The following is a 57671-nucleotide window of genomic DNA, read 5'->3' on the forward strand; positions in this document are numbered from 1 at the left end:
CGTTACTCGCTGCTGTCAACACCTCTTTTACACCGCTTTCGACCGAGAAGATCGAATCGTCAATTAGGCAAAAACAGACTGCCTGATCAACTCCTTCTGGGCTTCGATGACCTGAAGCAACTCGCTGCCGAAAACTGCGTAACCCATTGTTTACCAAGGAGTTTTCCGTTTCGACTGCGCCGGAAGTGGGGCGAATTATAGACTTCCAGAATCTGCCGTCAACCCTTAATTAAGCTTTTCGTGCAGCAGGTGTCTTTTTGGCTATTAATCGTGGGATTCGGCGGATTACAGAGGGTAGTCGCAACACTAATAGCAATGCACCTATAGAAGCGTAAACCGCCCACTCCTTAAGATCAGCGCGCACGATCCACAACATATGCAGCAATCCAAGCCCGAGAACCCCATAGGCAAGACGATGTAATTTCTTCCAGCCAGAACCCAAACGCCGCTGACTATAGCGATTTGAGGTCACCGCCAAGGCCAATAAACACAGAAACCCAAGCGTCCCGACAATAATGTACGGCCGTTTGCGCAACTCGACACCCAACTGCGACCAATCAAAGCCGAGGATGAACGCCGTATACCCACTCAAATGCAAAACCACATAGGCGAAGCACCACAACCCCAGTTGTCGCCGGACAGCAACCCACCCTGCCCAACCAGTAAGCTTCTGCACAGGTGTCATGCTTAACGTAATGAGCAGCAGTACAAGCGCCCCCAACCCCAACCGGTCAACCAGAACCTTGCCCGGATCAGGCCCCAGCACATCCTCCCAGGCCTGATACAACCAAAGCAGCGGCCAGACCGCAGCAGCTATAAAGACGCCAATTCGCCAAAACGGAAATCGCATCAGTAGTTCTTCCGCAAATCGAGCCCTGTATATAGAGAGGCGACTTCATCCGAGTAGCCATTGAACATCTGCGTGTCCCGCACATTGGGCTTGAACAGCCCACTCGGCAAACGCCGCTCACGCGCCTGGGTCCATCGAGGATGATCGACTGTCGGATTCACGTTCGCATAGAAGCCGTACTCATCCGCAGCAATGCTCTGCCAGGTGGTCTTCGGCTGCTCGCTGACCAGACTGATCCGCACGATGGATTTGATGCTCTTGAAGCCATATTTCCACGGCACCACCAAACGCAGAGGCGCGCCGTTCTGATTGGGCAGCTCACGCCCGTACATACCCACGGCAAGAATCGCCAACGGATTCATCGCCTCATCCAGACGCAGCCCTTCCACATATGGCCAATCGATCAAGGCAAAACCGGAACGTTGCCCGGGCATGCTCTTGGGATCTTCCAGGGTTTCAAAGCGAATGAATTTGGCTTTGGAAGTCGGCTCGACTTCCTTGAGCAGGGCCGAGATGGGAAATCCGATCCAGGGAATGACCATCGACCAGGCCTCTACACAGCGAAGACGGTAAATACGCTCCTCGAGCTGATAAGGCTTCATGAAGTCCTCCAGTGCGTACCGCCCTGGTTTTCCCACCTCCCCGTCTATTACCACACTCCAAGGTTCGGTTTTCAGCGCGCCGGCATTGGCAGCGGGATCACCTTTGTCGGTGCCGAACTCATAGAAATTGTTGTAATGGGTCGCGTCCTTGAATGGCGTGATCGCCTCATCCTTGACGCTAACCGCGCCCCATCTAGCAGAAGGTAGTTTTTCGGCAAACCAGGAAGGCGCCTTGCCAGGCTCGACATCCGAATAACGCGCAGCATCGGCAGCACTGACCCAACGCGGCAAGCCGCTAACAGCCAAACCGGCGACGGCAGCACCGAGCACATTGCGACGAGATAGATAGAAGGATTCAGGCGTGACGTCCGACTCATGGCAGTCAGACGCTTTGGGGACTTTGATCAGCATGGCAACTCCGCAGCATTGGAGAACAGATGCACCAATAGACTGCGGAGTATGAGGGAAGCTAAGCGTTTTTGTGCCGACGAAGACGTAACAGATATTGAACCGGGCCAGAGGCTGCATAAGCGAGGAAAACCAGCAGCAGAATGCGCGGCGGATCACTGAACACCACGGCAAACACCAACACCACGGCGAGAATCGCCACGAAAGGTACACGCCCTTTCAAGTCCAGCTCCTTGAAGCTGTTGTACTTGATGTTACTGACCATCAGCATGCCGGCAGCCGCAACCATCAGCGCCACCAGGAAGGACATCTTCGAACCCTGGATGCCGTAATCACTGAACGCCCAGACAATGCCTGCAACCACACCAGCAGCCGCCGGACTGGCCAGACCTATGAAGTAGCGCTTGTCCGCAGTGCCGACCTGGGTATTGAAACGCGCCAGACGCAACGCTGCACCGGCCACATAAATGAAGGCAACCATCCAGCCGACCTTACCCATGTCGCCCAAGGCCCAACCGAATGCCAACAATGCTGGCGCGACACCAAAGGCGACCATGTCGGACAGCGAGTCGTACTCGGCACCGAAGGCACTCTGAGTATTGGTCATACGGGCAACGCGACCATCGAGGCCGTCGAGCACCATCGCGACAAAAATCGCGATTGCTGCAAAAGCAAAATACTTGCTCGCACCAATCGAATCACCGGCACTCAAGGCGCTCTGGGCGCTCATCGAGTTGATGATGGAGTAAAACCCTGCGAACAGGTTCGCAGTGGTGAACAGATTCGGCAGAAGATAGATACCACGATGCCGGACTTTACGGCCTTCAGCGTCGTGCCCTTCCTCGATGTGTTCATCGATGGGCAGCAGGCTTTCGGCGTCAGAAGCCTGGTTTGGCTCTTCGGGACGTTCGCTCATGGACATTACCTTGCAACGGGGTGGAAAGTTTGGACAGGTGTCTGGGACGACGGTTCGGCCGCAAACGATGCAGCTTTATACCAGAACCAGCCGCCCAAACGAAAAAACGCGGCCTAGGCCGCGTTTTTTTCGTACAAGTGTGCGACTTAGTTTTTAGCTTTGTCGACGATCTTGTTGGCACCGATCCACGGCATCATGGAGCGCAGTTGCTCGCCGATGATTTCGATACCGTGAGCGGCGTTGTTACGACGCTTGGCGGTCATCGAAGGATAGCCGGTAGCGCCTTCGCTGATGAACATCTTGGCGTATTCGCCGTCCTGAATACGTTTCAGGGCGTTGCGCATGGCCTGACGGGATTCGGCGTTGATCACTTCCGGACCGGTCACGTACTCGCCGTATTCAGCGTTGTTGGAGATCGAGTAGTTCATGTTGGCGATACCGCCTTCGTACATGAGGTCAACGATCAGCTTCAGTTCGTGCAGGCATTCGAAGTAGGCCATTTCCGGCGCGTAGCCAGCTTCAACCAGGGTTTCGAAACCGGCTTTAACCAGCTCAACGGTACCGCCGCACAGAACGGCTTGTTCGCCGAACAGGTCGGTTTCAGTCTCGTCCTTGAAGGTGGTTTCGATGATGCCGGTACGACCGCCACCAACGCCAGCGGCGTAGGACAGTGCAACGTTTTTGGCGTTGCCGGAAGCATCCTGATAGATAGCGATCAGGTCAGGGATACCGCCGCCTTTGACGAACTCGGAACGCACGGTGTGGCCCGGAGCTTTCGGCGCGATCATGATCACGTCGAGGTCAGCGCGCGGAACAACCTGGTTGTAGTGGATCGCGAAACCGTGGGAGAAGGCCAGGGTGGCGCCTTTCTTGATGTTCGGCTCGATTTCGTTCTTGTACAGAGCGGACTGGAACTCGTCCGGGGTCAGGATCATGACCAGGTCGGCAGCCGCAACAGCGGAAGCAACGTCGGTCACTTTCAGGCCGTGAGCTTCGGCTTTGGCAACAGTTGCCGAACCTTTACGCAGACCAACAGTAACGTCAACGCCGGAGTCTTTCAGGTTGCACGCTTGAGCGTGGCCCTGGGAACCGTAACCGATGATGGCAACTTTCTTGCCCTGGATGATCGACAGGTCGCAGTCTTTTTCGTAATAAACTTTCATGAAATTCCCCTATATATCCAGGCCGTTCAGGCCATTCGCTAATTTGGTTTAGATGCTGAGTACTTTGTCGCCGCGGGCAATACCGGTTACGCCGCTGCGGACGGTCTCCAGAATCGAGGCGGTGCCAATGGACTGAATGAAGCTGTCGAGCTTATCGCTGGTACCGGTCAATTGAACGGTATACACGCTAGCGCTGACGTCAACGATCTGCCCACGATAAATATCGGTAGTGCGTTTGATCTCGGCGCGCTGGGCGCCGGTGGCCTTGACCTTGACCAGCATCAGCTCGCGCTCGATGTGAGCACTCTCCGACAGGTCGACCAGTTTGACCACTTCGATCAACTTGTTCAGGTTCTTGGTGATCTGCTCGATAACTTCATCGTGGCCAACCGTGGTCAGCGTCAGACGCGACAGGGTCGGGTCTTCGGTAGGTGCCACAGTCAGGCTTTCGATGTTGTAGTTGCGCTGCGAGAACAGGCCGACTACACGAGACAGAGCACCCGGTTCGTTTTCCAGAAGCAAGGAAATAATGTGCCGCATGATTATGTACGCTCCGTCTTGCTCAGCCACATATCGCGCATGGAGCCGTCTTTGATCTGCATCGGGTAGACGTGCTCGCTGGTGTCGACCGAAACATCAATGATCACCAGGCGATCTTTCATGGCAAACGCTTCTTCCATCTTCGCCTTCAAATCTTTCGATTCAGTGATGCGCATGCCGACGTGACCATAGGCCTCTGCCAGCTTGACGAAATCAGGCAGCGATTCCATGTAGGAATGCGAGTGACGGCTACCATAGCTCATGTCTTGCCACTGGCGAACCATACCCAAAACGCCGTTGTTCAGGATGACGATTTTGACCGGCAAGCCATATTGCAGACAGGTGGACAGTTCCTGAATGTTCATCTGGATACTGCCCTCGCCCGTCACGCAAACGACATCGTCATCCGGGAAGCTCAGCTTGATGCCCATGGCCGCCGGAAAACCGAAGCCCATGGTGCCCAGACCACCGGAGTTGATCCAGCGGTTCGGCTTGTTGAACGTGTAGTACTGCGCCGCGAACATCTGGTGCTGACCCACGTCGGAGGCGACAAAGGCATCGCCTTTGGTCACTTCACACAGGGTTTCGATCACGGTCTGCGGCTTGATAACGCTGCCGTCGCCCTTGTCGTAAGGGAACAGGCCGCGATCACCGCGCCACTCATCAACTTGCTTCCACCAACTGGCAACGGACTCCTTGTTCGGGGTCTCGCCGATTTCCTTGAGGATCGCGACCATCTCGGTCAGGACACTCTCGACCGGACCGACGATAGGCACGTCTGCCTTGATGGTCTTGGAGATCGAAGCCGGGTCGATGTCGATGTGAATGATCTTGGCATTCGGGCAGAACTTCGCCGGGCCGTTGATCACGCGGTCGTCGAAACGAGCGCCGACTGCAAGGATCACGTCGGCATGGTGCATCGCCAGGTTAGCGGTGTAGCTGCCGTGCATGCCGAGCATGCCGATAAACTGACGGTCGGTGCCAGGGTAGGCACCCAGCCCCATCAGGGTATTGGTCACCGGCAGGTTGAGCATCTTCGCCAGCTCGGTCAGCGGCGCGGAGCCACCACCGAGAATCACGCCGCCGCCTGCATACATCACAGGACGCTTGGCCGCCAGGAGCATTTCTGCCGCCTTGCGGATTTGCCCGGAGTGACCGCGAACGGCCGGGCTGTAGGAACGCAGCTTGGCTTTTTTCGGGAAGATGTATTCGAACTTCTCGGCCGGGTTGGTCATGTCTTTCGGGATATCGACAACGACCGGACCAGGACGACCGGATTGCGCGAGGTAGAACGCTTTCTTCATGACTTCCGGGATTTCCGACGCGTGCTTGATCATGAAGCTGTGCTTCACGATCGGCCGGGAGATACCGATCATGTCGGTTTCCTGGAACGCATCGGTGCCCACCATGGTGCTAGGCACCTGGCCGGAAATGACCACCATCGGAATGGAGTCCATGTAGGCCGTGGCAATACCGGTAATGGCGTTGGTTGCGCCCGGGCCGGAGGTCACCAGTACCACACCGGCTTTACCGGTGGCACGGGCATAGCCGTCAGCCATATGGGTCGCAGCCTGTTCGTGACGAACCAGGATGTGGGTCACTTCCGGTTCTTTGAACAGGGCATCGTAGACATGAAGAAGAGCACCACCCGGGTACCCGTAGATATACTTGACGCCTTCGTCACGCAAAAAGCGGACGAGCATCTCACCGCCAGATAAAAGCTCCACGTTGTTCACCTCTAAAACGCCAGAATACCGCCCACATAAAAGAGGACGGGTCTTAATAGGTTTACTTCTCAGCAGAGCATGAGCGACGGTGGTCGCCGACTACGTCAGCACTGACTGAGCAAGTATTGGGATCGTCCCAAGTGTTGCGGGCCTTTCCCACCCAGCGCGAGGTAACGCGTTGCGGGTGTAACAGGTCGGCGCGGATGTGCGCCTCATGATCTGCTGAGCGGGCCTGCTTCTGGCAGTCCCTCTACAGCGGACTTTGGATTCTTCTGTTTCGTCCTCTCCAAGTCAAGTCGTCTATGTGCTTTATTGAACTAAGCACATGAGAAAGCAAGAAAAAACCGCTAAACAGCAACTGTGTTAGCTTCAATTGCGCAACCCAATACAAGGAAATGGCATGCGAACGTTTTTCCTGACCGTCAGCTTGCTGATTGGCATCAGCCCTCTGGGCATGGCCGCTCAGATCTACAAATGGGTCGACGCCCAGGGCGTTACCCACTTCGACGCCCAACCACCCCAGGGCCAGGAAGCCACCACCGTGGTCACGCCCTCCTCGCCTGCCAGCAACCAGCCCCCGCCGCCACGCAGCGGTGCCATTGGCGATCAACAGGCCATCGACAAAAAAGTGAAAAAGCAGGTCAGCGAGCAGCAAGCCCAGCTCAAGGCATTCTGCGAACAGGCGCGGACGAACCTGGCTCAACTGCAGAACAATCCGCGAATACGGGAGGATGTCGAAGGCGAGATGCGCCGCCTGACTGACCAGCAGCGGCAAGAGCGCATTAGCGAAACACAGAAACAGATTGCGGAAAACTGCCAGTAGACACCTGTAGGAGCCGAGCTTGCTCGCGATGAGGGCATAACATTCAACAGATCTGCTGACTGTTACACCGCTATCGCGAGCAAGCTCGGCTCCTACAAAGGATCGGATTCAGCGAGAGGCCGTGATCAGTAGATCAAACTCTTTGAGCAGCACCTGCAGTTGCCGATCCCTGCCTTGAACATTGCGGGCAGCGAAGACCATTTCGGCCATCTCCTGAATTCCCGAAGCGTTTGGCAAGGGCAGATCCTGCTCGAGGATCACCTTCATCCGCGGAAGGAAGATCCATTGCAGCCACTGCTCGAAATCCAGCGTATCGACCGAGAATGGTTCGACACTGGAAAGCGCTTCGGCGGAGGGCGAGACCTCGTCCCACCAACCCTGAACCCGCAGCTCGCGCTCGATCAGCAGCAACTGTTCGGCAATCTTCGGAAAGCGCGCATCCATCACAGCGAAACCTTGGCCTTCTGACGGGCCAATGCTGCGCCAGCAGAATCACCCTGTTTCTCACGCGCCTGAGCGATCAATTCCCACAAGCTGGCTTGAAGTGCCGGACGACCATTGGCGAAGGTCAGGCCACGACGAGCAAACTGCTCGGCTTGTGGTGCATCGCCTTGAGCCATACGTACCTGGGCCAGACGATAAAGCACTTGCGGCTCACGCGGAGCAACACGCTGGGCGCGTTCGAGGCTGGAGGAAGCACCGTTGAGATCACCACTCGCCTGTTGCTGCTGAGCGGTAGTCAGCAAGGCCAGAACCGGACCGTCCAATTGCTCGTCGGCAGACAAGCCACCGGAGCTCGCCGAAGGAATCCCGCTCGGCGTCGACGGCATGCTGTAGCTGCCCTGATTGACCGGTGCCGACTGGACCGGCGAGGTATCGATCGGCCCCGGGGTAATCGGGCCTGGCGTGATCGGCGCAGTGCTGATCGGTGCCGACGTCACTGCGCCACCACCCGGCACCATCACGACGACGCCGGTATCACCTTGTGGAATCGCCTGAGTCTGGGCTTGCGCAGGACGTTTAGTCGTCGTCTGACGGAAACCGCCATTCGCCGAAATCCGTTCACTGTTCGAAACGGCGCTACCGGAATCCACAACCGGAATCGACCCGCGTTGTACGGAGGAGCAACCGCTGAGCAAAGCCACGGCGGTAACCGCTGGAATCAACCACTTGTTCACTTGAAACCCTCTTTGCTTAATTCATCCAGCCCTTGACCCAATCCATCACCGTTTCGCCGGAAACAGGGCTTTCGCCACCGCAAGCAGCACCGGGAGGCGGTTCGCTGCCGCGAATATACGGCATCTGCACCGCACCTGGGCAGTTGGCATCAGAGCCTTGTCCGGTACGCGAATCGACCCAGGCCTGAACAATGTTGTCTGGCTGCGGCATGTCCAGCGGTAACGGATCGGCCTTGCGCATGAAACTGGTCCAGACCTGCAACGCACCGGTCGCGCCGGTGAACGGCGTCTTGCCGTTGTCATCGCGCCCCAGCCAGACCACTGCCAGCAGGTCCTGACTGAAACCGGCGAACCAGCTGTCCCGCGAATCGTTACTGGTACCGGTCTTGCCGGCCAGGGTCAGGGTTTTCGGCAACACGTTGTAAACCGAACTACCGGTACCTTCACGCATGACCCGCTGCATGGCGCTCTGGATCAGGTAAATGGAGGCCGGATCGAAACGCTGCTGAATCTGGAACGGATAACGCTTGAGCGGTTCGCCTTCCGCGGTCAATACGCTACGGATCCCGCGCATCGGCGTATTGAAACCACCGTTGGCCAGGGTCTGGTACATCGTCGCCACTTCGATCGGGGTCAGACCGCCAGCCCCCAGTAGCATCGACGGGAACGCCGGGAATTCGCGACTCACACCAAGACGCGCCAGGGTCTTCAGGACATTCGGCACGCCCACCGCCAACCCGAGACGCGCGGTCGACAGGTTGTAGGAGTGCGCCAGGCCCTGATACAGAAATACGGTGCCATGGGAACGGCGATCGTAGTTCTGGGGTTTCCAGACTTGACCGTCCGCGCCTTTGACCGAGAAGGAATCGTCCGACAGCCAACTGGTCAATGTGTACTGGCTCGGCTTCTCAAGGGCTGTCAGATAAACCGCCGGCTTGATCAAAGAGCCGATCGGTCGCACAGCATCCAGCGCACGGTTGAAGCCGGCAAAACTCGCCTGACGACTGCCGATCATGGCCTGGACTTCACCGGTTTCCGGGTTGGTCACGACCATGGCCGCTTCAACCTCATCGGAACCCTTGCGCCCGGCGAGTCTCTTGAAGGTGTCGTTGACCGACGCCTCGGCTTTCATCTGCAGGATCGGGTCGAAACTGGTGAAGATCCGCAGACCTTCTTCGGTCAAGTCTTCGTCGCGATAGTCTTCGCGCAGCTGACGCTTGACCAGATCGAGGAAGCCGGGGAACGAGCTGTCCGCCAGCTTGCCGCGAGTCGTCACACCCAGTGGCATTTGCTTCGCGGCAGCGACCTGCTCGGCGGTGGCAACACCTTGCTGCTCAAGTACATCGAGTACCAGATTACGCCGCTCAAGCGCCCGTTCAGGGTTGCGACGCGGGTTGTAATAGGACGGCCCCTTGACCATGCCCACCAGCATGGCGACTTGATGCAGTTTCAGTTCGGACAACGGTTGCCCGAAGAAAAACTGGCTTGCCAAGCCAAAGCCATGCACTGCGCGCTGGCCATCCTGACCGACGAACACTTCGTTGAGGTAAGCCTCAAGAATTTCTCGCTTGTCGTAATGCAGCTCAAGCAACATCGCCATCATGGCTTCGGTGAGTTTACGGGTCAGGCTGCGTTCGCTGGTCAGGTAGAAATTCTTGACCAACTGTTGCGTCAGCGTACTGCCGCCCTGGGTCATCTTGCCGCCAGAGGTGTTGACGTAGACGGCGCGGGCAATCGACTTGGGCGACACGCCCCAATGGCTATAGAAATCCCGGTCTTCCACAGCGACCAGGGTTTCCAACAGATAGGGCGGGACCTGATCGATTTTGATCAGAATGCGATCTTCGAGGTTTTTCGGGTAAATCCCGCCGATCAGCAGCGGCTCAAGGCGCACCACAGAAAGCTTCGAACCGTTGGTCGCCGAAAGTTCGGCCACGTAGTCGCCGGAGAACCGCACGCGCACAGGCTGGGGTTTCTCCAGGCCTTCGTAGAACTGGAAGCCACGGGTATTCAAGTCGACAGTGTTGCCACTGACCGCCGCCGCACCGGGGCCATTGCTCACGGCCTCGCGTCGGTAGCCCAAGGCGTCGAGCTCGGTGAGGAAGTCTTCCTTGCTCAACTTTTGGCCGGTAAACAGCTCCAGCGGGCGCGCGTACACCTTGGCCGGGATGGTCCAGCGCTTGCCGGAGAACTTCTCCTGGACGATCGCGTCGAGGTAAACCGCGAACCCGGCCAGCACCACAAGGCCGACCAGACTGAGTTTAAGGGCCCAGCCCAGCCAGGGGCGCAGGCCCTTGGAAGGTGGTTTTTTGGGGGTGCGGGGGGATCGAGTACGAGTCATGGCGGCGGATTATACGCACTTTATTCAGACTCAACAGGAGCCCTCTGAGGTTTGCGTCAGACGGACTTGCGGCCATAATGACGGCCGTGAATTTCCCCCAGACTCTGAAGGATCGCTTGTGAGCCAATCCCTGATCGCTGCCCTGCAAAACCCAGCCCTCTACCCGCATCCCGTAGACGGGTTCCAGGTCATCGAAACCCATATTTCCTGGGTAATCCTCACCGGTCCCTTTGCTTATAAAGTGAAGAAGCCAGTGAATTTCGGCTTCCTGGATTTCACCAACCTCGACGCTCGCAAGCATTTTTGCGGGGAGGAGCTGCGTCTTAACCAGCGCCTGACCAACGATTTGTACCTCGAAGTATTGCCAATCACCGGCAGCGCCGAAGCCCCACAACTGGGCGGCGCAGGTCCGGTCGTCGATTACGCACTGAAAATGCGTCAATTCCCACAGAGCGGGTTACTCAGCACCCTACAAGCCAATGGTGAATTGACCACCACGCACATCGACGAGATGGCCGCGCAGATCGCCCAATTCCACCTCAACGCGCCGAAAGTGCCTGCCGAACACGAAGCCGGCACGCCGGAAAGCGTGATGGCACCGGTACGCCAGAACTTCGAACAGATCCGCCCGTTCCTCAGCGACAAGGCCGATCTGCTGCAACTGGATGCGCTGCAAGCCTGGGCCGAAAGCAGCTTCGAACGCCTCAAGCCACTGTTCGCCCAGCGCAAGGCCGAAGGTCTCATCCGCGAATGCCACGGTGACATCCACTTGGGCAACGCCACCGTGATCGACGGCAAGGTCGTGATCTTCGACTGCATCGAGTTCAACGAACCGTTCCGCTTCACCGACGTTTATGCCGACACCGGCTTCCTGGCGATGGACCTGGAAGACCGTGGCCTGAAGAGCCTGGCGCGCCGCTTCATCAGCCAGTACCTGGAATTGACCGGCGATTACCAGGGCCTGGAGTTGCTGAACTTCTATAAAGCCTACCGCGCACTGGTTCGCGCCAAGGTCAGCCTGTTCAGCATGCCGGCCGAGGCCGACCCGGTGCAGCGAGCCACCACCCTGCGTCAGTACCGCAATTACGCCAACCTGGCGGAAAGCTACAGCACCATTCCTTCGCGCTTCATGGCCATTACCCACGGTGTTTCTGCCGTCGGCAAGAGCCACGTAGCCATGCGTCTGGTGGAAGCATTGGGCGCCATTCGCCTGCGTTCCGATGTAGAGCGCAAACGTCTGTTCGGCGAGCAAACCGTGCCAAACGACCCTCAGGCCGGCATCTATAGCGCCGACGCCAGTGCCGCCACTTACACCCGCCTGCATGAAGTTGCCGCTGTGATCCTGCGCGCGGGCTTCCCCGTGGTGATCGATGCGACGTATCTCAAGCGCGACCAGCGTGACGGCGCAGCGAAAATCGCCGAAGCCACCGGCGCGCCATTCCTGATCCTCGATTGCAATGCGCCGCAAGCGGTGATCGAGACCTGGCTGGCCCTGCGTCAGGCAGACAAAAAGGACCCGTCCGACGCCAACCTGGCGGTTATCGAAGCCCAGCAAGCCACTCGCGAGGCTCTGACGCCGGCAGAGATTCTGTGCAGCAAACGCGTTCAGACCAATGAAAGCGGAACCCTCGACACCGTCATTGCGCAGATTCGCCAGCGCCTGCCAGGGCTGTAAGTAACTATTTCAGCCGTGAAGCCTTCACCGGCTTCACGGCTGCCAAATAGTGGCACTATACTGGCGTCATAAAACCAACAGGTGATCTGACATGAGCCAGCCGAAACTTCTCGATACCCCGCTTTATGCTTTGCTGCACAAAGACGACATCACTGGCTTCAACAACGAGCGACCAAAAGACGGACCTATCGACATGGTCGGTGGCGATTTCCGGGGGCTGGACCTGCGTGAACTGAACGCCGACGGCATCGACTTTACCGATGCCTATTTCCGCTCCGCCGACTTGCGCGGCATCGACTTTCGCAACGCCTCCCTGGAAGGCGCGAGCCTTGCTCACGCACAGATCTCCGGCGCCTACTTCCCGCCAGAGCTGAGTGCTGACGAGATCCTGATGTCGATGAATTTCGGTACACGCCTGCGTTATCGCACCCGCTAGTACCCGCATCGCCTCCCCAATTTGACACGATCCCTGTGCGAGCTTGCTCCCACAGAGATTGCGTTGCCTGCTTCTACTGCACTCGCAGACATTTCCTCTCTCTCCAGACATCTGCTTCTTAGAAGCTTTTGCGTCGAAACCGACCAAACAATCACGCTTTTCCTACTGATGGCTACACTCCTGAGAAGCTCGCCCACGCACCGTTCGGCCGTCGCAAGGAGGCTTGATGAATGATGAACTGCAGCACCTGAAGAATCTTGGCAAGACGTCGGCGCAGTGGCTGCATGCCGTGGGCATCCACAGCGCCTCGGACTTGCGTCGCCTGGGGGCGGTGGATGCTTATCGGGCCGTGCGCACGCGCGGGTTTCGGGCGTCCAAGGTGTTGTTATATGCCATCGAAGGTGCCCTGATGGATGTGCACTGGAATGACATTCCCGCCGAGCGCAAGGACGCCTTGAACAAACAGCTGGAAGCTATCTCGTCACGTCACAAAAACTGAACGGACGCAGCAGCCATGTACCTACTAGGGGAACAACCGGCTTACGCCGACGCGCTGATCAACCGACTGCAACATATTCCCGTCCGGCTGCTGGAAGGTTTGATGCCCTGCGGACCGCGCCTGGAATTTTCAGCCGTCGATGATCTGGCCGTCCTGTTACCCGGCAATCAACTTTTTGTGCTGGACAATGGCCTGCTGCATGGATGCATCGACGATCGGGCATTGTTCTATCTGCACGAGGGCGATCTGATCGGCTTGCGTCAGGGCACGGAACTGCCGCGTTGCCGCTTTCGCAGCGATAACCCTTTGGCACTGACGCCATATCTGCGATCCGAGGTTTTTCAGCATATCTACGCCGACCCGGAGCGTTCGGAGTTGTTTCTTCAATACATGGCCGGACAGTCCGCGCTGCTGTCCGATGCCGTGGCCCGCTTGAAACTACCCGAGTTTCGAAGCACCAATGGCTTTCAGCGCGTGGCCAGTGGCGAAGTATTGATCCGTCAGGGCGATGAACCGGATCAGGTGTTTGTCATCATTGATGGCCACGCTGAAGCCTTTGTCGACGGCCACAAAGTCGGCGATATACCCAAGGACGAGATTTTTGGCGCCATGGCGGTATTCACTGGCGAGAAGCGTAACGCCAGTGTGATCACCAGCGAGCCCAGCACTGTCATGCTGATCCCCAAAGACCAGTTTCTCAGCCTGACCCAAAGCAATCCGAAGATCGCTCATAGCCTGATTGCGAGCATGGCCCGACATATCGACCTGCTGAACAAGCAGATCATTCTGATGAGTTCGCGCAAGCGAACAGGCTAAAACCAATGATTACGGGCGTTTCAAGCGAACGGGCAGCGCATTTCAAAGAACTGAAAAATCAGCGGTTGACTTGGTAATGAGAATCGCTATGATTAGCGCATCCGGTCGCGAGACTGGTCGATATTTGAAAAGCCCTTGGTTCGGACTCTCAGATATCTCCTCATCAGGCTAATCACGGTTATTTGACCCGGCTCTTGCCGGGTCTTTTTTTGCCTGGAGAAAAGTCGTTCGATCACTTGCCAAATTGCTTACGCATTTGCGCGCAGTAATCCTGGGGCGGCGTGGCAGGCGTGTACCAGACGTAATCCGCCATGGCCGGTGTGACCTCGCTGCCCTGCTCCGCCAGCATCAACACCGCAGGCGCCTGGGGTTCACCCAGATCAAGCACATGAATCGGCACGCCGACATCCTTGCGCGCATGGTAAGCGCCGGCAAACAGCAGTGAAGGCGTGGGTGCCGCCAGCAGGCGTTCGGCCATCCGTCGGTCACGTTGCTGCTGGACCGCCAGCATCGCCGGCATCTGCGATGTCGGCAGCAGGCCACAGTGGGAGTCGCTGACTTGCTTCAATAACTCGTCCTTGACTGAAGCAGCGTTGGAGCGCGAACCGCTCAATGTCGGAGGGTTGGCGTAAACGGCACGGACTTCAGGCGTGTCCAGGTTGGCTGCCAGCAGCGGATATGGTTGGGTCAGGGCGAAACGTACGATAGGCCCGTACAGATTCCAGTCCCAGCCAGACTGCCAGGTCAATGCACCGGGCAAATCCGCTGGCGGTGTCGAGGCGTGACGAACGTCATCGACACGCGGCTGTTGATCAGGTGTGAGCATTTCCAGCAGCAGACTGCCTTGAGGTCGCCGCTGACCCAGCGACTGCAATAACCACAGCTGTAGCTCATGGTGATCGCGATTGTCATGTTGCTCGCCCACGATCAGCCGTGAAGACTTCTCCAACCGTTCAATCAGCTCCTCTGCCGTAAGGGCCTGATCGCTGCGCAAGTCCCGGATCTCGCCGACAACCGGTGGTGGAGTCGAAACATGCTGACAGGCACTCAGCAACAGCAAGGCCAGCATCAAAATCCCACGCATGTTTTCACTCCATAAAAAACTCAGCGGGCGATGATCAGCGGATGCCCACGCTCCGGGTGCTGCTGCACCAGCACTTCCAGCCCGAACACGGCCTTGAGTGGCTCAGGGCGCAACACCTGCTCCGGAGTATCGAGCGCCACAGGGCGCCCGCCTTCGAGCAGTAACAGGCGATCACAATAGCGCGCTGCCAGGTTCAGATCATGCAGGATCACCAGCACCGCCGCGCCTCTATTGGCGAACTCGCGTACAGCTTGCAACGTGGTGTGCTGATGAAGCGGGTCGAGCATCGACGTTGGCTCATCGAGCAACAACGTTTGCCCTGCTTCGCCCGGCCAGAGCTGCGCCAGAACCCGCGCCAGATGCACCCGCTGACGTTCACCACCGGACAAAGCCAGATAGCTGCGGCCACTCAAATGTTCGGCATCGGCTGCGTGTAATGCAGCGGCGACGATCTCGTCATCGCGGACCCGACCGCTTTGATGGGGCAAGCGGCCCATGCCGACCACCTCTTCGACACGAAAAGCGAAGTCCAGGGTCGACACCTGCGGCAATACCGCCAAGCGCTGCGCTCGCGACGTCCCCGTCCAGTCGCTCAGCTCGCGCTCGTCGAGCCAGACGCTGCCCTGATGAGCCCGCAACTCGCCGCACAAGGCGCCGAGCAAGGTGCTTTTGCCGGCGCCATTCGGCCCCAGCACGCCGAGAACTTCGCCCGGTTTGAGCTCAAGCGTGATGTCCGTCAGGACAATCTTTCGGCCCCGACGGATTTGCAGATTTTGCGTTCGCAACATCAGGCACGCCCTCTGAGCAATAAATACAGAAAGAACGGCGCACCGATGAAAGCCGTGACAATCCCGATCGGCAATTCGGCCGGCGCCAGGGCCAGTCGCGCCACCAGATCGGCAAACAACAGAAGGCTGGCACCGGCCAATACTGACGCTGGCAACAGCACACGATGATCCGGACCGGCCAGCAGTCGCACCAGATGCGGCACCACCAGCCCCACAAACCCGATCATCCCCGCCGCGGCCACCGCCGCACCGACACCCAACGCCGTGCAAAACACCAATTCGCGCTTGAGCCCTTCGACGTCGATGCCCAGGTGACCCGCCTCCGACTCACCCAGCAACAACGCATTCAAGGCTTTGGCCCGGCGCGGCAGCCACAGCGCCACGCCGGCACTGATCAGCAGTAACGGCCAGAGCCGCGAATAGCTGGCGCCATTGAGGCTGCCCAGGTTCCAGAACGTCAGGGTGCGCAGCGTCGCGTCATCCGCCAGATAGGTGAACAGTCCCACGGCGGAACCGGCCAGCGCAGTCAACGCAATACCGGCCAGCAGCATGGTCGCGACATGGGTCTGCCCGTTGCGTCGGCCCAGTCGATACACCAACGCGGTCACGCCAAGCCCGCCGAGAAACGCGCACAGCGATAACAGATACGGCCCGAAGGATTCAGGCAGACCGCCGAACACAGAACCACCGACGATCGCAATGGCCGCGCCCAATGCCGCACCGCTGGAGACGCCGACCAGCCCCGGATCGGCCAGGGGATTACGAAACAACCCCTGCATCGCCACGCCGGACAAGGCCAACACCCCTCCCACGGCCATCCCCAACAAGGTTCGCGGCAAGCGAATCTGCCCCAGGATCAGTTCAGCCTGTTCCAGCCCGTCGGGCGCAATCGGTACACCCACCAGCCGCAGGGCTGCACGCAAGGTGTCGAACAACGGCAAGCTCACCGGTCCAAGCGCCAATGACAACCAGATGGCCAACACACACAGCAGGATCAGACCAATGAACAAAGCACGGGGTTTAACCAGGATGGTCATTGGCCGGCCGAATCGGGGTAAAAGGCGTCAGACAGTTTTTTCATCGCATCGGGTAGCCGCGGCCCCAAGCCCCCGACCAACAAGGTCGGATCAAGCTCCATGACTCGCCCGTCCTTGGCGGCGCGGGTCGAGGACAGGATCGGGTTCTCCTTGAACAACGCCGCACGGGCTGCATCGCCGGTCAGTGCGCGATCGGCAAACACCAGCACCTCAGGATCCAGGCTGACCAGGGATTCAATAGAAAAGGGTTTGTAGCCGGTATGCGTGGCCAGATTGTGTCCGCCGGCCTGTTGCAGCAACCAATCGGCGGCGGTGTCCTTGCCGGCGATGAGCGGTTTGCCGCCCGCGTGACCAAGCAACAACAGCACGCCCGGCGATTTTCCTTTCAACTGCGCCCGATTGACCCGGATCTTTTGCTGATCGAGTTGCTGTTGATAAGCCTGGAACACCTGTGAGGCCTGATCGTCAGCGCCAAGCAATTTGCCCAGACGCTGCAAATTGCCCTGCAACGTCGGCAGGTCCGGCTGGGCCGAGAACAGTTCGACCTGCACACCCGCACTACGAACCTGCGAAAGCACCGGTGGCGGCCCCGTTTCCTCGGTACCGACCAGTATCTGCGGGCGTAAGCTCAAGATGCCCTCCGCCGACAGCTGCCGCTGATACCCGATGCTCGGCAAGGCCTTGAGCGATTCCGGGTGCTGACTGGTGGTGTCGACACCGACCAGTTTCGATTCACCGCCCAGCGCGCTGATCCATTCCGATAAAGCGCCCCCGGCACTGACCCAACGTTGTGGCGACTCGGCCGCTGCGGCGTGGTGGCTGACGAGGAATCCGACACAGAGCGCAGCAACGCGGGTACTCAGGCGCATAAACAGCTTCCTTCAAGGGTTTTCCCGGGCATTGAAATGACAGGCCACGTATCCTTGGCGCCTGGCATCTGTACCCGAAGGGCAAGGCGGCCATTTGATAATTGCTTGCATTTGAACGTCAAGCTCGGACATATCCAGTCACGAGCCGCCGGACTTGAGGATAGACATGAAGTTTCTTTGTGCAGGCGTTGAGCTGGCCGATGCCAGCAGTCGCGGCTTCGACATCGACGGCCAGAAGCTCTTTGCCGTGCGCCGTGGCGGCCAGGTTTACGTCTACATCAATCGCTGCCCGCACCGTGGCGTCGGACTGGAATGGAAACCCGACCAGTTTCTCGACCCCAGCAACAGCCTGATTCAGTGCGCGACCCACGGCGCACTGTTTCTGATCGAAGACGGCGAATGCGTCGCCGGCCCTTGCGCCGGCCAGTCTCTGACCACCGTCGCCTGCCGCGAAGACGAGCAAGGGATCTGGGTCAGTCTTTAGCCGTTGAGCAACACTTCCAGACGCCGATCGACCACCATTTCTTCGTGGGTCAACCGCACGCCATAGGCCAGCACCTCGACTCCGCACGCCACCGCTTCACGCAAAGCGTCGGCGTAGGCCGAATCGATTTCTTTTGCAGGACGCACAGCGTCGATGCCGGTGAGATTGACGCAATACAACTGCACCGCACGAATTCCGTCCCGGGCCAAATGCGCCAATTCGCGCAAATGCTTGGCCCCGCGCTGGGTCACTGCATCGGGAAATGCCGCTACCAGCGAACCGTCGAAGCCCAGGGTGACACTTTTGACTTCGACATACGCCGGCCCGCTCGGGTAATCGAGGCGGAAATCGATGCGACTGCTCTCCTGACCGTAGGCCACTTCGCGCTTCAGCTCGGTAAAGCCGTTGAGTTCAGTGATGACACCCGCTCGCAACGCTTCTTCGATCAAGCCGTTGGCTCGCCCGGTGTTCACGCAAAACAAGCGCCCCTGCGGGGTTTCGCCGACTTCCCAGGTACCGGGCAACTTGCGCTTGGGGTCGTTGGAACGGCTGAACCAGACCTGCCCGCCCTCAACCTGGCAATTGAGCATCGAGCCGGTGTTCGGGCAATGAATAGTCATCAACTCGCCGCTAACGGTTTCGATATCGGCGAGAAAACGCTTGTAACGACGAATCAAACGACCTTCTTCGAGGGGAGGATGAAAACGCATCAGCCTTGCCAGCTCTTCAAGCCGCGCGCAATCCGCTCGACCGCTTCCTGTAGGCGCGGAAGACTTTGGGTGTAGGCAAACCGCACATGATGGCCGGCCTGATAACGACCGAAGTCCAGACCCGGAGTAATCGCAACGTGTTCGGTTTCGAGGAAATGTCGGCAGAACGCGAAGGCATCGCCGCCGAACTTGCTGATATCGGCATACAAATAGAACGCGCCTTCAGGCTCGACAGCGATACCGAAGCCCAGCTCTCGCAGGGCTGGCAAGAGGAAATCCCGACGACGGCCGAATTCGGCGCGGCGTTCTTCCAGAATGCTGATCGTGGCCGGTTCGAAGCAGGCCAGAGCGGCGTGCTGAGCCATGCTCGGGGCGCTGATGTAGAGGTTCTGGGCGAGCTTTTCCAGTTCACCGACCGCCGCTTCAGGCGCCACCAGCCAACCCAGTCGCCACCCCGTCATGCCGAAATACTTGGAAAAACTATTCAGTACAAAGGCACTGTCATCGACTTCCAGCACGCTGGCCGCATCAGTGCCATAGGTCAGGCCGTGATAGATCTCGTCCACCACCAGATGACCGTGACGCTCCTTGATCGCGGCAGACAGGCCCGCCAGTTCATCGCGGGTCAGGATCGTCCCGGTCGGATTGGCTGGCGAAGCCACCAGGGCGCCGACGCTGTCGTGGTCCCAGTGGCGGGCAATCAGTTCCGGCGTCAGCTGATAGCGCACGTCCGGGCCTACAGGAACAAGCTGCGCGGCGCCTTCCACCAGCCGCAAAAAGTGCCGGTTGCACGGGTATCCCGGGTCCGCCAGCAGCCAGTGCTTGCCCGGATCCACCAACAAGGCGCTGGCCAGCAGCAGCGCACCGGAACCGCCAGGCGTGATGAGAATTCGCTGCGGGTCGATGTTCAAACCGTAACGTTGCTGATAAAAGCCGGAAATGGCCTCACGCAACTCGGGAATGCCACGCGCGGCGGTGTAACGGGTCTTCCCCGCCGTCAATGCGGCCTGGCCAGCCTGAATGATCGGCTCGGCGGTGGTGAAGTCGGGTTCGCCGATTTCCAGGTGGATCACGTCGTGACCAGCGGCTTGCAGTTCATTGGCCCGCGCCAGCAGCGCCATGACATGGAAAGGTTCGATCGCGCGACTGCGGGCACTGTAGGACTGAGCCATTAGCCTTCCTTCAACGGGGAAAAGAACTGATTCTACCCAAGCGCAGGAACGAGCGAGAACCTAAAGCGGTCAGACCGTTATAACGCTGTTCTCAAACGACTCAAGCGTGTGTCTCAGGTTTGACTAAAATCAATAATTGATCAGGTCTCCAGCGCCACCAGACAAGGCTTTGCAATCATTTGCAAGCACTGCGGGCCACTACCTCGACATCCGGGAGTAGCGCGGCCCGATTTGATCTGGTAAGTTCGCCCGCTTGCAGCCGCAGGGCCGGCAGGTGTCGGTGATGGAGCAATCCTGCGCAATGGATTACAAGAGTAGAGGCGGTCTATTTCATGTCCACCCAAGCAAAGCAACAACAGAACCAGTCGATCAGCGGCTTCGAACCCTACAAAGAAGTGAAGGGCGAGGAGTACATGGGCAAGCCCATGCGCGCTCACTTCACCAAGATCCTGAATAAGTGGAAACAGGACTTGATGCAGGAAGTCGACCGTACTGTTGATCACATGAAAGACGAAGCGGCCAACTTCCCGGACCCGGCAGACCGTGCCAGCCAGGAAGAAGAATTCAGCCTCGAGCTGCGTGCCCGCGACCGCGAGCGCAAGTTGATCAAAAAGATCGACAAGACGCTGCAACTGATCGAAGACGAAGAATATGGCTGGTGCGAGTCCTGCGGCGTCGAAATCGGCGTCAAGCGACTGGAAGCCCGCCCTACCGCCGACATGTGCGTTGACTGCAAGACCCTGGCGGAAATCAAGGAAAAGCAAGTCGGCAAGTAATCTCGACTTGAACGAAAAACGGAGCGTGCGAACGCTCCGTTTTTGTTTCTGACATTCGCCACGGCGAGCCCTCCTGTGGGAGCGAGCCTGCTCGCGATTGCGGCGTGTCAGTCAACGAATGTGTTGTATGTGAAACCGCTATCGCGAGCAGGCTCACTCCCACAGGGACTCGCGCACGACCAGAGATGTAACATTCGTCCATGACCGCCACGACTTCCACTCCCTACATCGGGCGCTTCGCCCCCACGCCCAGTGGCCATCTGCATTTCGGTTCGCTGGTCGCAGCGCTGGCCTCATACCTCGACGCGCGCTCGGTGGGTGGTCGCTGGCTGACGCGCATGGAAGATCTCGATCCTCCCAGGGAAGAGCCCGGCGCTCAAGCGGCGATCCTCAAAGCCCTGGAAAGCTACGGTTTCGAGTGGGATGGCGAAATGGTCCGACAGAGTGACCGGCACGATGCCTACGCCGAAGTCCTCAATCGCCTGTTCAATCAGGGCCTGGCCTACGCTTGCACTTGCTCGCGCAAACAATTGGAGCCGTATCACGGGATTTACCCGGGCTTTTGTCGCAACGCCGGTCATGACACTAAAGATGCTGCGATTCGCCTGCGTGTCCCCGAGCTGGAATATCACTTCATCGACCGAGTGCAAGGCGAATACCGCCAACACCTGGGCCGGGAAGTCGGAGATTTCGTGATTCGTCGCCGCGACGGGCTCTACGCCTATCAATTGGCGGTGGTGCTGGACGACGCCTGGCAAGGCATTACCGATATCGTCCGCGGCGCCGACCTGCTCGACTCCACGCCGCGCCAGCTCTACTTGCAAGAACTGCTTGGCCTGCCGCAACCGCGCTATCTGCATATCCCGCTGATCACCCAGCCCGATGGCCACAAGCTCGGCAAGTCCTATCGTTCGCCGCCGTTGACCGAAGATCAGGCAACCCCCTTGTTGCTGCGTGCATTGCGCGCACTGGGGCACAATCCCGGTGCCGAACTGGCTTACGCCACCCCACGGGAAGTGTTGAACTGGGGCATCGCCCACTGGGATGCCGTGTTGATCCCGCGCACACTCAACCTGCCCGAAGCACAACTACAGTGATCACACTTGCAGTGGCGCGCCCATCCGTTACCATCGCCGCACGTTTTCGGGCACGCGCATAAAAAAGAGAGGCCGGGATGTACATCTATCGCTTGGTCCTGCTCCTGGTAGTGGGGATTTATCTGTTCTCCCCGGCCATCATGGATTGGTGGATCGACGCCACTGGCGCCTGGTATCGCCCTTATCTGCTCTGGCTGATTCTGATCGTCGTGACCTTCATCCTGCAGAGTCAAAAAGATGCCGATGAGCTTTAGCCTGACCCAGATGATCCTGATCAGCGCCGCCTACCTGGCGGTGCTGTTCGGCGTAGCCTGGATCAGCGAACGGGGCATGATCCCCCGGGCGATCATTCGCCACCCGCTGACGTACACCCTGTCGCTGGGCGTGTATGCCAGTGCGTGGGCGTTTTACGGCACGGTGGGCCTGGCCTATCAATACGGCTACGGATTTTTGTCCAGCTATCTGGGCGTCTCCGGCGCGTTTCTGCTGGCGCCGGTGCTTTTGTATCCGATCCTGAAAATCACCCGCACGTATCAGCTGTCGTCGCTGGCCGATCTGTTCGCCTTCCGTTTCCGCAGCACCTGGGCCGGCGCACTGACCACGATCTTCATGCTGATCGGCGTGCTGCCGCTGCTGGCGTTGCAGATTCAGGCGGTGGCCGACTCCATCGGCATCCTCACCCGCGAGCCGGTGCAACATCGCGTGGCCCTGAGCTTCTGCGCACTGATTACGCTGTTCACGATTTTCTTCGGCTCGCGGCACATTGCGACGCGGGAGAAACACGAAGGCCTGGTGTTCGCGATTGCCTTTGAATCGGTGATCAAGCTGATCGCCATCGGCGGTGTTGGCTTGTATGCGTTGTACGGCGTATTCGACGGCCCGCAACAGCTGGAACTGTGGCTACTGCAAAACCAGACCGCCCTCGCCGCGTTGCACACGCCATTGCAGGAAGGTCCATGGCGCACGCTGCTGCTGGTGTTCTTCGCTTCGGCGATCGTGATGCCGCACATGTACCACATGACGTTTACCGAAAACCTCAACCCTCGCTCGCTGGTCAGCGCGAGCTGGGGCTTGCCACTGTTTCTGCTGTTGATGAGCCTGGCGGTACCGCTAATTCTCTGGGCCGGGCTGAAACTCGGCGCCACCACCAACCCGGAATACTTCACGCTGGGCATCGGCATCGCCGCCAACAACAAGGCCCTGGCGCTATTGGCCTATGTCGGTGGCTTGTCGGCGGCCAGCGGCTTGATCATTGTCACCACCCTGGCGCTGTCCGGGATGGCGCTGAACCATTTGGTGTTGCCGCTCTATCAGCCGCCGGCCGAAGGCAATATCTACCGCTGGTTGAAGTGGACCCGCCGGGCGCTGATCGTCGCGATCATCATGGCCGGTTACGGTTTCTACCTGCTGCTGGGCGCGGAGCAGGACCTGGCGAATCTGGGCATCGTCGCCTTCGTCGCCACTCTGCAATTCCTGCCGGGCGTGCTGTCGGTACTGTACTGGCCGACCGCCAACCGCCGCGGTTTCATCGCCGGTTTGCTCGCGGGGATTCTGGTGTGGCTGGTAACCATGCTGCTGCCGCTGGTCGGCAATCTGCAGGGTTTCTACATACCGCTGCTGAACATGATCTACGTGCTGGACGACACCAGTTGGCACATGGCGGCGATCGCCTCGCTGGCGGCCAACGTGCTGATGTTCACCCTGATCTCGCTGTTCACCAACGCCAGCAGCGAAGAAGCCAGCGCCGCCGAAGCCTGCGCCGTGGACAACGTGCGTCGGCCGCAACGCCGCGAACTGCACGCCGCCTCCCCCCAGGAATTCGCCACACAGCTTGCCAAGCCCCTGGGCGCCAAGGCTGCGCAGAAAGAAGTCGAACAGGCCCTGCGCGACCTCTATCTGCCTTTCGATGAACGCCGGCCTTACGCCTTGCGTCGCTTGCGCGACCGTATCGAAGCCAACCTCTCCGGCCTGATGGGGCCGAGTGTGGCTCAGGACATGGTCGAGACATTCCTGCCTTATAAGGCCGGCGGCGAAAACTACGTCACCGAAGACATCCACTTCATCGAAAGTCGCCTCGAGGATTACCACTCGCGCCTGACCGGGCTGGCCGCCGAACTCGATGCCCTGCGCCGCTATCACCGCCAGACCCTGCAGGAATTGCCGATGGGCGTTTGCTCGCTGGCCAAGGATCAGGAAATCCTCATGTGGAACAAAGCCATGGAGGAGCTGACTGGCATTGCCGCACAGCGTGTGGTCGGCTCGCGGCTGAGCACCATTGCCGATCCCTGGAAAGAGCTGCTGCAAGGCTTCATCAATCTGCCGGACGAACATTTGCACAAACAGCACCTGGCCCTCGACGGCCAGACCCGCTGGCTGAACTTGCACAAAGCCGCGATCGATGAACCGTTGGCCCCGGGTAACAGCGGCCTGGTGCTGCTGGTTGAAGACCTGACCGAAACCCAGATGCTCGAAGACAAACTGGTGCACTCCGAGCGCCTGGCCAGCATCGGTCGACTCGCCGCCGGTGTGGCCCATGAAATCGGTAACCCGATCACTGGCATCGCCTGTCTGGCGCAGAACCTGCGCGAAGAGCGCGAAGAAGACAGCGAACTGAAGGAAATCAGCGGGCAGATCCTGGAGCAGACCAAACGCGTGTCGCGCATCGTTCAGTCGCTGATGAGCTTCGCCCACGCCGGCAGTCATCAGCACAGCGACGAGCCCGTCTGTCTGGCCGAAGTGGCCCAGGATGCCATCGGTTTGCTGGCGCTGAACCGACGCAATTTCGAAGTGCAGTTCTACAACCTGTGCGATCCCGATCACTGGGTCGAAGGCGACCCGCAGCGACTTGCGCAAGTACTGATCAACCTGCTCTCAAACGCCCGCGACGCCTCGCCTCCCGGCAGTGCGGTACGGGTCAAAAGCGAAGCCGGCGAACACACGGTCGATTTGATCGTGGAGGACGAAGGCAGCGGTATTCCGAAGAACATCATGGACAGATTGTTCGAACCTTTCTTCACCACCAAGGATCCTGGCGAAGGCACCGGTCTGGGCCTTGCACTGGTCTATTCCATCGTTGAAGAGCATTATGGACAAATCACCATCGACAGCCCGGCTGATGTTCAAAGCCAACGCGGCACCCGTATCCGGGTGACCTTGCCGCGTCATGTCGAAGCGACGTCCGCTGTGAACTGAGACCGTCGAGAGTATCGAATCAATGCCGCACATTTTGATCGTCGAAGACGAAACAATTATCCGCTCCGCCTTGCGCCGCCTGCTGGAACGTAACCAGTACCAGGTCAGCGAAGCCGGTTCAGTGCAGGAAGCACAAGAACGCTTCACCATTCCCACGTTCGACCTGATCGTCAGCGACCTGCGTCTGCCTGGCGCGCCTGGCACCGAGTTGATCAAACTCGGCCAGGGCACTCCGGTGTTGATCATGACCAGCTACGCCAGCCTGCGTTCGGCGGTCGACTCGATGAAGATGGGCGCGGTGGATTACATCGCCAAGCCTTTCGATCACGATGAAATGCTGCAAGCCGTCGCGCGAATCCTGCGTGACCGTCAAACTGTGCAAGCCAGCGGTGAACCGGTCGCTGGCAAAGCCGGTAATGGCGCCGCGAAACCGGGCGCCAGCAACAACAATGGCGAAATCGGCATCATCGGCTCCTGCCCGCCGATGCAGGATCTGTACAGCAAGATCCGCAAAGTCGCGCCAACCGACTCCAATGTTTTGATTCAGGGCGAATCCGGCACCGGTAAAGAACTGGTGGCGCGCGCCCTGCACAACCTGTCCAAACGTGCCAAGGCGCCGATGATTTCGGTGAACTGCGCGGCCATTCCGGAAAGCCTGATCGAGTCCGAACTGTTCGGCCACGAAAAAGGCGCGTTCACTGGCGCCAGCGCCGGGCGTGCCGGCCTGGTAGAAGCCGCCGACGGCGGCACCTTGTTCCTCGACGAAATCGGCGAACTGCCACTGGAAGCCCAGGCCCGCCTGCTGCGCGTGCTGCAGGAAGGTGAAATTCGTCGTGTGGGTTCGGTGCAGTCCCAGAAAGTCGATGTGCGCCTGATCGCCGCGACTCACCGGGACCTCAAGAGCCTGGCGAAGATCGGCCAGTTCCGTGAAGACTTGTATTACCGCCTTCACGTGATCGCCCTGAAACTGCCGGCCCTGCGCGAGCGCGGTGCCGACGTCAACGAAATTGCCAACGCGTTCCTGGCGCGGCAGAGCGCGCGGGTCAACCGCACCGACCTGAAGTTCGCCCCGGATGCCGAGCAAGCCATTCGTCACTACTCCTGGCCGGGTAACGTTCGGGAGCTGGAAAACGCCGTAGAACGTGCGGTCATTCTGTGTGAGAGCCCGGAGATTTCCGCCGAGCTGCTGGGGATCGACATCGAGCTGAGCGATCTGGACGATGACGATTTCATCGGCCTGCCACCACAACAGGGCAGCGCCGCCGGTAACAATAGCCATGAGCCGACCGAAGACCTGTCACTGGAAGACTACTTCCAACACTTCGTTCTCGAGCACCAGGACCACATGACCGAAACCGAGTTGGCACGCAAACTCGGTGTCAGTCGCAAATGCCTGTGGGAACGCCGTCAGCGCCTGGGCATTCCGCGGCGCAAGACCGGGGTGGCCAGCGAGAGCTGAACCTCACCTGTCTGATGTGCGGGTAACACGTGACAAGGTGAAAAAACTGTTACCTCACCTTTTCCACGTAACAGAAGCCGGGGCTTACGGTAACGAAGCCCCGGTTTTTTTTGGCCTCTGAAAACCTCACCAACGGGCCTAACCCCTTGTTTTGCTGGGCCTCGCAAAAGTTGGCACGCACCCTGCTATATGTTTGGTACAAGAACAATAACAAGCAATGCACAAGACAATAAAAATAAGACGTATCGACTCACGCACAATAAAAACAAGACGGCGAGAGGCGTAGCTAACTGATTCTTTTGGAGAGGCGTTGTATTTGGGGCTTGCCCCACGACCAGGCCGAGAACAACAAAAAACTGTCACAAGACAGAGCCTGAACTGGTTGGATCGCAAGATCACTGCAACACAGCGACCAAAGCAATCCGTTTGCTCTTGGCTCCCGATTGGGAGGGTCATGAAGGAAAAACTTCATGGCGAGGGCACTTAACAAAAACAAAAAGCCCGAATCAAAAATAAAAATAGAGCATGCAACTACTTTCTTGGGGAGCTTCGGCTCCCCTTGTAGTTTCTGGTGTTTGGCCCTTGTAGCGGCACACAGAACCAATCCGCACCAATAAGCCCCTGCTTCAAGCGCTTGCGCAGCTTCCTACACCATCCCCCGACTAAATGCTAGAATCCCCGCCCATCATGCGGTCATTCTTCGTTTTGGCCGAACATTCCTTCAAACAGTGCATCCCATGCTGAAGAAGCTGTTCCAGTCATTCCGTTCTCCCAAGCGTCATACGCAACACATTCGCAGTACGCCTGAAGTGCTCAACAGCGGCCAACATTCGCTGCAAAAGGCCCAATTCAGTCGCTACGCGGTGAACATCGTCGAACGCCTGCAGAACGCCGGTTATCAGGCTTACCTGGTCGGCGGCTGTGTGCGTGACATGCTGCTCGGCATCACGCCAAAAGATTTCGACGTCGCCACCAGTGCCACGCCTGAGCAGGTGCGGGCCGAATTCCGCAACGCGCGGATCATCGGTCGCCGCTTCAAGCTGGTGCACATCCACTTTGGCCGCGAAATCATTGAAGTCGCGACCTTCCGCGCCAATCACCCGCAAAACGATGAAGAGGAAGACAGCAACCAGTCTTCCCGTAACGAAAGCGGGCGCATCCTGCGCGATAACGTCTATGGCACGCTGGAAGAAGACGCGCAGCGCCGCGACTTCACCATCAACGCCTTGTATTACGATCCGGTCAGCGAGCGCATCCTCGATTACGCCAACGGCGTACACGACATCCGCAATCACCTGATCCGCCTGATCGGCGACCCGAAGCAACGCTACCAGGAAGATCCGGTACGGATGCTGCGAGCCGTGCGTTTCGCCGCCAAGCTTAATTTCGGCATCGAAAAGCACAGCGCCGTGCCAATCCGTGAACTGGCGCCGATGCTGCGCGAGATCCCATCGGCCCGCCTGTTCGAAGAAGTGCTCAAGCTGTTCCTCTCCGGCCATGCCGCGGACACCTTCGAGATGCTGGTCGACCTGCAGCTGTTCGATCCGCTGTTCCCGGCCAGTGCCGAGGCGCTGGAATACAACCCGACGTACACCCACACGCTGATCAGCGATGCGTTGATCAACACCGATCTGCGGATCAAACAGAACAAACCGGTGACCCCGGCGTTCCTGTTTGCGGCGCTGCTTTGGCCTGCCCTGCCGGCCCGTGTATTGCGCCTGCAAGAACGTGGCATGCCGCCGATTCCGGCCATGCAGGAAGCCGCTCACGAGTTGATTGCCGAACAGTGCCAGCGCATCGCGATTCCGAAACGCTTCACCATGCCGATCCGCGAGATCTGGGACATGCAAGAGCGTCTGCCACGCCGCAGCGGCAAGCGCGCCGACCTGTTGCTGGACAATCCGCGGTTCCGTGCCGGTTACGACTTCCTGCTGCTGCGCGAAAGCGCCGGTGAGCAGACCGAAGGCCTGGGCGAATGGTGGACGGACTATCAGGACGCCAACGACAGCGAACGTCGCGACATGATCCGCGACCTCAGCGGCAAGGATGACGGCACCGGCGCGCCACGCAAGCGTCGCCGCAGCGGTGGTGCCAAGCGCAAACGCACCGCCGGCGCACCGAGCGCCACGGGCGAGTAATCCATGGAACGCATCTACATCGGCATGGGCAGCAATCTGGCTGACCCCGCCGAACAATTGCGCAGCGCCGTCGAGGCGCTGACACAGTTGCCGCAGACCGAACTGATCGGGGTTTCCGGGTTTTATCAGAGCGACTCGCTGCTGCCCGGCCAACCGCGTTATACCAACGCGGTTGCCGCCCTCGACAGCACGCTCCCGCCGCTGGAGCTGCTTGATGCGCTGCAAGCCATCGAGAACGGACAGGGCCGCGAGCGCCTTGAACGTTGGGGGCCGCGTACGCTGGATCTCGACATCGTACTGTTCGGTGATCGGCAGATCGATGAACCTCGCCTCAAGGTGCCTCACTACCATATGCAGGAACGAGCGTTCGTTCTCTATCCACTGGCCGAACTGGCGCCTGCGGATTTGCGTCTGGCTGATGGCCGCAGCCTGAGCGATTTGCTCGCTGCCTGCCCGTTCGTCGGCCTGGAACGCCTCTCCCAAAATTGACAAAAATCCCCTGTGGGAGCGGGCTTGCTCGCGAATGCGGTGTGCCATCCAGCCTCAATGTTGACTGACACACCGCATTCGCGAGCAAGCCCGCTCCCACAGTGTTTTGTACCGGACTCAAGATCGACGGCAATCCTGCTGAATCGCATCAGTTACCCCGGTAACACCCCACACGTAACAATGCGGTAACACACGCAATTGACTTCCCGAGTTCTCCTCACGACTATAGGCGTCCCGCTGCCGCCAACACGGCGTTGAAGGGCGCAATCCAGGCCTTAAAAGCACGACAACAGACCGTGCGCCTGTATTTAACGAAGAATCACGCGCGTTACTCGCAGTAGTTTCCACAGCGCCTGAATGAGGAACTTTTCATGCCAGCCATCACCCTGACCACTCTGCAAGGTCTCAAACAAAAAGGTGAAAAGATCACCATGCTGACCTGCTATGACGCGACCTTCGCCCACGCCTGCAATGAGGCTGGCGTCGAAGTGCTACTGGTGGGCGACTCCCTAGGCATGGTTTTGCAAGGTCACGACAGCACCCTGCCGGTCACCACCGCGGAAATGGCTTACCACGTGGCATCCGTCAAACGCGGTAACACCGATGCGTTGATCCTCGCCGACCTGCCCTTCATGGCCTACGCCACCCTCGAACAAACCATGACCAACAGCGCCCTGTTGATGCAGGCGGGTGCGCACATGGTCAAGGTTGAAGGTGCGCTGTGGCTGGCGGACTCGATCCGTCTGCTGGCCGAACGCGGTATCCCGGTGTGCGCCCACATGGGGCTGACACCGCAATCGGTGAATATTCTGGGCGGTTACAAAGTCCAGGGCCGCAGCGAGAACCAGGCACGCCAGATGCGCGCCGATGCCATCGCTCTGGAACAGGCGGGGGCAGCCATGCTGTTGCTCGAGTGCGTACCGAGTGAACTGGCTCAGGAAATCACCCAGGCGGTGGGTATCCCGGTGATCGGCATCGGCGCCGGCAGCGGCACCGACGGCCAGGTCCTGGTTCTGCACGACATGCTCGGCCTGTCGATCACTGGCCGTATGCCGAAGTTCGTGAAGAACTTCATGGCCGGGCAACAAAACATTCAAGCGGCGCTTGGTGCGTACGTCACTGAAGTCAAAGCGGCGACTTTCCCTGGTATCGAACACGGATTCTCTGCATGAACACCGTAAAAACCGTACGCGAATTGCGGGCCGCAGTGGCCCGTGCCCGCAGTGAAGGCAAGCGCATCGGCTTCGTGCCGACCATGGGCAACCTGCACAGCGGTCATGTGGCACTGGTGACCAAAGCCACCCAACGGGTGGATTTCGTGGTCGCGAGCATTTTCGTCAACCCGTTGCAGTTCGGCGCCGGCGAAGACCTCGACAAGTACCCGCGCACCCTCGCGGCCGATCAGGAGAAACTGCTCCAGGCCGGCTGCCACTTGCTGTTCGCGCCAACCGTTGAAGAAATGTACCCCGACGGCATGGTCGGCCAGACCCGTGTCAGCGTTCCGCAACTCTCCGAAGGCCTGTGCGGCGCCAGCCGTCCCGGGCATTTCGAAGGGGTGGCGACGGTCGTCACCAAGCTGTTCAACATGGTCCAGCCGGACCTGGCGATCTTCGGCCAGAAAGACTTCCAGCAACTGGCGGTGATCCGCGCCCTGGTGCATGACCTGAACATGCCGATCCAGATCATCGGCGAACCGACGGTACGTGCGGCCGATGGCCTGGCGCTGTCGTCGCGCAATGGTTTCCTCAGCGAAGAACAGCGGGCCGTTGCGCCAGTTGTGTATCGCGGTTTGAGCCAGATTGCCGACGCAATCAAACAGGGCGAACGGGATTTCCCGGCGTTGATTGATGCGCAGATCAAGCAGCTTGAAGCGGCGGGTTTGCGTCCTGACTATCTGGAGATTCGCCATGCGCTGACCTTGCGCCCGGCGACTGCGCAGGATCGGGATCTGGTGATTCTGGTGGCGGCGTTCCTGGGCACTACGCGGCTGATCGACAACCTGCATCTGAACCTCGACACACCCGCCTGAACACCGCAATACAAATGTGGGAGCGGGCTTGCTCGCGAATGCGGCAGATCAGTCGGCATCAATACTGAATGACACACCACATTCGCGAGCAAGCCCGCTCCCACATTGGGTCGGCGGTGACTCCACACGCCGTATTGCTGGCCCTCAAGTCTTTGGGCACAATGCCCGCCGTTCGATTCCGACCTGGGGAAACACTCATGCACGCCATCATGCTCAAAGCCAAGCTGCATCGCGCCGAAGTCACCCACGCTGTACTCGATTACGAAGGTTCTTGCGCCATCGACGGCGAATGGCTGGACCTGTCCGGCATCCGTGAGTACGAACAGATCCAGATCTACAACATCGACAATGGTGAACGCTTCACCACCTACGCGATTCGTGGCGAAGAAGGCTCGCGCATGATCTCGGTCAATGGTGCCGCAGCGCACAAGGCCAAGGTCGGTGACCGCGTGATCATCTGCGCATACGCCCACTACAGCGAAGCCGAGCTGCTCAACTTCAAGCCACGCATGCTCTACATGGCCCCGGGTAATGAACTGAGCCACACCAGCAATGCCATTCCGGTTCAGGTCGCCTGATCCAGTCTTAGCCCTTCCCCTTCCGTTTGTCGGACCGTTCCCTGCTCGATGTATAAAAAAGTACCGGGAACGGGTCAGACAAAGTCAAGACAGATCGCAGCGCGAGGTTTACTGTATTCGCCCTGTGTCATGAAATCGTGTCGACGCAGTTGACCGGAGGCCCACCCACAGCGCTCCGGTATTTTCAGTGTTCAAAAGGCCGTTCAAGTAAAAAGGAAACCCGCAGCGATGGCGTATTACCGCACCCCTCAAGACGTTACCGCTCTGCCCGCCTGGCAAGCGTTGAATGACCACCGCCAAGCCATGCAAGATTTCAGCATGCGCGAAGCCTTTAATGCCGATCCGCAGCGCTTTACCCAATTCACCCTCAGCAGCTGCGGCCTGTTTCTCGATTACTCGAAGAACCTGATCAACACCGAGACCCGCGATCTGCTGGTGGGCCTGGCGAACGAAGTCGACCTCCAGGGCGCGATCAAAGCGCTGTTCGAAGGCGAAATCGTCAACTCCTCCGAAGGTCGTCCGGCCTTGCACACCGCACTGCGCCGTCCGGTCGGCGACAAGCTGAAGGTCAACGGCGTCAACGTGATGCCGGAAGTGCACAAGGTCCTGAACCAGATCACCGACCTCGTGGGCCGTATCCACGACGGTCTGTGGCGCGGTTACTCCGAGAAGCCGATCACTGATGTGGTGAACATCGGCATCGGCGGCTCGTTCCTCGGCCCGGAACTGGTCTCCGAAGCGCTGCTGTCTTACGCCCAGAAGGGTGTGCGCTGCCATTACCTGGCGAACATCGACGGCAGTGAGTTCCACGAACTGACCATGAAGCTGCGTGCCGAAACCACGCTGTTCATCGTTTCGTCGAAATCCTTCAACACCCTCGAAACCCTGAAGAATGCCCAGGCTGCACGCGCCTGGTACCTGGCTCAGGGTGGTTCGGAAGCCGAGCTGTACCGTCACTTCATCGCCGTCTCCAGCAACAATGCAGCGGCAGTGGCCTTCGGGATCCGCGAAGAAAACATCTTCCCGATGTGGGACTGGGTTGGCGGCCGTTACTCGCTGTGGTCGGCCATCGGTTTGCCAATCGCGCTGGCCATCGGCATGTCGAACTTCAAGGAATTGCTGTCCGGTGCCTACACCATGGACCAGCATTTCCAGAGCGCACCTTTCGAACAGAACATGCCAGTGCTGCTGGCCCTGCTCGGCGTGTGGTACGGAAATTTCTGGGGCGCGCAAAGCCACGCGATCCTGCCGTACGACCACTACCTGCGTAACATCACCAAGCATTTGCAACAGCTGGACATGGAATCCAACGGCAAGAGCGTGCGTCAGGACGGCACACCAGTGTCCACCGACACCGGTCCGGTGATCTGGGGCGGCGTGGGTTGCAACGGTCAGCACGCCTACCACCAGTTGTTGCACCAGGGCACCCAACTGATCCCGGCCGACTTCATCGTGCCGATCGTCAGCTTCAACCCGGTGTCCGACCACCACCAGTGGCTGTACGCCAACTGCCTGTCGCAAAGCCAGGCGCTGATGCTGGGCAAGACCCTTGCCGAGGCCGAAGCCGAGTTGCGCGACAAAGGCATGAGCGAAGAAGAGGTGCAGAAACTTGCGTCTCACAAGGTGATCCCGGGCAACCGTCCGAGCAATACGTTGGTGGTCGAACGCATCAGCCCGCGTCGTCTCGGCGCACTGGTGGCGATGTACGAACACAAAGTCTTCGTGCAAAGCGTGATCTGGGGCATCAACGCCTTCGACCAGTGGGGCGTGGAACTGGGTAAAGAGCTGGGCAAAGGCGTCTACAACCGCCTGGTCGGCAGCGAAGAAAGCCCGGCTGACGATGCCTCGACCCAAGGCTTGATCAACTACTTCCGCGGTCGTCACCGCGGCTGATCTGACGCCACTCGGCAGCACTTGTGGGAGCGAGCCTGCTCGCGATAGCGGTCTGACATACAACATTAATGTTGAATGTCATGCCCCCATCGCGAGCAGGCTCGCTCCCACATTGGTTTGCGTCAGTCACAAATTTTGCAGCCAGCCCCTTCCACACCGATCGGCAGCCGACTTGAACCCTTCCCCCACTCGGCGCATCTTTATTACTTGCAGCAACAAGAATAAGGAACCGTCATGTTCGATATCAGCACGTTCCCCCAAGCCGATGCCGTCCGCCGGGCCGCACAATTAAGTCAAGACGACTACAAGCGCCTGTACCGCCAATCCATCGAGCACCCCAGCACCTTCTGGGCCGAACAGGCCACACGCTTTCTCGACTGGAGTACCCCGTGGGATACCGTCCAGCGCTATAACCTGAAAACCGGTGAGGCGAGCTGGTTTGCCGGCGGCAAGTTGAATGTCAGTTACAACTGCATCGACCGCCATCTGGCAAAGCGCGGCGATCAAACCGCGATCATCTGGGAAGGCGACGACCCTGCCGAATCCGCGCAGATCAGCTACAAAAAACTTCATCACAACGTCTGCCGCCTGGCCAACGTGCTCAAAAGCCGTGGCGTGAAGAAAGGCGACCGCGTGTGCATCTACATGCCGATGATCCCCGAAACCGCCTACGCCATGCTCGCCTGCACGCGCATTGGTGCGGTGCATTCGGTGGTGTTTGCGGGTTTCTCTCCGGACTCTGTGCGTGACCGGATTCTCGATGCCGACTGCCGCACCGTGATCACCGCCGATGAAGGCGTGCGCGGCGGTAAAGTCGTGCCGCTCAAGCAGAAGGTCGACAAGGCGCTGCAAAGTTGCCCGAACGTCAGCACCGTGATCGTGGTCGAGCGTACCCAGGGCGAAGTGGACTGGGTCGAGGGCCGGGACATCTGGTATCACCAGGCGCTGCGTGACGTCAGCGACGATTGTCCGCCGGAACCGATGGGCGCCGAAGACCCGCTGTTTATCCTCTACACCTCCGGCAGCACCGGCAAACCCAAAGGCGTGCTGCACACCACCGGCGGCTACCTGCTGCAAGCGGCAATGACCTTCAAGTACGTGCTCGACTACCGCGACGACGAAGTCTTCTGGTGCACCGCCGATGTCGGCTGGGTCACCGGCCACAGCTACATCGTCTACGGTCCGCTGGCCAACGGCGCGACCACGCTGATCTTCGAAGGCGTACCGAGCTACCCGAGCAGCTCGCGCTTCTGGCAGGTGATCGACAAGCACCATGTCAACATTTTCTATACCGCCCCGACCGCCCTGCGCTCCCTGATGCGTGAAGGCCCCGAACCGTTGAAGGAAACTTCCCGCGCGAGCCTCAGATTACTCGGCACTGTCGGTGAGCCCATCAACCCGGAAGCGTGGGAGTGGTACTTCAATGCCGTCGGCGAACAGCGTTGTCCGATCGTCGATACCTGGTGGCAGACCGAAACCGGCGGCATCATGCTCAGCCCGCTGGTCAGCGCTCAACGGATCAAACCCGGTTGCGCCACGCAACCGATGTTCGGCGTGCAACCGGTGTTGCTCGACGAAGTGGGCAAGGAAATCAAAGGCGCCGGCAGCGGCGTGCTGGCGATCAAATCCAGCTGGCCGGCGCAGATCCGCAGCGTCTACGGCGACCCGCAACGAATGGTCGACACCTACTTCAAGCCCTACCCCGGTTACTATTTCACCGGCGACGGTGCCCGGCGCGATGAGGATGGCGATTACTGGATCACCGGGCGCATCGACGATGTGATCAACGTTTCCGGGCACCGCATCGGTACCGCGGAAGTGGAAAGCGCGCTGGTGCTGCACGACAGCATCGCCGAAGCAGCGGTGGTCGGTTACCCGCACGACGTCAAGGGTCAGGGCATCTATGCCTTCGTCACCCCCATGAACGGCACCGAGCCCAGTGACGAACTGAAGAAAGAATTGCTGGCTCACGTCAGCGAGGAAATCGGCAGCTTCGCCAAACCGGACCTGATCCAGTGGGCACCGGCCTTGCCGAAAACCCGTTCGGGCAAGATCATGCGGCGCATTCTGCGCAAGATCGCCTGCAACGAACTGGACAGCCTGGGCGACACCTCGACCCTGGCTGACCCGAGCGTGGTCCAGGAGTTGGTCGATAAACGCCTGAACCAGTAATCGCTCGTTTCAAAAGCCTGCGCGGCCGTTAATGGCCGCGCCTCCTTTTCCGCCACTGAGTCGCCATGGAATTCATTCGAACCCGCATCGAAACCCAGATCATGAGCCTGACCGGTCTGTCTCTGGGCAAGCTCGACCTGGAAAACCCCAAGGGTGATCCCGGCCTGTTCGGCCCCGATTCGGTGTGCTGGCAAGTGCATGGCGACTTCAGCAGCATGCTGATCGGCGGCATCAGCGCCCTGATGCTGCAAGCCCTGCATCCACTGGCCCTGGCCGGGGTCTGGGACCATTCGAATTTCCGCGAGGACATGATCGGCCGACTGCGCCGCACCGGGCAGTTCATTTCCGGCACCACGTTCGGTTCGCGAAAGGACGCCGACTGGCTGATCGAGAAAGTCCGCACCATCCACCTGCAAGTGACCGGCACGGCACCGGACGGCCGGCCCTACGCCGCCAGCGATCCCGATCTGTTGACCTGGGTGCACGTGGCCGAAGTCAGCAACTTCCTCGCGGCCCATTTGCGTTACCGCAATCCGAACCTGTCCCTGGCGGATCAGGACCGTTACTACGCGGAAATCGCGTTGGTTGCCGAACGGCTCGGCGCCCGTGACGTGCCGCGTTCGCGGCAGGAAATTGCCGATTACCTTCAACGCATTCGCCCACAGCTACTGTGCGATGAGCGCAGTCGAGAGGTGTTACGGCTGTTGTTGAACGCCCCGTCCCCCAGCCGTTTGGCCAGACCTTTCGGCGGTTTGATGATGAAGGCCGGGATCGACCTGCTGCCGGACTGGGCCAGTGACATGCTGGGCGTCAGCCAGAGCCCGCTGCAACGCAAGCTGATCCGCGCCAGCGTCAATCGCAGCGTGCCAATGCTGCGCTGGGCGGTGCGTAACGGCTCAGTGCACCGGGCCAAACGACGGATGGGATTGTTGACCTGATTGCCCCTAAAAGCATCGCGAGCAGGCTCGCTCCCACAGTGGATTTGTGTCGAGCATAAATTTTCAAACAATAGAGATTTCCTGTGGGAGCGAGCCTGCTCGCGATGGCAGCACCTCGGTCCCGCGCCAAGCTGTTAAACTCCCGCGCCCAAATTCCCTCCTGCAAGGCGCCCAGCATGTCTTCCTTGAATCAGGCGCTGCGCGCCGCCCTCAATCGTCGTCAAGACCTGCTGGCCGAGCTGCATCAGCAAGGCACCGATTGCTATCGCCTGTTCCACGGCAGCCAGGAAGGCGCCGGCGGCCTGACAATCGACCGCTACGGCCCGCAATTGCTGGTGCAAAGCTTTCACCAGTCGCTGGAACAGGATGCGCTGCTGCAACTGCACGACACCATCAATCAGCACCTGGGCCTCGAAACGCTGCTGGTCTACAACGATCGCTCCCGGGGCAACTCGCGCATCGACCGTGAAGACACTGTCTACCGCGCCGACGAGGCCGCCCTGCAAGACTTGATCGGTCACGAATGGGGCTTGAATTACCGGATTCGCGGTCGCCACGCCGGCCAGGACCCGCTGCTGTTCCTCGACCTGCGCAACACGCGCGGCTGGGTCAAGCAGCACAGCAAAAACAAAAGCGTGCTGAACCTGTTCGCCTACACCTGTGGCGTCGGCCTGAGTGCGGCAGCCGGCGGCGCGAGCGAAGTCTGCAACCTCGATTTCGCTGAGGGCAACCTGGCCGTCGGCCGTGAGAACGGCCTGCTCAATCCGCAGTTGCCGACCATGGACTTCATCCAGTCCGACTACTTCCCGGCCATCCGCCAGTTGGCCGGCCTGCCGATCAGCCAGCGCCGCGGGCAAAAACTGCCGAGCTATCAACGTCTGGAACAGCGTCAGTACGACCTGGTGCTGCTGGATCCGCCAGCCTGGGCCAAGAGCGCTTTCGGCACCGTCGACCTGCTGCGCGACTATCAGAGCCTGCTCAAGCCGGCACTGCTGACCACCGCCGACAATGGCGTTCTGATCTGTTGCAATAACCTGGCAAAAGTCAGCATGGACGACTGGCGCGAGCAAGTTTTGCGTTGTGCAGAGAAAGCCGGCCGACCGGTGCGCGAGTGGACAGTGATGAAACCGGGCGGCGATTTTCCGTCAATGGATGAACAGCCACCGCTGAAAACCCTGATTCTTCAGCTCTGAGATTCGTCCGAAAAATCAGATAAATCCTATAAAGCAGGATCACTTCGGAACCGGAAACGCATGCCATACTCCAACGCACTCCGATTCAGACAGATGAAGCCGCACATGCCCAAAGGATTGATTCGCGCTATTGGCGCTCTGTTGACCGCTCTAGCCCTCTACAGCCTGCTGGGGTTTCTGATTTTGCCGGGTATCGCGTTGCGGGTGGCCAATCAACAATTGGCCAGTTACGCGACGACGCCCGCAACGATCCAGCGTATCGAACTCAACCCCTTCAGCCTTGAAGTCACCCTGTGGGGCCTGATTATCGGCGAACCGGGCAAGGAGCAGGTCGGCTTCGAGCGCCTGTACGCCAACCTGCAGATCGACAGCCTCTGGACCAAGGCGCTGCACCTGTCCGATATCGAAATAGACAAACCCAAGACCGAAATCCTCTTCGGCAAGGACGGGAAGCTCAATCTGCTTGGCCTGTTCAAAATCCCCGCCAGTGAACCGACCCCGGCCGACCCGAACGCCAAACCGTTCCCGTTGCGCATCGAGCGGATAAAACTGGCCGGCGGTGCCGTGCATTTCCAGGATCAACGCCCCAGTGAACCCATCGAATTCCTCTACGACAAACTCGACTTCGAACTGAAAAACCTCAGTACCCTGCCTGAAGACAGTGCCGACATGACCTTGGTGGCCATCGGTCCGGCAGGTGGACAGATCGACTGGACCGGCAATTTCAGCCTGATCCCGATCACCTCCGAAGGTAAGCTGAAGATCACCAACGGCAAGATGAAATCCTTTTGGCCCTATGTGCGTGACGCGGTGCCACTGGTGCTTGAAGACGGCGTCCTCAGCCTGAGCACCGACTACAAACTCAACCTGTCCAAGGAAACCGAACTGCTGTTGAGCAACGTCGCCGTCAGCGTCGCGCCGTTCGCGATCAAAGCACCAGACGGTCGACCGCTGGCGAAACTCGAGCGGCTGGACATCAGCGAAACCACCGTCGACCTGGCCAAGCAACAAGTGGTTGTCGGCAAGATCCGCAGCCAGAAACTGGAAACCTGGGCCGCCCTCGAGGCCGACGGGCAACTCGATTGGCAGAAACTGTTCGCCAGCCAACCGTCCAAAGCAGCCGTCAAAGCCAAGGCCGAACCGGCCGCCACGCCAGCCGCCGCCGACTCACCGAAACCCGACCCGGCGCCACCGAGCAAGCCATGGCAGGTGCTGCTCAAAGACGTGCAACTGCGCAATTACCAGGTGCATCTGGCTGACCGCAAGGCGCAACCGGCCGTGGCGCTGGATGTAGGCCCGCTGAACCTGGACCTGCAGAATTTCGACAGCCTCAATGGCGCGCCTTTTAACCTCAAGCTCGACACGGGCGTGGGCAAGCAAGGCAAGATCACGGCAGACGGTATCGTCAATCTCGCCCCGGTCAGCGCCAGGTTAAACGTACAAACCAAGGACATCGACCTGCGCGTCGCCCAGTCCTATATCACCCCGTTCATTCGCCTGGAACTGCGCAGCGGCATGCTCGGCAGTGATCTGGCGGTCGATCTGAAAAGCACCGAGCCGCTGGCATTCAGCGTCACCGGCCGTGCTCAAGTCGATCAACTGCATACCCTCGACACCCTCAAAACCCGCGACTTCCTCAAGTGGCAGCAGTTGGTGCTCGAAGGCCTGAACTATCAGCACGGCGACAGCCTGTCGGTCGACAAGGTCAACCTGTTCCAGCCTTATGCGCGCTTCATGATCAACGATGACCGCACCACCAACATCGACGACCTGCTGATTCCGCAACCGCCGGACTCCGGCGCCAAAACGGGCGCTGCCAAACCGGCCAGCCAGGAAAAGCGGCTGGGCATCCACATTGGCGGCATTGCCATCAATGACGGTTCGGCCAACTTCGCCGACTTCAGCCTGACCCCGAATTTCGCCACGGCCATTCAACAGCTCAACGGGCAAATCGGCACCATCGACAGCCGTCAGGCGAAACCGGCCAGCGTCGATATCAAAGGCAAGGTCGACCGTTATGCGCCGGTCACCATCAAGGGCTCGGTCAACCCGTTCGACCCGATGGCCAGCCTCGACATCGCCACCAGTTTCAAACGTGTTGAACTGACCACGCTCACGCCCTACTCCGGCAAGTTCGCCGGTTACCGCATCCGCAAGGGCCGGCTCAATCTCGACCTGCATTACAAGATCACCAACGGCCAACTCCTGGCCGAAAACAAAGTGGTGGTCGAGCAGCTGCAACTGGGTGAAAAGGTCGACAGCCCAGACGCTGTGAGCCTGCCGCTGAAGCTGGCGATTGCCTTGCTCAAGGATGTCGACGGCAAGATTTCCATCGAGCTGCCGGTGAGCGGCGACCTGAACAACCCGCAATTCAGTGTCATGCCTATCATCTGGCAGACCCTGCGCAACCTGATCGTGAAGGCCGCCGCGGCGCCCTTCAAAATGATTGGCGGGCTGGTCAGTGGTGGCGGTTCGGAAGATTTGGGTACCGTGTCGTTTGCGCCGGGTTCGAGCGATCTGAGCAAGGAGGCCGAAGGTTCGCTGGTCAAACTGTCCCAGGCCCTCAAGGAACGTCCGGCCCTGCGCCTGGAAATCGAAGGCACGGCGGCCGCCAGCAGCGATGGCCCGCTGATCGCCGAGCAACGTCTGGAGCGGGAATACCAGTACAACTACTACAAAATGCTCCAGCGCCGCGGCGACAAGGTGCCGGCTCAGGCTTCATTGCTGGATGTACCGGATAACGAGAAAGGCCCGTTGCTGGAAGGGATCTACCGCACGCGACTGAAGACCCAACCGCCCGCCGAGTGGAAGGATTTGGGCAAGGAAGAACGCACGGCAAAAATGCGCGAAGGCATAATCAAGTTCTGGAGTTCCAGCGACGTGCTCTTACGCCAGCTGGGTCAGGAACGCGCCAGCAGCATCAAGGACTATCTGGTCGACAAGGGTCAGTTGGCCGATGATCGCGTGTACTTCATCGACGCTAACCTCGGCGAAGCGGAAAGTGACGGTCGAGTGGTTACGCCGCTGCATCTGGACACCGAATGATGGGCGCGAAATGGCTGATGAGCCTGGCTCTGGCGATGATCGCCAGTCACGCCTCGGCAGCCGACACCCTGCGCTGCGGCAGTCAATTGGTCAGTGTCGGGGACAGGTCCAGCGAAGTGCTGCAGAAATGCGGAGAACCGGTCAGCCGTGATCTGTTGGGCTACAAGCGCAGCGCTAACCGACGAGAAGAATTTCAAGTCGAGGAATGGACCTACGGGCCCAACGGCGGGATGTATCAGTACCTGCGTTTTGAAGGTAATCGGTTGAAGCAGATCACCAGCAAGCGCGGTAACTGAATCCAGCACACATTACAATTCGAACACCGTCAATGTGGGAGCGGGCTTGCTCGCGAAAACGGCCTGACAGCCAACATTTATGTTGAATGTTAAGCCCCCTTCGCGAGCAAGCCCGCTCCCACATTTGGTTTTGCATCGCTCACAAATAGAACAGGCCCCTGACACGAATGTCCGGGGCCTGTAATGGCCACATCCTTATGGCCTTCGCATGAACTCTCCTGAGGCGGCAGACGTATTGCTCGGCCCGTCTGTCGCACCTTCTCCCAGTCCAGGCGAGAAGCTTTGCCTTACTCGGCTTTCAGGCCGTCAGCGGAAACCGCTTTGACGCCTTTGATTTTCTTGGCGATCGCCACGGCGGTGGCTTTCTGAGCGTCAGTCACCGCAACGGTGGACGACAGGGACACTACGCCTTTGTTGGTTTCGACTTTGATGTCGGTACCAGGAATGCCTTTCTCGGTCACCAGGTCGGCTTTGACTTTAGTGGTGATCCAGGTATCGGAAGTAGCTTCTTTGGCTTTGGTGACTTCACCCGCCGCCAGAGTCATCGGAGCCTGGGTGGTTTGAGTGGTCTGTGCAAATGCAGCGTTGGCCATGGTCAGGGTCAGCGCGGTAGCAGTAGCGGCAGCGATAGCGAACTTCTTCATACGAGTAACTCCTGTTTTTCATAAAGTCTGCTGCGTGTCTTGTCAGCAGGGTTACTGGAGATAGTGCGAACGTTGTGCCAACTTTGATAAAGCCAATAAATCCATATAAATCAATAGCTTACAAAAACACCTGATTTTCGGAATCATGCAAAATGCACGACTTCCAAATTATCGACATGCAAGTTGCGGGTTTTACCGCAGGCCTAAGGCCATGAATTATCGGAAGTTTTCTCAATGACTCGATTTTTCCCGAACGGCGAACAAAAAATGCCCCGTCAAACAGACGAGGCATCAGCTCAAGCCACCGGATTACGCGCCACTGCCGGGACAGCCTTTTGGTGCGAAGTCAGCGTTGACATTGCTGGCACACGTCCAGGCACCCGCCGTGTTCCCTGATGAGCGAGTCAGTGTGATGGTCTTGCCCAACACCGGTCCTGGGGCATTAACCAGCGTACAAGTGATCGTCCCGGCACCTGTCGAAGCTGTGCCTGAAGCCGCCAATGTGCAATTGGAGGTTGTCGCCGCCGCGTTACCTGCCACCAATAGCAATGTAGGGTCGGTGCCTTGGTTGATGATGTCTTCGAAAGGCACTTTCAACGCGCTGATCTCAGCCAGGCCGGCCGTCACTTTGGCCCGGGCCTGATACTTGGAGTACTGAGGCAGCGCAAACGTCGCCAGAATCCCGATGATCGCCACCACAATCAGCAGCTCGATAAGCGTAAAACCTTTTTGAGTCTTCATAGACAAGCTCCATGCATGAGTCGAAATCTCATGATCTGAACTAGCCGCAGCACAGCCCATGCCAAGCCCTTCGCCCCGTGTTGGTGGGGCGTGCGATCGACAAAAAACCTTTTCCTACCCCCAGAATCCGCACTATCTGACACTTTTTGTCACCTCAACGCCGCTGGTTTGGTTCCTCCGCTTGACTAGGCTATAACTCATGAACTGTCTGCGTCCGGTATCCCAATGAATGACATCGCCCTTAGCGGTCTGGCCAAGCAATTGGTCCTGGCCGAGCTGCTCACTGACAAAAGCGCGCAACAGGCGTATCAGCAAGCCCAACGCAACAAAATCTCCCTGGTCAGTTATCTAGTGCAGAACAAACTGGTGAAGAGTCGCCAGGTCGCCGAAATCGCTTCGGAACACTTCGGCATGGCCTTGCTCGACCTCAACTGTCTGGACAAGGAAACCCAACCCAAGGGGCTGGTCAGCGAGAAGCTGATTCGCCAGCACCACGCCCTGCCCCTCTGGCGGCGCGGCAACAAGTTGTTCGTGGGTGTTTCGGACCCGACCAATCATCAAGCCATCAATGACATCCAGTTCAGCACCGGGCTGAATACCGAAGCCATCCTGGTGGAGGACGACAAGCTCAGCGACGCCATCGAAAAATTCTTCGATACCCAAGGCACCGGCCTGGACGACATGGCTGATGTCGACCTCGATGGCGTGGACATCGAGTCGATCGATGACAACAAGCAGGACTCCATTGGCGGACAAGACGCCGATGACGCGCCGGTGGTGCGCTTCGTGCACAAGATGTTGCTGGACGCGATCAAAAGCGGCTCTTCCGACCTGCATTTCGAACCCTACGAAAAAACCTACCGTGTGCGGATGCGCACCGACGGTATTTTGCGTGAAGTCGCCAAGCCACCGATTCAACTGGCCAATCGCATCGCCGCGCGGCTGAAAGTCATGGCCAGCCTCGACATCTCCGAACGGCGCCGGCCCCAGGACGGGCGGATCAAGATGCGCCTGTCCAAGAGCAAATCCATCGACTTTCGGGTCAACACCCTACCGACCCTATGGGGCGAGAAAGTGGTGATCCGGATCCTCGACCCGTCCAGCGCCCAAATGGGCATCGACGCCCTCGGCTATGAGCCCGACCAGAAAGAACTGTACATGGCCGCCCTCAAGCAGCCGCAGGGGATGATTCTGGTGACCGGGCCCACCGGCTCGGGCAAGACGGTGTCGCTCTACACCGGGCTGAACATTCTCAACACCGTGGACATCAACATCTCCACCGCCGAAGACCCGGTGGAGATCAACATGGAAGGCATCAACCAGGTCAACGTCAATCCCAAGCAGGGAATGGACTTCGCCCAGGCGCTGCGCTCCTTTCTGCGACAGGACCCGGACGTGATCATGGTTGGCGAAATCCGCGACCTCGAAACCGCTGAAATCGCCATCAAAGCCGCCCAGACCGGTCATCTGGTGCTGTCGACCCTGCACACCAACAGCGCCGCCGAAACCCTGACGCGCCTGCACAACATGGGCATCCAGGGGTTCAACATTGCCACCTCGGTCAGCCTGATCATCGCCCAGCGCCTGGCGCGAAAATTGTGCAGCCATTGCAAGAAACCCATCGAGATTCCCCGGGAGGCGCTGCTCAAGGAAGGCTTCCCCGAGGAACGCATCGGCTCATTCACGATCTATGAGCCAGTCGGTTGCGATCACTGCAACAACGGCTACAAAGGGCGAGTCGGGATTTATGAAGTGGTGAAGAACACACAGGACCTGCAACGGCTGATCATGGCCGAAGGCAACTCACTGGAAATCGACATCCAGATGCGTAAAGACGGCTTCAACGACCTGCGCACGTCAGGCCTGATCAAGGCCATGCAAGGCATCACCAGCCTTGAAGAAATCAACCGGGTCACCAAGGACTGAATATGGCGGTCAAAGCAGCAAAAATCAGCGTCTACGCCTGGGAAGGCACAGACCGCAAAGGCACCAAAATGACGGGCGAGTTGAGCGGTCAGAATCCGGCATTGATCAAGGCCCAATTGCGCAAGCAGGGCATCAACCCCGGCAAGGTACGCAAGAAGTCCGCCTCGATTTTCAACCTGGGCAAGCGCATCAAGGCCCAGGACATCGCCCTGTTCACCCGGCAGATGGCGACCATGATGAAGGCCGGCGTACCGCTGTTGCAGTCCTTCGACATCATCGGTGAAGGCTTTGATAACCCGGCCATGCGCACACTGATTGACGAGGTGAAACAGGAAGTCGCAGCGGGTAACAGCTTCGCCGCCTCCCTGCGCAAAAAGCCTCAGTATTTCGATGAGCTCTACTGCAACCTGGTGGATGCTGGCGAGCAGGCCGGTGCCCTCGATACCCTGCTGGAGAGAGTGGCGACCTATAAGGAAAAAAGCGAAAGCCTCAAGGCCAAGATCAAGAAAGCCATGACCTACCCGCTGGCGGTGGTGTTCGTCGCGATCATTGTGACCGGGATTCTGCTGGTCAAAGTGGTGCCGCAGTTCGAATCGGTATTCAAAGGATTTGGCGCCGAATTGCCAGCTTTCACGGTGATGGTCATCGGCCTGTCGGAATTCATGCAGGACTGGTGGTGGGCGATGCTCGGCGTGCTGATCGCGGCCATCTTCGGCGTGCGCCACGCGTTTAAAACGTCGCAAGGCTTTCGGGACCGAATGGACACCTGGCTGCTGAAACTGCCGCTGATTGGCACGCTGATGTACAAGTCCGCCGTGGCCCGGTACGCCCGCACGCTGTCGACTACCTTTGCGGCGGGTGTGCCACTGGTGGAAGCGCTGGATTCGGTGGCAGGCGCCACCGGCAACATCGTGTTCAAACGCGCGGTGCTGCGCATCAAGCAGGACGTGGCGACCGGTATGCAGCTGAATTTTTCCATGCGCGCCTCCGGTATCTTTCCGAATATGGCGATCCAGATGACTGCGATTGGCGAAGAGTCCGGCGCGCTGGACGATATGCTCGACAAGGTCGCGAGCTTCTACGAGGACGAAGTGGACAACATGGTCGATAACCTCACCAGCCTGATGGAGCCGTTCATCATGGTGGTGCTGGGTGTTATCGTCGGGGGCCTGGTGGTTGCTATGTACCTGCCCATCTTCCAACTCGGCACAGCGATCTGACATGCCCTTGAACGACATTCCGACCCTCCACCCGTTGACCTTCGTGATTGCAGCCATGTTGGTCGGCCTGCTGATTGGCAGCTTTCTCAATGTGGTGGTCTGGCGCCTGCCAAAAATGCTTGACCGCGAATGGCGTGAGGAGGCTCGTGAAGTGCTGGGCTTGCCAGGCGAAACACCGCTGCCGACCTTCAACCTGATGCTGCCCCATTCCCAGTGCCCACATTGCGGCCATCGAATCCGCGCCTGGGAAAATATTCCGCTGCTCAGTTATCTGTTCTTACGAGGTCGATGCTCGAACTGCACCGCAGCCATCAGCAAACGCTACCCGCTGACCGAACTGGCCTGCGGTTTGCTCTCGGCGTTCATCGTTTGGCATTTCGGTTTCGGCTGGCAGGCCTGCATGGTGCTGCTTCTGAGCTGGGGGTTGCTGACGATAAGCCTGATCGACGCCGAGCACCAACTGCTGCCGGATGTGCTGGTGCTGCCGCTGATATGGCTGGGGCTGATCCTCAACAGTTTCACCTTGTTCGTGCCATTGCATGATGCATTGTGGGGCGCTGTGGCCGGCTATATGGCGTTGTGGTCGGTGTTCTGGCTGTTCAAGCTGATCACCGGCAAGGAAGGCATGGGCTACGGTGATTTCAAGTTGCTAGCGATGTTCGGCGCCTGGGGTGGCTGGCAGATCTTGCCGCTGACCATCCTGTTATCGTCGATGGTGGGCGCCGTTGTCGGCGTGATTTTGCTGCGTTTGCGCAACGCGAAAACCTCCACGCCGATCCCCTTCGGACCCTATCTGGCAATTGCCGGCTGGATTGCCTTGCTCTGGGGTGGTCAAATAACCGGCTTCTATTGGCAGTTTGTCGGTTTGAAATGAATACCCCTGTGGAAAAACCCTGGATTCTCGGCCTGACCGGCGGCATCGGCAGCGGCAAAAGCGCGGCTGCCCAGCACTTCATCGACTTGGGCGTGCACGTAGTGGACGCCGATCACGCGGCGCGTTGGGTGGTAGAGCCGGGGCGCCCGGCGCTGGCCAGGATCGCCGAACACTTCGGCCCCGACGTATTGCAAGCCAACGGGCAGCTGGATCGCGCGGCGTTGCGCAAACTGATCTTCGAAGTGCCAGAGGAACGCCGCTGGCTCGAAGCGTTGCTGCATCCGCTGATCGCCAAGGAAATCGCCGAGCATCTGGCCAAGGCACAATCGCCTTACGCGATTCTGGTTTCGCCGCTGCTGATCGAGTCCGGGCAATACGCCATGACCCAGCGAGTCCTGGTGATCGATGCCCCGGAACAACTACAGATCGAGCGCACCTTGCAGCGTGACCAGACCAGCGAGCAACAGGTCCAGGCGATCCTCAAGGCCCAATCCAGCCGACAGGACCGCGTGAGCCACGCCGACGATGTAGTGGTCAACGACCGCGACCTCGCCTGGCTGCACAGCGAGGTCGAACGCCTGCATCACTTTTACCTTACTTTGCGTGGAGGCCAGTCATGAGCCAGACCCCAACCGTCAATTGCCCAACCTGTGGCGCCCCTGTCGAATGGGTCGCCAGCAACGTCAACCGGCCGTTCTGCTCGGATCGCTGCAAATTGATCGACCTCGGGGCATGGGCCTCGGAAGAACACAAGATTCCGGTCAGCCCGGATGCCGAAGACGACCTGTTCAGCGAAGACTTCGAGCCGCGTCACTGATCTTCAAGGCCGCATAAAACCATAGTCCTGGCTGTCATCGAGGTTTTCCGCAAGAAAACGCAACTCATCGGCCAGGTCTTCGACACTGCGCACTGCCTTGCTCTGTTGCACCACTGCACTGAGCAAGGCACGCAGGCTCAACCCCGGATCAAAACCCACTTCCTGCGCCCCATCCAGACTGTGACGCAACTCCTGCCTTGCCCATTCGTAGACACTCATTTCGATGCTCCTGAAGGTTTTCCAGAGCATGGATTCGTGAGCGATTTTTGCCTTTGATGTGGATCAAGATTTGGGATCGTCGTCTTTCCAGGGGGCCGAAAGGTAGCGCGTGCGATTGAACGTTTCCAGCCACTCGGGGCAAAACACCACTAGCGCACTGACCACCATGCCGTTGATGAACGCTTCCGGAAAAATCAGCAGCCACAGATAACCGACAAAATCTTCCAGCCAATACGGCATGGCGAAACGCTCGTCGAACCACAGCAGCCACAGCGCCAGCAGCAGGCACAGCAACGCCGACAGCGCCGCAGCAAAGAAACCGGACACGAAGATATACACAAAGGGATTACGCGGTTGCGCTCGCTCCACCAGGATGGCGCAGCATTCGGTGACCAGCACCGGCAGTAGAATCAGCAGCGCGCCGTTGACCCCCATTGCCGCCAGATCTTGCCGCCCGAGCAGCACCAGTCCCGCTTGCGCCACCAACCCGCCGACAATCGCCAGCGGCCAGTCGAGCAACAGGGTCACGGCGGTCATGCCGATAAAGTGGTAGGACACGCCGGTGTCGAAGTCTTGTCGCACCAGCCAGAGCATGAACAGCGCGAACACCGTGCCGAACAACAGATGCTGCCGACGACTGTCGCTGAACAGTTCGACCCACGGTGCTCGCGCAACGGCCCAGATCAGCACCGGCACATAGATCAACCACCCCGCCGTGAGGGTTTCAGGTGACAGTAACTCGGCGCCGATCATGGCTGGGCACACTCCCTTGTCTTGCCGAAAGAGAACAGGCCCTCAGTCTACACCGGCCCTTGTACACCCTTCGACTTCAGGCCCAATGCCGTGGATCGTTCATCACCGCCTCGTGTTCAGCGAATAGCTTGGGCAATTCGGCTTTGAGAAAGTCCACCCAGGTCCGAACCTTGGCATCGAGAAAACGCCGCGACGGGTACAGCGCATACACGTTGCGTTCACGGGGGCGCCAGGCCGGCAGCAAGCGCAACAACGTGCCATCGCTCAACGGACGCGTCGCGGTGTAGAACGGAATCAGGCTGATCCCCATGCCGGCCTCCGACGCCTTGACCATCGACTCGGCAACATTGCATTGAAAGGTCCTGGCCGGGCTGACGGCATGCTCTCCGACTTCGTCCCGGAACACCCATTCATCGCTGTACAAAGGGTCGAGCATGCGCAGGCACTGATGATCGTTCAGCGCCAGCGGTGTGTGCGGCACGCCACGCCGTTGCAGGTAGTGCGGGGAGGCGCAGGGCACGCTGTAAATCTGCCCGATGGCCTGGGCGACCATTTGCGAATCGGCCAGTTCGTGGGCAATCGAAATCACCACGTCGTGCCCTTCCTCCATTGGATCGGGATTGCGCTGCGACAGGGTCAACTCGAACACCACGTCGGGGTAAAGCTCGCTGTAGCGGGCGATCAATGGTGTGATCAGCACGCCCAGGCCACTCATGCTGTGAACCCGCAGCCGTCCACTCGGTTTGAGATGGGCGCCGCGAGCCTCTGCCGTTGCCACCTCCATTTCTTCGAGTATTTGCCGACTGCGTACCAAAAAGCGCTCACCGGCCTCGGTCAGGCTCAACCGCCGCGTGGTGCGTTGCAGCAAGCGTGCTTGCACATGCTGCTCCAGATCCGCCACCAATCGGGACACTTGCGCGGTCGACAGTTCCAACGCGTCGGCGGCGGCGGTAAAGCTTGCGCATTCCACCACGCGGACGAACACCCGCAAGTTATTGAGCAGATCCATAAGCCCTCCCCGGGCAGTGACTGTTACGTTTCATGTAAGGCTGCATCAGGCGCTGGCCCCTTTATCGGTCGCGGGCAAAGACTAGAATTCAGGTATCGAAATCAACACGGAGCACGGAAAAATGAAAACCCTGATCAGCCTGTTTCTGACCGTTGTCGCCACCTCAGCCTTGGCCGCCGGCAACGACCCCGCCGCCACCTCGTACAACCCGGCACAGCGGCTGGACATCGCCGAAGTGGTTTCAGTGTCGAACACCGCGACCGCCTGCGGGGTTGTGCCTGCGGCCATGGTGTACGTCGATCATCAAGGCCAGACCCATCGCGTGACGTACGAGGTCATGGGTGATTGCACGAGCAACCTGTAATCACTGGCACGACTCACACGATCATTCGTTTCGCCTGCAAGGCCAGATCATGCAGGCCGGCCAGACGCGCCATGATGCGTTCGACCACCTCGACCCTGACAACCGCACCGCTTTGCAGTTCGCCCATCGAGTGCAGGGCCACTCCGGCTTTTTCCAGGCCCAGACGTGTGGAGCCGGACAACTGCTGAAGACCTTGCCGTGCCTGTTCAGCGGACTGTTCCAGCCCCGTAGCGATTTGGCGGATCTGCGCACTGGAGTCCGCGGCCTGACGCGAGAGATTGCGCACCTCATCGGCCACCACCGCAAACCCTCGGCCATGGCTGCCCGCCCTCGCCGCCTCAATGGCTGCGTTCAACGCCAACAGGTTGGTCTGACGGGAGATGTCCTGGATGCTGCCGACAATCGCGCCGATGCGCATCGACTGACTGCCGAGCTCGTCGAACACTTGATCCAGACGCTGCATGTAGAGGTTCAGATCTTCCAGCACACTGGCCGAAGACTGCATGCTCAGCGCACTCGCCTTGACCCGTTCACCTGCCGTGCGCGCCAGTTGATTGGCAAAGCGCATGTCTTCCTCGGTTTGCAGCACGGACTCGGTCAGTTGCTCCAGCTTGACCTGCAAGCCGATTTTGTAAGTGGGTTGTTCTTTTTCAGTGGTCATAGCAGTGTCCAGGTGTAACTGAGGATCAGGCGGTTTTCGTCGATATCGCTGCGGTAGTTGGAGCGAGCCATCGCGTTGCGCACACGGATCCCGAGGCCTTTGAGGCTGCCGCTCTGCAGCACATAGCCGATGTCCAGATCACGCTCGCGGTCCTTGCCCTCGAACCCTTTGCCGGTGTCGACGTTGTTGCCGGTGATGTAGCGCACAGTGCTGGTCAGCCCCGGCACACCGAGGGCGGCGAAATCGTAGTCGTAACGCGCCTGCCAGGAGCGCTCATCGGTGTAGGCAAACTCATAGGTCGGCACCTCGTTACCCAGAGGGCTGATGTTGGCAAACACTCGCGGGAACGCGCTGTCGCCGAACATGCCCTGATAGCCGACATAGAACGTGTGGCCGCCACGCTTGGCCGACAGCAAGGAGAAGAACGCCTGGTTGTCGATATTGCCCAGCAGTTTTTTGCCGTCTTCGCGCGAATCGTAATACCCAACGTTGGCGCCCAGGGTCCAGTTACCGAGTGGCTCGCTGTGCTTGAGGCCGAGAAAGCGCTGGTTGTAGATATCTTCCAGTTGCCCGAACCAGGCGCTGACCGAGCTGCGTTTATCGTTGAAGGAATAATCGGCGCCGGCAAAGTTGAAACCATCACTACTGACCTGACGCTGCGGTACATGACCGAGCATGGCTTGCATCTTTTCGTCGCCGGCCTCGTTGCGCAGGCTGGTCGAACTCAAGTGACCACCTTGTAAGGTCAGGCCATTGATCTCGTTGGAGCTGATGCTTGCACCCTGATAGCTGGGCGGCAGCAAACGGATATCGCTGAAGGCCAGCACTGGCACGTTGGGTTGCAGTTCACCCACCTTCAGTTCGGTTTTGGAGAAACGCACCTTCAACGCGCCTTCCAGACGGCTGTATTCATTCGCCGCGCGCCCGTCACCCTGCACCGGCAGCAAACCGGTATTGACCCGATCCGGGCTGCTGTCGAGCTTGAGGCCGAGCAGGCCAATAACATCCACACCAAAACCGACGGGGCCCGGGGTGTAACCGGATTTGACGTTGAGGATGAAGCCCTGCGCCCACTCTTCAGCCTTCGATTGCTGGTTGGCCCCGACGATGTCGGAAAAGTCCCGGCTGAAGTAATAGTTGCGTGCTTGCAAGGTCGCCGTGGTGTCTTCGATGAAGCCACTCTCGGCCGCCATCGCACCGGCGGAGAAACTCGAGACGACCGCCATGGACAACACTGAACCGGTTGTTGGAAGAATCTGTTTCATTGTTTTTTCTCTTATTTTTATTGATCGACAGGTTGAAGTGCTTCAGCCGCAGCGGATTTGCGGCGGTGAACGGGACGACGGGCGTTCAACAACACGTGGGTGACCATGCCGAAAATCAGCCCCCAAAAAGCAGCGGACAAACCCAACAACGACATGCCCGACGCGGTGGTCAGAAAAGTCACCAGCGCGGCTTCGCGATCGCTCGGCACAGCCATTGCGCCGGCCAACGCCCCGGCAATTGCGGCGAACAGCGCCAGCCCGGCCAGGGCGGCGATCAGTTCTTTGGGGAACGCCGAAAACAGCGAAACCAGGGTGGCGCCGAAGATCCCCAGCACCAGGTAACACAGCCCGCCCACAACCCCGGCCACATAGCGTTTGCCGGGATCTTCATGGGCTTCGCGCCCGGTACAAATCGCCGCGGTGATGGCTGCCAGATTCAGCCCATGGCAACCGAACGGCGCCAACAGCGCCGTGCCCAGCGCACTGCTGGCGATGATTGGCCCGGCCGGTGTGGCGTAACCGCTGGCGCGCAGCACCGCCATGCCGGGAACAAACTGGCCGGTCAGCGCCACCATCACCAGCGGCAAGGCGATATTCAGGGTCGCGCTCAGGCTGAACGCGGGTGTGATCCACACCGGCGTGGCCAAACCGATCACCAATGCCTCGCTGCGCAAATCACCGAAGAGAAAAGCCATCGAGCAGCCCACCAGCAGCACCATCAACACCGCATACCGCGGCATCAGCCGTTTGCAGACCAGGTACGTGGCGAACATCGCCAGCACCAGCAACGGTTTGCCCTGCAACGAGACGAACAACCCCGTGCCGAAGCTGAACAGAATCCCCGCCAGCATCGCTGCCGCAATCGCCGCGGGCAGTTTGCCGATGATCCGGTCAAACGCTCCCGAGACCCCGACCAGAAAGATAATCAGGCTGCTGACCAGATACGCGCCTACCGCCTCCGGCATGGAGATCCCCGGCAACAGCGCCACCAGCAACGCCGACCCCGGCGCCGACCACGCGATGATCACCGGCACGCGGTAACGCAGGCTCAGACCGATGCCGAGCACGGCGCTGCCGATGGAAATCGCCCAGATCCAGGACGACAACACCTCCCGCGAGAGGTGTGCGGTCTCGGCGGCCTGAAAGATGATCACCAACGGGCCTGCGTAGGAAATCACCGTGGCGATAAAACCGGCGACGGCCGCAGACAGGGAAAAGTCCTGGAATAAGGTTTTCATGAAACCTCGCCAACAGCCCCGTCAGGCGATCCGTGGATGCCCGGCAACATTTGTTTGGCACTGCGCCGACTGCTCACGGCGAACACGGTCATGGCAATCGCGGCCACCGCACCGGGCAAGGCGAATGCCATGAAGTTCAGTTGCAGTGGCAGGCTGATCCCGAGCAAGGCACCGCCCAGCAGCGGTCCGACGATGGCACCGTTGCGCCCGATGCCCGAGGCCCAGCCCAAACCGGTGGAGCGAATGGTCATGGAGTAGAACTGCGCGGCGCAGGCGTACAACAGAATCTGCGAGCCAATGGTGGTGGCGCCGGCAATGGCGATCAGCAAATACAACAGCGGCATCGGGCTGTTGAAGCCCAGCAAGGTGATCGACACCGCAGCCACGGCGAAGAACACCGCCAACACCCGTGGCAGGTTGAGTTTGTCTCCCAGCACACCGCCGCCCACCGCGCCGAAAATGGCGCCGAAGTTGAGCACCAGCAGGAACGACAGACTTGAGCCCAGGCTGTAACCGGCGTTAGCCATCAGTTTTGGCAGCCAGGAACTCAAGGCGTAGACCATCAGCAAGCAGCAGAAAAACGCCAGCCACAACATCAGCGTGCGCAGCGCACGACCTTCGCGAAACAGTTGCAACACCGGCGTGCCGGTGCCCTTCACTTCGCTCATGTGCAGCTGATCGCTGGTTTGCGCGACGTACGCCGGGTCAATCCGCTGCAGGATTTTGCGCGCCTCTTCATTGCGCCCCTGACGCAGCATGAAACCCACCGACTCGGGCAGGAAGTACATGATCAACGGCAACAACAGCAACGGCAGCACCGCCACATAAAACACCGATTGCCAGCCAAAACTCGGGATCAGCACGATACCGAGCCCCGCCGAGAGCATGCCGCCTACCGAATAGCCGCTGAACATGATCGCCACCAGCGTGCTGCGGATTTTCTTCGGCGCGTACTCGTTCATCAGCGCCACGACATTGGGCATCACCCCGCCAATGCCAAGCCCGGCAATGAACCGGCAAAGCCCAAACTCGGTGGGGTTGCGGGCAAAACCATTGAGCACGGTGAAACCGCTGAACAGCATCACGCAGATCGTGATGGCTTTTTTGCGACCGATCCTGTCCGACAGCGGGCCGAAAAACAGCGCGCCGAACATCATGCCGAACAATGCATAACTGCCCAGTGCGCCCGCTTGCAGAGGACTGAGCCCCCACTCTTTCATCAGCATCGGCAGCACCACGCCGTAGATCACCAAATCGTAACCGTCGAAAATGATGATCAGGGCACACCAGAACAGCACCATCCAGTGAAAGCGATTGAATCGTGCGTTGTCGATAACCGCATGTACGTCGATCTTGCGCATGGCATTTATCTCTTGTTGTTATTTTTTTAAGAGCGTCGGCAACACGGCTAACGTCCGTACAGCCGAGGGTAGAGGCGCCAGGCGCGGGGCAATATCCGCTTTGCGCAGATCGCTATCCGTTTTGTGCAAGGCCCTGAACCGGGCGCGGGATGGGGAGTATTGCGGGGATGGCGGGCAGCAAATCCGGCAGATCGGAACCTCTGCGATGAACTGCCTTCATTGCGATCACATTTGAACGCTAAGCGCGGGCTGATGGACGATTGAGATGTCAGCGCCTGCGGTCACAGGCGCTTTGTGCGGATCAGGGCAGGGCTTTCTCCAGCGCCTCACGCAATTGCGCAGCCGTGGCGTATTCATGCTGAGCCACCAATCGACCGTCCTTGAGCTGCAGCCACAGCACTTTATCCACAGGCCCGGGATAGCGTGGCGCCACGCGACCATCGCGGTCGAGCATCACTCGATAGGGATAATCGCGCATGGCCGGTACAGCGAACATTTTCGCGATCAGTCGAGGCATGCGCTGGATGTCCGCGACAAATACCGCGTGCCGAGCCTCCAGGTAGCCCTTGGGCTGGTCCTGCAGAGCAGCGCCGACCAGTTTGGCGGCGTCCATGCTGCGCGCCACCAGCAACGTCTGAGTCTGATTATCAAGCGTGAAGGCCTGATCGAATTGATCGAGCAAGGTCCACGGCGCCAGCCGCTCACCCACCTCCAGTGCCTGCGCCCAAAGAGGCAGAAGACTGAGCAATAACACGGGCCAATATTTCACGTTCTACTCCTCGTTCAAGCTCATTTGAGTAATGGCCATCAGTCTACACCGCCCATTTCGAGCGCCCAGTCCCACTGTTTACCGTTTCACGCTTTCTGCTTGTCGCAAATGAACGCTAAGCTTGGGCCTATGGATGACTCAGATTATTTACGCCTGCTGACCATTGCGGCCGAGCAAGCCAACGCGTTCCTGTCCAATGCCCGCAAATGGGAGCGTGAGCGTTGGGTCTGCCAGCGCCTGCTGCAAGGCCTGAACATTCCCTATCGCGCCGACGAATTCGCCCCGGCCGGGGAGCCGCCGGACGTGCTGTTTCGTGACGCCAGTTTCGAAGTGTTTTTCGTGCTCGATGAAGGCCGACGCCTCAACGACGAATGGCGCGATGAACTGCAACGTCGGCGCAGCGCATTTTCCCTGAGTTCGCTGGTACGGCGCGAGGCCAAGCCCCGGCGCATTCCGGCCAATGAGTTTCTGCTGAGACTGGCGCCGACCTTGCGCAAAAAAGCGCACAACTACAAAGAACGCGGCATGGACCTGGGCGAACTGGACATCATCGCCTTCGCCAGCCTCAAGCGCGAAGTGCTGGACCTCAACAGCCATTTCCCGCCGCCAACCGAATACCTGCGTCAGGGCTGGCGCTCGTTGTCGCTGGTCGGCCCGACCTTCGCCCGTGTGCTGTTCGCTCACCCGGACGCCCCGGATTTCCTGCGCAGCAACCTGGGTCGCAGCATTGTTTTCGACGTCGGGATCAGCCTGTGAGTCCATTGCAGGCGCTGATTGCCGAAGTGCCGCAAACGGGTCGCGTTCGCTGGATCGGCGTGCGGCCGCAATCACGTTCTCAAATGATCGAACTCGATGCCGTGGAGGCGCGACTTGAAGCCGGTTTGACCGGTGATCACGCGCGTCCCGGCGTACGCAATGCGCGGCAAGTGACGCTGATGCAATGGGAGCATCTGGCGGTGATCAACTCACTGATGGGCCGCACGGCGGATCAACCGGTGCTAGCGCAGGACTTGCGGCGCAACATCGTCGTCAGCGGCATCAATCTCTTCAGTCTCAAGGGCCGACGCTTCAGGATTGGCCAGGCGATTTTCGAAACCACCGGCTGGTGCCAACCCTGCGCCCGTCTCGAGAACAACCTCGGCCCCGGGACCTTTCAGGCCGTTCGAGGACATGGCGGAATCACCGCCCGGGTGTTACAAAGTGGAATCATTCGCCTGGACGATACGGTGAGCGTCGAGCCCATTCCTGCCAGCGGCTATGCTCCGTTCAACGTTCGTTAAATCCGCCTGTAGCTTCTACACATTCAGCAACGTCTACCCCTGACGAGGCCCAATATGACCAGCCGCCTGAACCCCGACGACCAAAAGCATGTCGAAGAGTACCTGCAACTGTCCCAGCACCAAGTCGAGCGCCGGCCTTTCCGGCCGTGGATGCTCCTGGTGGTGGTGTTGGCAGTGACCATTGGTCTGGGCCTGTTGAGCCGACTTATCAGTTACCTGACGCTATGAGCTGCATCGCGCTCGCTCGGGTAATTGAACCGATTTCTTTTAGCCTTGCGAGATATCCCCATGACTCATCGTATTGTCATCGTTGGCGGCGGCGCCGGCGGTCTGGAGTTGGCTACCCGTCTGGGTAAGACTCTGGGCAAGCGCGGCACGGCCAGTGTGATGCTGGTCGACGCGAACCTGACCCACATCTGGAAACCGCTGTTGCACGAAGTGGCGGCAGGTTCCCTGAACTCTTCCGAAGACGAACTCAACTATGTTGCCCAGGCAAAATGGAACCACTTCGAGTTCCAGCTGGGGCGCATGAGCGGGCTTGATCGCGCGCAGAAGAAAATCCAGCTGGCGGCCACCTACGACGAAGCCGGCATTGAATTGGTCCCGGCACGCGAAGTGGGTTACGACTCGCTGGTGATCGCGGTCGGCAGCACCACCAACGATTTCGGGACTCAGGGCGCGGCGCAACACTGCCTGTTCCTCGACACCCGCAAACAGGCCGAGCGCTTCCACCAGCAATTGCTCAACCACTACCTGCGCGCCCATGCCGGGCAGACCGACAAGGTCGAGCAGATCAGCGTGGCCATCGTCGGCGCCGGTGCTACCGGTGTCGAACTGGCCGCCGAACTGCACAACGCCGCCCATGAACTGGCGGCTTACGGCCTGGACCGGATCAAACCGGAAAACATGCACATCACCTTGATCGAAGCCGGGCCACGGGTGTTGCCAGCGCTGCCCGAACGTATCGGCGGGCCGGTGCATAAAACCCTGGAGAAACTCGGGGTCAACGTCATGACCAATGCCGCCGTCAGTGAAGTGACGGTCGACAGCCTGATTACCGCCGATGGCAAAGTCATCAACGCCAGCCTGAAAGTCTGGGCGGCCGGGATTCGTGCAC

General features: G+C 59.2%; 57 protein-coding genes (1 of these 57 running past the window's edge). 32 read left to right on the plus strand and 25 right to left on the minus strand.

The annotated features are described in order from the left end of the window. Positions 1-229 precede the first annotated feature (229 nt). From msrQ to KGB03_RS18615, 6 genes are all read right to left on the minus strand, one after another. On the minus strand, positions 230-850 hold the full coding sequence (msrQ, locus tag KGB03_RS18590) for a protein-methionine-sulfoxide reductase heme-binding subunit MsrQ (RefSeq protein ID WP_218537472.1): 621 nt from the start codon (positions 848-850) through the stop codon (positions 230-232). Next, entirely contained in the window at positions 850-1863 is a 1014-nt protein-coding gene (gene msrP, locus KGB03_RS18595) for a protein-methionine-sulfoxide reductase catalytic subunit MsrP (protein WP_223528143.1), read from the minus strand. Before msrP ends, msrQ begins: the two co-directional genes overlap by 1 nt. Positions 1864-1921: 58 nt before the next feature. After that, entirely contained in the window at positions 1922-2776 is an 855-nt protein-coding gene (gene pssA / locus KGB03_RS18600) for a CDP-diacylglycerol--serine O-phosphatidyltransferase (protein ID WP_008156794.1), read from the minus strand. 146 nt (positions 2777-2922) lie between these two features. Next, positions 2923-3939, minus strand: a complete 1017-nt coding sequence (gene ilvC, locus KGB03_RS18605) for a ketol-acid reductoisomerase (RefSeq protein WP_007948647.1) — start codon at positions 3937-3939, stop codon at positions 2923-2925. 48 nt (positions 3940-3987) lie between these two features. Next, positions 3988-4479 carry an acetolactate synthase small subunit gene (gene ilvN, locus KGB03_RS18610; protein WP_003176102.1) on the minus strand — a complete coding sequence of 164 codons (492 nt, stop codon included), beginning with the start codon at positions 4477-4479 and terminating at the stop codon, positions 3988-3990. Positions 4480-4481: 2 nt separating this feature from the next. Beyond that, a complete protein-coding gene (locus KGB03_RS18615) occupies positions 4482-6206 on the minus strand; it encodes an acetolactate synthase 3 large subunit (RefSeq protein WP_008156791.1) in 1725 nt (574 codons plus the stop codon). Positions 6207-6606: 400 nt separating this feature from the next. On the opposite strand from KGB03_RS18615, the gene KGB03_RS18620 reads away from it, so the two are divergent. Continuing rightward, positions 6607-7029, plus strand: a complete 423-nt coding sequence (locus KGB03_RS18620) for a DUF4124 domain-containing protein (RefSeq protein WP_223528146.1) — start codon at positions 6607-6609, stop codon at positions 7027-7029. Between the two features lie 108 nt (positions 7030-7137). On the opposite strand, the gene KGB03_RS18625 is transcribed toward KGB03_RS18620, so the two are convergent. From KGB03_RS18625 to mrcB, 3 genes are read right to left on the minus strand one after another with little or no spacing between them, the layout of a single operon-like run. Next, entirely contained in the window at positions 7138-7473 is a 336-nt protein-coding gene (locus KGB03_RS18625; protein ID WP_008156787.1) for a YqcC family protein, read from the minus strand. Continuing rightward, entirely contained in the window at positions 7473-8207 is a 735-nt protein-coding gene (locus KGB03_RS18630) for a tetratricopeptide repeat protein (protein WP_223528149.1), read from the minus strand. Before KGB03_RS18630 ends, KGB03_RS18625 begins: the two co-directional genes overlap by 1 nt. A 16-nt stretch (positions 8208-8223) precedes the next feature. Beyond that, a complete protein-coding gene (gene mrcB / locus KGB03_RS18635) occupies positions 8224-10548 on the minus strand; it encodes a penicillin-binding protein 1B (RefSeq protein ID WP_111451045.1) in 2325 nt (774 codons plus the stop codon). Between the two features lie 118 nt (positions 10549-10666). Between mrcB and KGB03_RS18640 the strand changes: the two genes are divergently transcribed. From KGB03_RS18640 to KGB03_RS18655, 4 genes are all read left to right on the plus strand, one after another. After that, positions 10667-12223, plus strand: coding sequence for an AAA family ATPase (locus tag KGB03_RS18640; protein WP_223528152.1), 1557 nt, complete (start codon positions 10667-10669; stop codon positions 12221-12223). A gap of 91 nt (positions 12224-12314) precedes the next feature. Beyond that, positions 12315-12659: a pentapeptide repeat-containing protein gene (locus tag KGB03_RS18645; RefSeq protein WP_111451047.1), complete on the plus strand. Its 345-nt coding sequence runs from the start codon at positions 12315-12317 to the stop codon at positions 12657-12659. 226 nt (positions 12660-12885) lie between these two features. After that, the gene (locus tag KGB03_RS18650) at positions 12886-13158 is read left to right on the plus strand and encodes a TfoX/Sxy family protein (RefSeq protein WP_003228231.1); all 273 of its coding nucleotides are present in this window, start codon (positions 12886-12888) and stop codon (positions 13156-13158) included. A gap of 15 nt (positions 13159-13173) precedes the next feature. Further along, a complete protein-coding gene (locus tag KGB03_RS18655; RefSeq protein WP_218537475.1) occupies positions 13174-13974 on the plus strand; it encodes a Crp/Fnr family transcriptional regulator in 801 nt (266 codons plus the stop codon). Between the two features lie 232 nt (positions 13975-14206). Here KGB03_RS18655 and KGB03_RS18660 read toward each other — a convergent pair whose 3' ends face one another. Genes KGB03_RS18660 through KGB03_RS18675 form a run of 4 tightly spaced genes read right to left on the minus strand, consistent with a single transcriptional unit; the run spans position 14207 to position 17752 of the window. Next, positions 14207-15058, minus strand: coding sequence for a ChaN family lipoprotein (locus KGB03_RS18660; protein WP_223528155.1), 852 nt, complete (start codon positions 15056-15058; stop codon positions 14207-14209). 20 nt (positions 15059-15078) lie between these two features. After that, positions 15079-15846, minus strand: a complete 768-nt coding sequence (locus KGB03_RS18665; RefSeq protein WP_218537477.1) for a heme ABC transporter ATP-binding protein — start codon at positions 15844-15846, stop codon at positions 15079-15081. Continuing rightward, positions 15846-16829: a FecCD family ABC transporter permease gene (locus tag KGB03_RS18670; protein ID WP_218537609.1), complete on the minus strand. Its 984-nt coding sequence runs from the start codon at positions 16827-16829 to the stop codon at positions 15846-15848. Before KGB03_RS18670 ends, KGB03_RS18665 begins: the two co-directional genes overlap by 1 nt. Before the next feature lie 50 nt (positions 16830-16879). Then, entirely contained in the window at positions 16880-17752 is an 873-nt protein-coding gene (locus KGB03_RS18675) for a hemin ABC transporter substrate-binding protein (RefSeq protein ID WP_223528159.1), read from the minus strand. 166 nt (positions 17753-17918) lie between these two features. Between KGB03_RS18675 and KGB03_RS18680 the strand changes: the two genes are divergently transcribed. After that, positions 17919-18236: a Rieske (2Fe-2S) protein gene (locus tag KGB03_RS18680; RefSeq protein ID WP_008153288.1), complete on the plus strand. Its 318-nt coding sequence runs from the start codon at positions 17919-17921 to the stop codon at positions 18234-18236. Here the strand turns inward: KGB03_RS18680 and sfsA are convergent. Then, a complete protein-coding gene (gene sfsA / locus KGB03_RS18685; RefSeq protein WP_218537479.1) occupies positions 18233-18946 on the minus strand; it encodes a DNA/RNA nuclease SfsA in 714 nt (237 codons plus the stop codon). The two genes, KGB03_RS18680 and sfsA, sit on opposite strands and share 4 nt — an antisense overlap. After that, complete coding sequence (locus tag KGB03_RS18690; protein WP_192410892.1) at positions 18946-20118, minus strand: pyridoxal phosphate-dependent aminotransferase; 1173 nt, start codon at positions 20116-20118, stop codon at positions 18946-18948. The genes sfsA and KGB03_RS18690 overlap by 1 nt, the downstream gene beginning before the upstream one ends. A gap of 332 nt (positions 20119-20450) precedes the next feature. Between KGB03_RS18690 and dksA the strand changes: the two genes are divergently transcribed. The 16 genes from dksA to KGB03_RS18770 all read left to right on the plus strand — a co-directional run bounded on the left by dksA (position 20451) and on the right by KGB03_RS18770 (position 41413). Next, on the plus strand, positions 20451-20894 hold the full coding sequence (gene dksA / locus KGB03_RS18695; RefSeq protein ID WP_008153293.1) for an RNA polymerase-binding protein DksA: 444 nt from the start codon (positions 20451-20453) through the stop codon (positions 20892-20894). Between the two features lie 200 nt (positions 20895-21094). Next, positions 21095-21991 carry a tRNA glutamyl-Q(34) synthetase GluQRS gene (gluQRS, locus tag KGB03_RS18700; RefSeq protein ID WP_223528163.1) on the plus strand — a complete coding sequence of 299 codons (897 nt, stop codon included), beginning with the start codon at positions 21095-21097 and terminating at the stop codon, positions 21989-21991. Between the two features lie 77 nt (positions 21992-22068). Next, a complete protein-coding gene (locus tag KGB03_RS18705) occupies positions 22069-22245 on the plus strand; it encodes a hypothetical protein (protein WP_003176118.1) in 177 nt (58 codons plus the stop codon). Next, positions 22229-25183, plus strand: a complete 2955-nt coding sequence (locus KGB03_RS18710) for a sensor histidine kinase (RefSeq protein WP_218537481.1) — start codon at positions 22229-22231, stop codon at positions 25181-25183. The genes KGB03_RS18705 and KGB03_RS18710 overlap by 17 nt, the downstream gene beginning before the upstream one ends. Positions 25184-25205: 22 nt before the next feature. Continuing rightward, complete coding sequence (locus tag KGB03_RS18715) at positions 25206-26642, plus strand: sigma-54-dependent transcriptional regulator (protein ID WP_218537482.1); 1437 nt, start codon at positions 25206-25208, stop codon at positions 26640-26642. Positions 26643-27379: 737 nt separating this feature from the next. Continuing rightward, the gene (locus tag KGB03_RS18720; protein WP_192410890.1) at positions 27380-28780 is read left to right on the plus strand and encodes a polynucleotide adenylyltransferase PcnB; all 1401 of its coding nucleotides are present in this window, start codon (positions 27380-27382) and stop codon (positions 28778-28780) included. Between the two features lie 3 nt (positions 28781-28783). Then, on the plus strand, positions 28784-29269 hold the full coding sequence (folK, locus tag KGB03_RS18725) for a 2-amino-4-hydroxy-6-hydroxymethyldihydropteridine diphosphokinase (RefSeq protein WP_223528165.1): 486 nt from the start codon (positions 28784-28786) through the stop codon (positions 29267-29269). Between the two features lie 371 nt (positions 29270-29640). After that, on the plus strand, positions 29641-30441 hold the full coding sequence (gene panB, locus KGB03_RS18730) for a 3-methyl-2-oxobutanoate hydroxymethyltransferase (protein WP_218537484.1): 801 nt from the start codon (positions 29641-29643) through the stop codon (positions 30439-30441). After that, positions 30438-31298 (plus strand): pantoate--beta-alanine ligase, encoded by an 861-nt coding sequence (gene panC / locus KGB03_RS18735; protein WP_218537485.1) that lies wholly within the window; start codon positions 30438-30440, stop codon positions 31296-31298. Before panB ends, panC begins: the two co-directional genes overlap by 4 nt. Positions 31299-31495: 197 nt before the next feature. Continuing rightward, entirely contained in the window at positions 31496-31876 is a 381-nt protein-coding gene (gene panD / locus KGB03_RS18740) for an aspartate 1-decarboxylase (RefSeq protein WP_008153310.1), read from the plus strand. A gap of 228 nt (positions 31877-32104) precedes the next feature. Continuing rightward, positions 32105-33769, plus strand: a complete 1665-nt coding sequence (pgi, locus tag KGB03_RS18745) for a glucose-6-phosphate isomerase (RefSeq protein ID WP_218537486.1) — start codon at positions 32105-32107, stop codon at positions 33767-33769. 234 nt (positions 33770-34003) lie between these two features. Then, positions 34004-35941, plus strand: a complete 1938-nt coding sequence (acs, locus tag KGB03_RS18750) for an acetate--CoA ligase (protein ID WP_223528168.1) — start codon at positions 34004-34006, stop codon at positions 35939-35941. 65 nt (positions 35942-36006) lie between these two features. After that, entirely contained in the window at positions 36007-36879 is an 873-nt protein-coding gene (locus tag KGB03_RS18755; RefSeq protein WP_223528172.1) for an oxygenase MpaB family protein, read from the plus strand. A gap of 176 nt (positions 36880-37055) precedes the next feature. Beyond that, entirely contained in the window at positions 37056-38072 is a 1017-nt protein-coding gene (locus tag KGB03_RS18760) for a class I SAM-dependent rRNA methyltransferase (RefSeq protein ID WP_223528175.1), read from the plus strand. 60 nt (positions 38073-38132) lie between these two features. After that, positions 38133-41117 carry a DUF748 domain-containing protein gene (locus KGB03_RS18765; protein WP_223528177.1) on the plus strand — a complete coding sequence of 995 codons (2985 nt, stop codon included), beginning with the start codon at positions 38133-38135 and terminating at the stop codon, positions 41115-41117. Next, positions 41117-41413 carry a DUF2845 domain-containing protein gene (locus tag KGB03_RS18770; RefSeq protein ID WP_111451067.1) on the plus strand — a complete coding sequence of 99 codons (297 nt, stop codon included), beginning with the start codon at positions 41117-41119 and terminating at the stop codon, positions 41411-41413. Before KGB03_RS18765 ends, KGB03_RS18770 begins: the two co-directional genes overlap by 1 nt. A 287-nt stretch (positions 41414-41700) precedes the next feature. Here KGB03_RS18770 and KGB03_RS18775 read toward each other — a convergent pair whose 3' ends face one another. Beyond that, entirely contained in the window at positions 41701-42057 is a 357-nt protein-coding gene (locus KGB03_RS18775; protein ID WP_111451068.1) for a BON domain-containing protein, read from the minus strand. Positions 42058-42366: 309 nt separating this feature from the next. Then, on the minus strand, positions 42367-42798 hold the full coding sequence (locus KGB03_RS18780) for a pilin (RefSeq protein ID WP_218537491.1): 432 nt from the start codon (positions 42796-42798) through the stop codon (positions 42367-42369). 225 nt (positions 42799-43023) lie between these two features. Between KGB03_RS18780 and pilB the strand changes: the two genes are divergently transcribed. The 5 genes from pilB to yacG are packed head-to-tail and all read left to right on the plus strand — an operon-like array spanning position 43024 to position 47635. After that, positions 43024-44724: a type IV-A pilus assembly ATPase PilB gene (pilB, locus tag KGB03_RS18785; protein ID WP_218537492.1), complete on the plus strand. Its 1701-nt coding sequence runs from the start codon at positions 43024-43026 to the stop codon at positions 44722-44724. A 2-nt stretch (positions 44725-44726) separates the two neighbouring features. Then, on the plus strand, positions 44727-45944 hold the full coding sequence (locus KGB03_RS18790; RefSeq protein WP_218537493.1) for a type II secretion system F family protein: 1218 nt from the start codon (positions 44727-44729) through the stop codon (positions 45942-45944). A gap of 1 nt (position 45945) precedes the next feature. Beyond that, on the plus strand, positions 45946-46818 hold the full coding sequence (locus KGB03_RS18795; protein WP_223528179.1) for a prepilin peptidase: 873 nt from the start codon (positions 45946-45948) through the stop codon (positions 46816-46818). Next, a complete protein-coding gene (gene coaE, locus KGB03_RS18800; protein WP_223528181.1) occupies positions 46815-47438 on the plus strand; it encodes a dephospho-CoA kinase in 624 nt (207 codons plus the stop codon). The genes KGB03_RS18795 and coaE overlap by 4 nt, the downstream gene beginning before the upstream one ends. After that, the gene (yacG, locus tag KGB03_RS18805; protein WP_008153323.1) at positions 47435-47635 is read left to right on the plus strand and encodes a DNA gyrase inhibitor YacG; all 201 of its coding nucleotides are present in this window, start codon (positions 47435-47437) and stop codon (positions 47633-47635) included. The genes coaE and yacG overlap by 4 nt, the downstream gene beginning before the upstream one ends. A 3-nt stretch (positions 47636-47638) precedes the next feature. Here yacG and KGB03_RS18810 read toward each other — a convergent pair whose 3' ends face one another. From KGB03_RS18810 to KGB03_RS18820, 3 genes are all read right to left on the minus strand, one after another. Next, positions 47639-47854, minus strand: coding sequence for a hypothetical protein (locus tag KGB03_RS18810; RefSeq protein WP_111451074.1), 216 nt, complete (start codon positions 47852-47854; stop codon positions 47639-47641). 63 nt (positions 47855-47917) lie between these two features. Further along, positions 47918-48607, minus strand: coding sequence for an energy-coupling factor ABC transporter permease (locus tag KGB03_RS18815; protein WP_008153325.1), 690 nt, complete (start codon positions 48605-48607; stop codon positions 47918-47920). A 76-nt stretch (positions 48608-48683) separates the two neighbouring features. After that, positions 48684-49616: a LysR family transcriptional regulator gene (locus KGB03_RS18820; RefSeq protein ID WP_223528184.1), complete on the minus strand. Its 933-nt coding sequence runs from the start codon at positions 49614-49616 to the stop codon at positions 48684-48686. 121 nt (positions 49617-49737) lie between these two features. Between KGB03_RS18820 and KGB03_RS18825 the strand changes: the two genes are divergently transcribed. Then, entirely contained in the window at positions 49738-49980 is a 243-nt protein-coding gene (locus KGB03_RS18825) for a DUF2790 domain-containing protein (protein WP_223528188.1), read from the plus strand. Positions 49981-49993: 13 nt separating this feature from the next. Here KGB03_RS18825 and KGB03_RS18830 read toward each other — a convergent pair whose 3' ends face one another. The 5 genes from KGB03_RS18830 to KGB03_RS18850 form a co-directional block, all read right to left on the minus strand. Next, entirely contained in the window at positions 49994-50641 is a 648-nt protein-coding gene (locus tag KGB03_RS18830; protein ID WP_317851238.1) for a methyl-accepting chemotaxis protein, read from the minus strand. Further along, positions 50638-51906: an OprD family porin gene (locus KGB03_RS18835; protein WP_223528191.1), complete on the minus strand. Its 1269-nt coding sequence runs from the start codon at positions 51904-51906 to the stop codon at positions 50638-50640. The genes KGB03_RS18830 and KGB03_RS18835 overlap by 4 nt, the downstream gene beginning before the upstream one ends. Before the next feature lie 17 nt (positions 51907-51923). Next, complete coding sequence (locus tag KGB03_RS18840) at positions 51924-53144, minus strand: benzoate/H(+) symporter BenE family transporter (protein WP_223528194.1); 1221 nt, start codon at positions 53142-53144, stop codon at positions 51924-51926. Beyond that, positions 53141-54505, minus strand: a complete 1365-nt coding sequence (locus KGB03_RS18845; RefSeq protein WP_223528197.1) for an aromatic acid/H+ symport family MFS transporter — start codon at positions 54503-54505, stop codon at positions 53141-53143. The genes KGB03_RS18840 and KGB03_RS18845 overlap by 4 nt, the downstream gene beginning before the upstream one ends. A gap of 301 nt (positions 54506-54806) precedes the next feature. Further along, complete coding sequence (locus tag KGB03_RS18850; protein WP_218537497.1) at positions 54807-55274, minus strand: FAD/FMN-containing dehydrogenase; 468 nt, start codon at positions 55272-55274, stop codon at positions 54807-54809. Positions 55275-55403: 129 nt separating this feature from the next. Here KGB03_RS18850 and KGB03_RS18855 point away from each other — a divergent pair, with 129 nt between their 5' ends. The 4 genes in view from KGB03_RS18855 to KGB03_RS18870 are tightly spaced (at most 60 nt apart) and all read left to right on the plus strand, a layout consistent with a single transcriptional unit that may run on beyond the window. Next, complete coding sequence (locus tag KGB03_RS18855; RefSeq protein ID WP_008154887.1) at positions 55404-56030, plus strand: DUF1780 domain-containing protein; 627 nt, start codon at positions 55404-55406, stop codon at positions 56028-56030. Beyond that, on the plus strand, positions 56027-56554 hold the full coding sequence (locus KGB03_RS18860) for an MOSC domain-containing protein (protein WP_223528200.1): 528 nt from the start codon (positions 56027-56029) through the stop codon (positions 56552-56554). The genes KGB03_RS18855 and KGB03_RS18860 overlap by 4 nt, the downstream gene beginning before the upstream one ends. Before the next feature lie 54 nt (positions 56555-56608). Next, entirely contained in the window at positions 56609-56782 is a 174-nt protein-coding gene (locus tag KGB03_RS18865; protein WP_008154890.1) for a DUF3094 domain-containing protein, read from the plus strand. Positions 56783-56842: 60 nt separating this feature from the next. Next, positions 56843-57671, plus strand: the 5' portion of a protein-coding gene (locus tag KGB03_RS18870; protein ID WP_192410873.1) for an NAD(P)/FAD-dependent oxidoreductase. The gene runs 470 nt beyond the window's last position; the window shows 829 of its 1299 coding nt (coding positions 1-829); the start codon lies at positions 56843-56845; the stop codon falls past the right edge of the window.

The organism is Pseudomonas sp. BF-B-26 (genome assembly GCF_019956495.1).
Lineage (GTDB): Bacteria > Pseudomonadota > Gammaproteobacteria > Pseudomonadales > Pseudomonadaceae > Aquipseudomonas.

Bases quoted from the DNA above. Each gene is read 5' to 3' on its own strand.
- msrQ (WP_218537472.1), bottom strand. From the start codon at position 850: ATGCGATTTCCGTTTTGGCGAATTGGCGTCTTTATAGCTGCTGCGGTC.
- msrP (WP_223528143.1), bottom strand. From the start codon at position 1,863: ATGCTGATCAAAGTCCCCAAAGCGTCTGACTGCCATGAGTCGGACGTC.
- pssA (WP_008156794.1), bottom strand. From the start codon at position 2,776: ATGAGCGAACGTCCCGAAGAGCCAAACCAGGCTTCTGACGCCGAAAGC.
- ilvC (WP_007948647.1), bottom strand. From the start codon at position 3,939: ATGAAAGTTTATTACGAAAAAGACTGCGACCTGTCGATCATCCAGGGC.
- ilvN (WP_003176102.1), bottom strand. From the start codon at position 4,479: ATGCGGCACATTATTTCCTTGCTTCTGGAAAACGAACCGGGTGCTCTG.
- KGB03_RS18620 (WP_223528146.1), top strand. From the start codon at position 6,607: ATGCGAACGTTTTTCCTGACCGTCAGCTTGCTGATTGGCATCAGCCCT.
- KGB03_RS18625 (WP_008156787.1), bottom strand. From the start codon at position 7,473: ATGGATGCGCGCTTTCCGAAGATTGCCGAACAGTTGCTGCTGATCGAG.
- mrcB (WP_111451045.1), bottom strand. From the start codon at position 10,548: ATGACTCGTACTCGATCCCCCCGCACCCCCAAAAAACCACCTTCCAAG.
- KGB03_RS18645 (WP_111451047.1), top strand. From the start codon at position 12,315: ATGAGCCAGCCGAAACTTCTCGATACCCCGCTTTATGCTTTGCTGCAC.
- KGB03_RS18650 (WP_003228231.1), top strand. From the start codon at position 12,886: ATGAATGATGAACTGCAGCACCTGAAGAATCTTGGCAAGACGTCGGCG.
- KGB03_RS18655 (WP_218537475.1), top strand. From the start codon at position 13,174: ATGTACCTACTAGGGGAACAACCGGCTTACGCCGACGCGCTGATCAAC.
- KGB03_RS18660 (WP_223528155.1), bottom strand. From the start codon at position 15,058: ATGCGTGGGATTTTGATGCTGGCCTTGCTGTTGCTGAGTGCCTGTCAG.
- KGB03_RS18665 (WP_218537477.1), bottom strand. From the start codon at position 15,846: ATGTTGCGAACGCAAAATCTGCAAATCCGTCGGGGCCGAAAGATTGTC.
- KGB03_RS18675 (WP_223528159.1), bottom strand. From the start codon at position 17,752: ATGCGCCTGAGTACCCGCGTTGCTGCGCTCTGTGTCGGATTCCTCGTC.
- KGB03_RS18680 (WP_008153288.1), top strand. From the start codon at position 17,919: ATGAAGTTTCTTTGTGCAGGCGTTGAGCTGGCCGATGCCAGCAGTCGC.
- sfsA (WP_218537479.1), bottom strand. From the start codon at position 18,946: ATGCGTTTTCATCCTCCCCTCGAAGAAGGTCGTTTGATTCGTCGTTAC.
- KGB03_RS18690 (WP_192410892.1), bottom strand. From the start codon at position 20,118: ATGGCTCAGTCCTACAGTGCCCGCAGTCGCGCGATCGAACCTTTCCAT.
- dksA (WP_008153293.1), top strand. From the start codon at position 20,451: ATGTCCACCCAAGCAAAGCAACAACAGAACCAGTCGATCAGCGGCTTC.
- gluQRS (WP_223528163.1), top strand. From the start codon at position 21,095: ATGACCGCCACGACTTCCACTCCCTACATCGGGCGCTTCGCCCCCACG.
- KGB03_RS18705 (WP_003176118.1), top strand. From the start codon at position 22,069: ATGTACATCTATCGCTTGGTCCTGCTCCTGGTAGTGGGGATTTATCTG.
- KGB03_RS18710 (WP_218537481.1), top strand. From the start codon at position 22,229: ATGCCGATGAGCTTTAGCCTGACCCAGATGATCCTGATCAGCGCCGCC.
- KGB03_RS18715 (WP_218537482.1), top strand. From the start codon at position 25,206: ATGCCGCACATTTTGATCGTCGAAGACGAAACAATTATCCGCTCCGCC.
- KGB03_RS18720 (WP_192410890.1), top strand. From the start codon at position 27,380: ATGCTGAAGAAGCTGTTCCAGTCATTCCGTTCTCCCAAGCGTCATACG.
- folK (WP_223528165.1), top strand. From the start codon at position 28,784: ATGGAACGCATCTACATCGGCATGGGCAGCAATCTGGCTGACCCCGCC.
- panB (WP_218537484.1), top strand. From the start codon at position 29,641: ATGCCAGCCATCACCCTGACCACTCTGCAAGGTCTCAAACAAAAAGGT.
- panC (WP_218537485.1), top strand. From the start codon at position 30,438: ATGAACACCGTAAAAACCGTACGCGAATTGCGGGCCGCAGTGGCCCGT.
- panD (WP_008153310.1), top strand. From the start codon at position 31,496: ATGCACGCCATCATGCTCAAAGCCAAGCTGCATCGCGCCGAAGTCACC.
- pgi (WP_218537486.1), top strand. From the start codon at position 32,105: ATGGCGTATTACCGCACCCCTCAAGACGTTACCGCTCTGCCCGCCTGG.
- acs (WP_223528168.1), top strand. From the start codon at position 34,004: ATGTTCGATATCAGCACGTTCCCCCAAGCCGATGCCGTCCGCCGGGCC.
- KGB03_RS18755 (WP_223528172.1), top strand. From the start codon at position 36,007: ATGGAATTCATTCGAACCCGCATCGAAACCCAGATCATGAGCCTGACC.
- KGB03_RS18760 (WP_223528175.1), top strand. From the start codon at position 37,056: ATGTCTTCCTTGAATCAGGCGCTGCGCGCCGCCCTCAATCGTCGTCAA.
- KGB03_RS18765 (WP_223528177.1), top strand. From the start codon at position 38,133: ATGCCATACTCCAACGCACTCCGATTCAGACAGATGAAGCCGCACATG.
- KGB03_RS18770 (WP_111451067.1), top strand. From the start codon at position 41,117: ATGGGCGCGAAATGGCTGATGAGCCTGGCTCTGGCGATGATCGCCAGT.
- KGB03_RS18775 (WP_111451068.1), bottom strand. From the start codon at position 42,057: ATGAAGAAGTTCGCTATCGCTGCCGCTACTGCTACCGCGCTGACCCTG.
- KGB03_RS18780 (WP_218537491.1), bottom strand. From the start codon at position 42,798: ATGAAGACTCAAAAAGGTTTTACGCTTATCGAGCTGCTGATTGTGGTG.
- pilB (WP_218537492.1), top strand. From the start codon at position 43,024: ATGAATGACATCGCCCTTAGCGGTCTGGCCAAGCAATTGGTCCTGGCC.
- KGB03_RS18790 (WP_218537493.1), top strand. From the start codon at position 44,727: ATGGCGGTCAAAGCAGCAAAAATCAGCGTCTACGCCTGGGAAGGCACA.
- KGB03_RS18795 (WP_223528179.1), top strand. From the start codon at position 45,946: ATGCCCTTGAACGACATTCCGACCCTCCACCCGTTGACCTTCGTGATT.
- coaE (WP_223528181.1), top strand. From the start codon at position 46,815: ATGAATACCCCTGTGGAAAAACCCTGGATTCTCGGCCTGACCGGCGGC.
- yacG (WP_008153323.1), top strand. From the start codon at position 47,435: ATGAGCCAGACCCCAACCGTCAATTGCCCAACCTGTGGCGCCCCTGTC.
- KGB03_RS18810 (WP_111451074.1), bottom strand. From the start codon at position 47,854: ATGAGTGTCTACGAATGGGCAAGGCAGGAGTTGCGTCACAGTCTGGAT.
- KGB03_RS18815 (WP_008153325.1), bottom strand. From the start codon at position 48,607: ATGATCGGCGCCGAGTTACTGTCACCTGAAACCCTCACGGCGGGGTGG.
- KGB03_RS18820 (WP_223528184.1), bottom strand. From the start codon at position 49,616: ATGGATCTGCTCAATAACTTGCGGGTGTTCGTCCGCGTGGTGGAATGC.
- KGB03_RS18825 (WP_223528188.1), top strand. From the start codon at position 49,738: ATGAAAACCCTGATCAGCCTGTTTCTGACCGTTGTCGCCACCTCAGCC.
- KGB03_RS18830 (WP_317851238.1), bottom strand. From the start codon at position 50,641: ATGACCACTGAAAAAGAACAACCCACTTACAAAATCGGCTTGCAGGTC.
- KGB03_RS18835 (WP_223528191.1), bottom strand. From the start codon at position 51,906: ATGAAACAGATTCTTCCAACAACCGGTTCAGTGTTGTCCATGGCGGTC.
- KGB03_RS18840 (WP_223528194.1), bottom strand. From the start codon at position 53,144: ATGAAAACCTTATTCCAGGACTTTTCCCTGTCTGCGGCCGTCGCCGGT.
- KGB03_RS18845 (WP_223528197.1), bottom strand. From the start codon at position 54,505: ATGCGCAAGATCGACGTACATGCGGTTATCGACAACGCACGATTCAAT.
- KGB03_RS18855 (WP_008154887.1), top strand. From the start codon at position 55,404: ATGGATGACTCAGATTATTTACGCCTGCTGACCATTGCGGCCGAGCAA.
- KGB03_RS18865 (WP_008154890.1), top strand. From the start codon at position 56,609: ATGACCAGCCGCCTGAACCCCGACGACCAAAAGCATGTCGAAGAGTAC.